Raw genomic sequence first — 56,697 nt, forward strand, 5'->3', positions numbered from 1 at the left:
TCACCCGTTCGCCGCTCGAGTACCCCCGAAGGGGCCTTTCCGCTCGACTTGCATGTGTTAAGCACGCCGCCAGCGTTCGTCCTGAGCCAGGATCAAACTCTCCATCAAGGCACAACGACCACACGAGAGGCGAACCCCGCGCAGCCAAACCTCAGGAAAACAATCCCAGCAAGAACACGACCCCACATAAGAGGGCCGTGCATTGCCTCAAAGAAATCCCCACCACCCCACAAAGGAGTGGCCACGGGGACGACCAAACCAGGAAACCCGGCCTGGCCGTATAAAGGCACTGGCTTTTAACACGCTGTTGAGTTCTCAAGAAACGGACACCCACCGCGCCGACCACCCGCTCCCGCGGGCCCCGGCTCCGGGGCAACCCTTCAAGCCTACCCAACCTGTCCCATATGTCAAACTCTGGGGCGATCGTCCCATTACGTCCGATAGGTAAGCCACAAGTAGCTCACCTGGCCGGTGCGTAGTGGGTTCCCTCCGAGGTCGGGCGCCTGTCGGCGCCCCGCTCCCCTGGGGGCGAGTAGAACAGTATGACCCGTCGCCGGGAGCGTCAAATCGACTCCGTGAGCCTTGAAACCCCAGGTCAGGTGTTCTTTTCAAGGCTCTCTACATGCCCAGTCCGGGGCGCTTGTAACCGCACTGTGACGTGTATCTACCGAGTTTTTGTCTCGGCATGACGACCGCCCGCCCGGAACATGTCCGGACGGGCGGTCTCACACGGGCTCAGGCGGGCTCAGGACGCGGCGGTCACCTCGACCCCGCCCACGTTCCGCTTCCCCCGCCGCAGGACGAGGAACCGCCCGTGCAGCAGGTCGGAGGCGTCAGGCACGGCGTCCTCGGACTCCACCTTCGCGTTGTTGAGGTAGGCGCCGCCCTGCGTGATGGCCCGCCGCGCCTCCGACTTGCTCTTGCAGAGGCCCGAGGCGGCCAGCAGGTCGACCACGGGCGGCAGCGCACCCGGTGGCACCTCGGCGCGGGGAACCTCGGCGAGCGCGGCGCGGAGCGTCCGCTCGTCCAGTTCCTCCAGGGCACCCTGACCGAACAGGGCGCGGGACGCGGCGATGACGCGCGCCGTCTCGTCCGCCCCGTGGACCAGGGTGGTCATCTCCTCGGCGAGGGCGCGCTGCGGGGCGCGGGCGGCCGGACGGTCCGTGCCCTCCTTCACCAGCGCGCCGATCTCCTCGTGGGAGCGGAAGCTGAACACCTTGAGGAACTTCTCGACGTCCCGGTCGTCCGCGTTGATCCAGAACTGGTAGAACGCGTACGGCGAGGTCAGCTCGGGGTCGAGCCAGTAGGTCTCGCCGCCGGCCGTCTTGCCGAACTTGGACCCGTCCGCCTTGGTGAGCAGCGGGGTGGTGAGCGCGTGCGCGCTGCCGCCCTCGACGCGGCGGATGAGGTCGACGCCGGCGGTGAGGTTGCCCCACTGGTCGCTTCCGCCCGTCTGCAGCCGGCAGCCGTGCCGCCGGTACAGCTCGAGGAAGTCCATCGACTGGAGCAGGACGTAGCTGAACTCGGTGTAGCTCATCCCGGTGCTGTCGAGGCGGGCCTTGACGGTCTCGCGGGCGAGCATCCGGTTCACCGGGAAGTGCTTGCCGATGTCGCGCAGGAACTCGATGGCGGACATGGGGCCCGTCCAGTCGAGGTTGCTGACCATCGTCGCGCCCGTCGGACCGTCGTGGAAGTCCAGGAACTTCGAGACCTGGCCGTGGATGCGCTCGACCCAGCCCGCGACGGTCTCCGCTGAGTTGAGCACGCGCTCCGCGCTCTTCCCGCTCGGGTCGCCGATGAGCCCGGTGGCGCCGCCGACCAGGCCGATCGGGCGGTGCCCGGCCTGCTGGAAGCGCCGCAGCGTGAGGATCTGGATCAGGTTGCCGAGGTGCAGCGAGGGCGCCGTCGGGTCGAAGCCGCAATAGAGGGTGACCGGTCCCGCGGCGAGCATGGCCCGCAGTTCGTCCAGGTCGGTGGACTGCGCGATCAGGTCGCGCCACGCGAGATCATCCAGGATGTCGGTCACGGTCTCCCTCGTCTCCGGTTCGCTTTCCGTGTGCCCACCAGGGTGCCCGGCGGGACGGGACGACGCCAGTCGATTCACCGTCCGCCGCGCGTGGGGACGGACTTCTTGCGCTGCCTCGGGACGTGCGGCCGGTACGGCGACACGCTGGGGTCGCCGTCGATCCAGAACCGCCACGGCACCTCCTTGGCGCCGTTCACGCCGGTGCGCGGGCCCGTCCTGATGAGCGCCGGGTCGGCCGGCTCGCCCGCGTGGACGGTGAGCGGGCCGTCCGGCGCGCAGACGTCCAGGCCGTTCTGCTCGCGGGCGATGCCGAGCGCCTGGCACAGCCGCGCGGGCCCGCGGCCCAGGTCGCGGACGGACGAGCGCGGCCGCCGCTCCCGCGCGACGTCCTCCCCCGCGATGATCTCCCCGGCGCGGAGGAGGACGGCCATCGACGTCCCGTCCGGCCCGCAGACGAGGTTCATGCAGAAGTGCATCCCGTACGTGAAGTACACGTAGGCGTGGCCGGGCGGACCGAACATGACGGCGTTGCGGGGCGTCCGCCCGCGGTAGGCGTGGGACGCGGGGTCGAGCGGACCGGCGTACGCCTCGACCTCGGTCAGCCGGGCCGCGACCTCGCCGTCCGGCGTGCGGTGGCGGAGCACCTGGCCGAGCAGCGCGGGCGCGACCTCGTCCACGGGACGGTCGAAGAAGTCCCGAGGCAGCAGGGGTTGTTCGTTCATCGGCTCAACCCCGTGACTCCGCTCCCCACCGAAAGAATGGGGGGCTTCCAACCCGTAGGTGGCAGTCCAGCCCGAACCGGCCCCTTACGAAGCGGAAAGACGGTTCCACAATGCATCAGAGTGCTCAGGCGTCCGATCCGGCGGCCCAGGCGGCGTGCTCGTTGACGAGTCCGCGCAGCGCGGTGATCTGCTCGCCGACGCGGTCCGGCGCGGTCCCCCCGTACGCCTTGCGGGACGCGAGCGCGCCCTGCACGTTCAGCACCTCGCGGACGTCCGGCGTGAGGTGCGGCGACACCTTGGCCAGCTCCTCGTCGGTGAGGTCGTCGAAGTCCTTGTCGTTGACCTGGCACCAGACGACGAGGTGCCCGACGACCTCGTGCGCGTCGCGGAACGCGACGCCGCGCCGGACGAGCAGCTCGGCGAGGTCGGTGGCGAGCGCGAAGCCGTCCGGGGCGAGGGCCTCCAGCCGCTCGGTGTTGATCCGCATCGTCGCGATCAGCCCGGACATGGCGGGCAGGACGAGCAGCAGCGTCTCGACGGCGTCGAACGCGCCCTCCTTGTCCTCCTGGAGGTCGCGGTTGTAGGTGAGCGGGAGGCCCTTGAGGGTGGTGAGCAGGCCGACGAGGTGGCCGATGAGGCGCCCGGCCTTGCCGCGGGCCAGCTCGGCGACGTCGGGGTTCTTCTTCTGCGGCATGATCGACGACCCGGTGGCGTAGGTGTCGTCCATCTCGATCCAGCGGAACTCCTGCGACGCCCAGAGGCACACCTCCTCGCCGAGGCGCGACAGGTGGACGCCGACCAGCGCGGCGGCGAAGAGGAACTCGGCGACGAAGTCGCGGTCGGCGACGGCGTCCATCGAGTTGGGCGCGGCGGCGTCGAAGCCGAGCTCGGCGGCCGTGGCCTGCGGGTCGAGCGGCAGGGACGACCCGGCGAGCGCCCCGGAGCCGAGCGGGGAGATCGCGGCGCGCTTGTCCCAGTCGCGGAGCCGGGCGATGTCGCGGGTCAGCGGCTGGACGTGCGCGAGGAGCTGGTGCGAGAACAGCACCGGCTGCGCGTGCTGGAGATGCGTCATGCCGGGCGCGGCGACGCCGAGGTTGTGCTCGGCCTGCGCGATCAGCGCGGTCTCCAGCTCGACCAGCCGGGACACGATCTGCCGGGCGTGGTCGCGCAGGTAGAGGCGCAGGTCGGTGGCGACCTGGTCGTTGCGGCTGCGGCCCGCGCGGAGCTTGCCGCCGAGTGCGCCGAGCCGCTCCAGCAGGCCGCGTTCGAGGGCGGTGTGGACGTCCTCGTCGGCGACCGTCGGGCGGAACTCGCCGGTGCGGCACGCCTCCTCCAGGTCGTCGAGGGCACCGATCATGCGTTCCAGCTCGTCGTCGGTGAGCAGCCCCGCCCGGTTGAGGACGCGGGCGTGCGCGCGCGAGCCCATCAGGTCGTAGGGGGCGAGCCGCCAGTCGAACTGGACGCTCACCGAGAGCCGGGCGAGCGCGTCCGACGGGCCGCCCTCGAACCGGCCGCCCCACAGCCGCGTCGGTGCCTTGGTCACGAATCTTCTCTCTTCCCACCGCTGGAGGTTCGTCGTCTCATCTCACCACGCCCGCCGCAGCACGGCGCGACGCGGGGACGCCGCGACCCGGCGTCCCCGCGTCGGCTGCCCGGCGTCCGCCACAGGGTACGGCGAAACCGCACCCCGCGGCGGGCGCGCCGCCCCGGTCAGACCTCGCGGTCGCGCTTGGCGGCGATCTTGCTGGGCAGGCTCCACAGCTCGACGAAGCCCTTGGCGAGGCTCTGGTCGAAGGCGTCGCCGGTGTCGTAGGTGGCGAGGTCGTAGCTGTAGAGGGACGAGCCGCTGCGCCGCCCGGTGACGACGGCGCGGCCGCCGTGCAGCGTCATCCGCACGTCGCCGGACACGTGCCGCTGCGCGTCGGCGATGAACGCGTCCAGGGCGTCCTTCAGCGGCGAGAACCAGAGGCCGTCGTAGACGAGCTCGCCCCAGCGCTGGTCGACGGACCGCTTGAAGCGGGCGAGGTCGCGTTCGACGGTGACGTTCTCCAGCTCCATGTGCGCGGCGATGAGCGCGATCGCGGCGGGCGCCTCGTAGACCTCGCGGCTCTTGATGCCGACGAGCCGGTCCTCGACCATGTCGATGCGGCCGACGCCCTGCGCGCCCGCGCGGCGGTTCAGCTCGTCGACGACCTGGAACGGGGTGAGCGGGCGGCCGTCCAGCGCGACGGGCACGCCTGCCTCGAACGTGATGACGACCTCGTCGGCCTCGCGCGGCTCGGCGGGGTCGGCGGTGTAGTCGTAGACGTCCTCGATGGGGCCGTTCCAGATGTCCTCCAGGAAGCCCGTCTCGACGGCGCGTCCCCACAGGTTCTGGTCGATGGAGTACGGGGACTTGGCCGACACGTCGATCGGCAGGCCCTTCTCCTCGGCGAACGCGATGGCCTTGTCGCGCGTCCAGGCGAAGTCGCGGGCCGGGGCGATGATCTTCAGGTCGGGGGCGAGGGCGGCGAGTCCCGCCTCGAACCGGACCTGGTCGTTGCCCTTGCCGGTGCAGCCGTGCGAGACGGTCGTCCCGCCGAACCGCTTCGCGGCGGCGACGAGGTGCTTGACGATCAGCGGCCTGGACAGCGAGGACAGCAGCGGGTAGCGGTCCATGTAGAGGGCGTTGGCCTGGAGGGCGGGGACGCAGAAGTCCGCGGCGAACTCCTCCTTGGCGTCCACGACGACGGCCTCGGCCGCGCCGCAGGCGAGGGCCCGCTTGCGGATCTCCTCCAGGTCCTCGCCGCCCTGGCCGACGTCGACGGCGACCGCGATGACGTCGCCGCCGGTCTGCTCGGCGAGGTACGGGATGGCGACGGAGGTGTCCAGTCCCCCGGAGTACGCGAGTACGACGCGCTCGCTCATGATCGTTATCTCCTGTGCTCGAAGTTCGTGGAATTTTCGCGGGCGGTGCGGGCTGGGACGGGGCCGCCTGGGCGGCCCTAGCTTCGTCGTTCGCGCCCGTCGGTCAGCCTGAGCAGCGCCTGCGCGACGGCGTCGCCGCCGTCCGGGTCGCGGGCGATGACGAGGATCGAGTCGTCGCCCGCGACGGTGCCGAGGATGGTCGGCCATTCGGCGTGGTCGATCGCCGAGGCCAGGTACTGCGCGGCCCCGGGCGGGGTCCGCACCATGACCAGGTTGGCCGACGCCTCGGCCGAGACGAGCAGCTCCGCGGCGAGCCGGGAGAGCCGTCCGGTGAACGTCTCGGCGGCGCCCGTGCGGGCCCGCCGGATCCGCTCGCCGCCCTCGCCGGGGACGGCGTAGATCAGGCTGCCGTCGTCGGCGCGCAGCTTCACCGCGCCGATCTCCACCAGGTCGCGCGACAGCGTGGCCTGGGTGACCTCGACGCCGTCGTCGGCGAGGTGCTTGGCGAGCTCGCCCTGCGAGTGGACGGGGTGCCGGGTCAGCAGCTCGATCACCCGGGCGTGCCGGGCGGCCTTAGTCATGGGGGTCGTCACGGGGAGCGCTCCAGCAGCCAGACGAGCAGCGCCTTCTGGGCGTGCAGGCGGTTCTCGGCCTCGTCCCACACGCGGCTCCGCGGGCCGTCCAGGACGGACGCGGCGATCTCCTTGCCCCGGTAGGCGGGCAGGCAGTGCAGGACGATCGCCTCCGGCCCCGCCGCGGCGAGCAGCTCCTCGGTGATCGCGTAGGGCTCGTAGACGGACGTGTCCTTGCCGTCCTGGCCCATGGACACCCACGTGTCGGTGGCGAGGACGTCGGCTCCGGCGGCGGCCTCCGCGGCGTCGTCGGTGACGGTCACGGACCCGCCGGTGGCGGCGGCGATCTCGGCGGCGCGGGCGACGACGGCCGGGTCGGGCGGCAGCGACGCGGGCGCGCCGACGCGGACGTGCATCCCGGCGGTCGCGCAGCCCAGCAGGTAGGAGTGCGCCATGTTGTTCGCGCCGTCGCCGAAGTAGGCGAGGGTGACGCCGGGCAGGCCGCCCTTCGCCTCCCGGACGGTCTGCAGGTCGGCGAGCACCTGGCAAGGGTGGAACTCGTCGGTGAGCGCGTTCACGACCGGCACGGTGGTCCCGGCGGCCATCTCGTCGACGCGCTCCTGCCCGGCCGTCCGCCAGACGATGGCGCTGACCTGCCGTTCCAGGACGCGGGCGGTGTCGGCGATGGTCTCGCCGCGGCCGAGCTGGCTCGTTCCGGCGTCCATCACGAGGGGGTTGCCGCCGAGCTCGGCGATGCCGGTCGCGAACGACAGCCGCGTCCGCGTGGACGGCTTGTCGAACAGGACGGCGACCGAGCGGGGACCGGCCAGCGGACGGTAGGCGAACCGGTCCTTCTTCACCTTGGCGGCGAGGTCGAGCACCTCGGCCTGCTCGGCGGGGGTGAGGTCGTCGTCGCGGAGGAAGTGCCTGGTCGTGGGGAGCGTCACGTCATGCCTCCGGCTGCGCGGCGTCGAGGATCGAGGGGAACGCGGCGGTGAAGGAGCGCGCTTCGTCGGCGGTGAGGACCAGCGGCGGGGCGATGCGCAGCGCGTCCGGCGCGACCGCGTTGATCAGGAACCCGGCGTCGCGCGCGGCGGCGTCCACGGCGGGCGCGTGCGGCCCGGTGAGGACGGCGGCGCGCCACAGGCCGCGTCCGCGCACGCCCGCGAGCAGCGGATGCTCGACGGCGCCGAGCCCTTCGGCCAGGATCTCCCCGACCTCGGCGGCGTGGGCGAGCAGGCCGTCCTTCTCGATGGTCCCGAGGACGGCGAGGGCCGCGGCCGCGCCGACCGGGTTCCCGCCGAAGGTGCTGCCGTGGTCGCCCTTGGCGAACAGGCCGCCGTGCTCGCCGAACGCGACGCACGCCCCGATCGGCAGCCCGCCGCCGAGGCCCTTGGCAAGCGTGAGCACGTCGGGCTTGGCGTTCTCGTGCTCGAACGCGAACCAGGCGCCCGTCCGCCCGATCGCGGACTGGATCTCGTCGGCGACGAACAGCGCGCCCGTCGCGTCGCAGATCTCGCGGGCGGCGGCGAAGTAGCCCTCCGGCGGCGGGACGACCCCGGCCTCGCCCAGCGTCGGCTCCAGGAACACGGCCGCGCAGTCGGCGGTCACCGCGGACTTGAGCGCGTCGGCGTCCCCGTACGGGACGAACCGCACGTCGATCGCGTACGGCCCGAACGGCTCCCGGATCGCCGCCTTCCCCGTCAGGGACAGCGCGCCCATGCTCCGCCCGTGGAACCCGTTCTCCGCCGCGACGAAGTACGACCGGCCGTTCGCCTTCCCGTACTTGATGGCGAGCTTCAGCGCGCACTCGTTCGCCTCGGTGCCGCTGTTGGTGAGGAACACCCTGCCGCCGCCGCCGAGCAGCTCGCGGAGCCGCTCGGCGAGCAGCACCTCCGGCTCGTGCAGGAACAGGTTGGACGTGTGCGCCAGCGTCGCGACCTGCGCGGACACGGCCTCCACGAGCGCCGGGTGGGCGTGCCCGAGCGAGCTGACCGCGATCCCGGCGATCAGGTCGAGGTAGGCGCGGCCGTCGGCGTCCCAGACCCGGGAGCCCTCGCCGCGCGCCAGCGCCAGCGGCGGGACGCCGTAGTTCGGCATGAACGCGGCCTCGTACCGGGCCCTCAGTTCCGCGCCGCTCATGCCGTCTCCTCCTTGGCCTCCGGGCCGCCGGGGAGGCTGGGCAGCACCATCGTCCCGATCCCTTCGTCGGTGAAGATCTCCAGCAGCAGCGCGTGCGGGACGCGGCCGTCCAGCACGTGGGCCTGCGGGACGCCGCCGCGCACGGCCGTGAGGCACGCCTCCATCTTCGGCACCATCCCGGACGACAGGTCCGGCAGCATGGCGGCCAGCTCGTCGGCGGTGAGGCTGTCGATCACGTCGTCGCCGCCCTGCTCCCGGTCCGGGGCCCAGTCGGCGTAGAGGCCCTCGACGTCGGTGAGGACGACGAGCTTCTCCGCGTCCAGCGCGACCGCGAGCGCGGCGGCGGCCGTGTCGGCGTTGACGTTGTAGACCTCGCCGTCGTCGCCGCGCGCCACGCTGGAGATCACCGGGACGCGGGCGTCGTCCAGCAGCGACCGGACGGCCCCGACCTGCACCTCGACGATCTCGCCGACCTGGCCGATGTCGACGGGCGCGCCGTCCACGACGGCCTGCTTGCGCTCGGCGGTGAACAGGTTCGCGTCCTCGCCGGACATGCCGAGCGCGAACGGGCCGTGCCGGTTGATCAGGCCGACGACGTCGCGCTGCACCTGGCCGGTCAGCACCATCCGGACGACCTCCATGGCCTCCGGCGTCGTCACCCGCAGCCCCGCGGTGAACGTCGAGTCGATCCCGTTGCGGGCGAGCGCCGCGTTGATCTGCGGGCCGCCGCCGTGCACGATCACTGGCCGCAGCCCGGCGTAGCGGAGGAACACGACGTCCTCGGCGAACGAGTGGCGGAGCCTCTCGTCGGTCATCGCGTGCCCGCCGTACTTGATCACGACGGTCTTGCCGTGGAAGCGCTCCAGCCACGGCAGCGCCTCGATCAGCGTCCCGGCCTTGCCGAGCACGCCCGCGCGGTTCTTGCGGAGCTCCGCGCCGCTCGTGACGGCGCTCACGTGGAGTACGCCGAGTTCTCGTGGACGTAGTCGGCCGTGAGGTCGGTCGTCCAGACGGTCGCGCTGTGCGGGCCCGCGGACAGGTCGACGGTGATCGTCACGTCGCGGGGGCGGAGGTCGACCTTGTCGCGGTCGTCGCCGAACGAGCCGCCCCGGCACACCCACACGCCGTTGATCGCGACGTTCAGCTCGTCCGGGTCGAACACGGCGTCGGTGGTGCCGACGGCGGACAGGACGCGGCCCCAGTTCGGGTCTTCGCCGTGGATGGCGCACTTCAGCAGGTTGTTGCGGGCGATGGAGCGTCCGACGGTGACCGCGTCCCCGGTGGACGCGGCGCCGACCACCTCGATCGCGATGGCCTTGGACGCGCCCTCGGCGTCCACGAGGAGCTGCCGGGTCAGGTCGGCGCAGACCTCGGTGAGCAGCGCGGTGAACTCCTCCTCGGCCGGGACGACCTCCGCCGCGCCCGACGCCATCAGCAGGACGGTGTCGTTCGTGGACATGCAGCCGTCGGAGTCGAGCCGGTCGAGGGTGACGCCGGTCGCCGCGCGCAGCGCCCGGTCGAGGGTCTCGGCGGGCAGGTCGGCGTCGGTGGTGATGACGCTGAGCATCGTCGCGAGGGACGGCGCGAGCATCCCCGCGCCCTTCGCCATCGCGCCGATCATGTAGCCGCCCGCGCCCTGCCGGAAGGAGATCTTCGCGACGGTGTCGGTGGTGCGGATCGCGTCCGCGGCGGCGAGCCCGCCGTCCCCGCGGGTCAGCTCGGCGGCGGCCTTGTCGACGCCGGTGAGCAGCAGGTCCATCGGGAGGCGCTCGCCGATCAGGCCGGTGGAGCAGACCGCGATCTCGCCCGCGGAATCGTCCAGCAGGTCGGCGACCTTCTCGGCGGTGGCGTGCGTGTCCTGGAAGCCGGGCGCGCCGGTGCAGGCGTTCGCGCCGCCCGCGTTCAGCACGACGGCGCGGACCCGCCCGCCCTTGAGCACCTGCTCCGACCACAGGACGGGCGCGGCGCGCACGCGGTTGCGGGTGAACACGCCCGCCGCCGCGCGGGACGGCCCGTCGTTGACGACGAGGGCGACGTCGCGGTTGCCGCTCGGCTTCAGCCCGGCGACGACGCCGGCGGCGCGGAAGCCCTTGGGGGCGGTGACGCTCAAGGGGAGACTCCGATCGTGGTGAGCCCGAGTTCTTCCGGGAGGCCGAGCGCGAGGTTGGCGCACTGCACCGCGCCGCCCGCGGTGCCCTTGGCGAGGTTGTCGACGGCGGCGACCGCGACGACGCGGCCGGCCGCCTCGTCCAGGGCGACCTGGACGAGGACCGTGTTCGCGCCGAGCGTCATGGCCGTCGCGGGCCACCGCCCCTCCGGCAGGAGCCCGAGGAACGGCTCGCCGGCGTAGGCGTCCGCGTAGGCGGCGCGCAGCGCGGCGGCGGTCACGCTGGGACGCGCCTTCGCCGTGCAGGTCGCGAGGATGCCGCGGCTCATCGGCGCGAGCGTCGGCGTGAAGGAGACGGTGACCGGCTCCCCCGCCGCCGCGCTCAGGTTCTGGACCATCTCGGGTGTATGCCTATGCGACCCGCCCACGGCGTAGGCGGACACCGAGCCCATGACCTCGCTGCCGAGCAGGTGCGGCTTGAGGGACCGTCCGGCGCCCGAGGCGCCGGACGCGGCGACCACGACGACGTCCGGCTCGGCGAGCCCGGCGGCGAGCGCCGGGAACAGCGCGAGCGAGACGGCGGTCGGGTAGCAGCCGGGGACGGCGACGCGCTTCGCGCCGCGCAGCGCCTCGCGGCCGCCGGGCAGTTCGGGCAGGCCGTAGGGCCAGGAGCCCGCGTGGGGCGTGCCGTAGAACCTCTCCCAGGACGCCGGGTCGGTGAGCCGGTGGTCGGCGCCGCAGTCGACGACCAGGACGTCGTCGCCGAGCTCGGCGGCGAGCGGGCCCGACCGCCCGTGCGGCAGGGCGAGGAACACGACGTCGTGCCCGGCCAGCGTGTCCGGGGTGGTCTCGGCCAGGACGCGCCCGGCCAGGGATCGCAGGTGGGGCTGGTGCGCGCCGAGCTCGGTGCCCGCGTTGGAGCCCGCCGTCAGCGCGCCGATCTCGAACTCTGGATGTCCCGCCAGGATGCGCAGCAGCTCGCCGCCCGCGTAACCGCTGGCGCCGGCGACCGCCGTCCGGATTCCCATGTCCCGCTCTGCCCTTCGAAGATGACTAGCAAGAGTATGCATGACCATGGATTCCTATTCAACGCCGGGATGCCGTTCGGGACGGGGTGAGACGAGCGCCACAGCGTCAACCTGTGTTGACATCCACCAGGATGTCAACCTAGATTGACGCCATGATCCGGAAAGTAGTTAGGGATCTAAAGATTTGCTCTCTAACCATCAGTCCCCTAACATCCCCGGCATGGAGAACCTCGGCATCGGCGGCCTGGTGGCGCCGGGACCCATGGAGGAGTGGCCGATCGGGCGGCTGTTCGCCATCGCGTCCCGCCTGTCGGGCCCCGTCGTGTGGCGGATCATCGAGCGGCACGGCATCAGCCCGGCGGGCTACTTCCTGCTGCGCGAGCTCATCGCCGAGGACGGGCTGCGGGCGGGCGAGATCGCGAAGCGGATGCTTGTCACCCCGGCGACCGTCACCTCGGTCGTCGACACGCTGGAGCGCAACGGGCACGTCCGCCGCGAGCGCTCCTACCGCGACCGGCGCGGCGTGATGCTGCGCATCACCGACTCCGGCCGCCGGCTGGTCGCGGAGAAGTCGCAGCCCATCGGGCGGGACCTCGGACGCCTCTACTCCGTCGTCGACGAGGGCGACGAGGCGGCCGTCCGGCGGTTCCTGCTCAACCTCATAAAACAGTTCGAGAACTTCTCCGCCGCGGAGGACGATTCGGACGGACCTGAAGCGAAGGGAGACGGCGCGTGACCAAGCCGCCGCAAGCCGCGCCACCAGAGACCGCGTCCGCAGAGCCCGCGTCCCCGGAGCCCGCGCCGGGGGAGGCCGCGGCGCCGGAGGCCGACCAATCCGAGATCGCCGTTCGCACGGTCGGGCTGAAGAAGACCTACGCCGCGTCCGGCCAGCGCCCGGAGGTGCCCGCCGTGCGGGGCATCGACCTGGACGTCCGGCGCGGCGAGTTCTTCGGCCTGCTCGGCCCGAACGGCGCGGGCAAGTCGACCACCATCGGAATGCTCACCACGCTCGTCGTCCCGACCGGCGGCAGCGCCACCGTGTGCGGCCTGGACGTGGTGAAGGACGCCGTGGCGATCAAGCGCCGCATCGGCGTCGTGTCGCAGCAGAACAGCCTCGACAGCGACCTGGACGTCTTCGAGAACCTGGAGTTCCGCGGGCGGTACTTCGGGCTGAGCGCCCGCGACGCCCGCCGCCGCGCGGACGAGCTGCTTGAGCTGTTCGGGCTGACCGAGCAGCGCGGCGGCAAGCCGTTCGAGATCTCGGGCGGGCAGGCCAAGCGCGTGATGATCTGCCGGGCGCTCATGCACGGCCCGGAGGTCCTGTTCCTGGACGAGCCGACCGCCGGGCTCGACCCGCAGACGCGCACCAACCTGTGGGAGGTGCTGCGCGGCCTCCAGGCCGCCGGGCAGACGATCATGCTCACCACCCACTACATGGAGGAGGCGGAGGCGCTCTGCGACCGGGTCGCCGTCGTCGACCACGGCGAGATACTCGCCAGCGGCACGGTGGACAAGCTCAAGTCGAACGCGGGCGCCGACACCGTGATCACCGTGACCTACGACTCGGCCGTGCCGGAGGAGGTCCGCGGGCTGTCCGAGCGGAACGGCATCAGCAAGGTCGAGATCAACGACGGCCAGGTCCGGGTGTTCGCCTCCGAGCCGGAGGGCCTGCTCGGCGAGCTCGTCGCGATCGGCGCGGGCGCGGGCGTCGGCGTCACCGACGCGACCCAGCTCCGGCCCAGCCTGGAGACCGTCTTCCTCACCCTCACCGGAAGGGACTACCGCGAATGACCGCCTCCGCCGTGCCGGCGGCTCCGGCCACTCCCGCCAGGCTCGCCCCGCCGCCCCCCGCGCGCGCCACGCTGCCCCGCACGTTCGGCGCGATGATGGCGCGCGAGGCGCGGGTCATGCGCAAGAACTTCGTGTCGACGTTCACCCGGGTGCTGGTGCAGCCGGTGATGTTCGTCTTCGTGTTCGCCTACGTCCTGCCGAAGCTCGGCGGCGGTGCCATGGCGGGCGGCGCGGGCGGGCCGACGTTCTCCACCATCCTGCTGCCCGGCCTCATCGGGTCCTCGATCATCATGCAGGCGATGATGGCGGTCATCTTCCCGCTGATGATGGAGCTGACCTGGCAGAAGTCGATCACCGACCGGGCGCTGGCGCCGGTGCCGATCCCGCTGCTGGCCGTCCAGAAGATCATCGCGGCGGCGACGCAGGGGCTGATCGGCGGGCTGCTGGTGTTCCCGGCCGTGCTGTTCATCCACGCCGACGGCGAGGCGCCCAAGGTGCACGTGGACAACTGGCCCGTCCTGATCGTGGTCATGGTGGTGGGGTCGCTGCTGTCCGCGTCCGGCGGGCTGCTGCTCGGCACGCTGCTGAACCCGCAGAAGGTCCAGATGCTGTTCGCGATGGTGCTGCTGCCGATGACCATGCTCGGCTGCGTGTACTACCCGTGGTCGGCGCTGGAGAACATCCGCTGGCTGCAGATCCTCAGCCTGTTCAACCCCCTCGTGTACGTGAGCGAGGGGCTGCGCAGCGCGCTGACGCCGGAGGTCCCGCACATGCCGACCTGGGCGTTCCTGCTGGCGATCACCGGCGGAACGGCCCTGCTCACTTGGGCCGCGACCCGGACGTTCACGAAGCGCGTCCTTACCTGATCTCCCAGGGGGGCGACCCCCTGGAACCCCCGTCGCGACGCAGGCGATCCTCACGACGCCGTACCGGTTCGTTTCGCCCGTGCGGGCCGCGTGGCGTCGCTGCGGTCGCCTGCGTCGGCGGGTCGTGCGGTCTCCGGGCGCTGGGCGCCCGGAGACCGCACAACCCGTGACGCCGGGGCTGTCGTCGTCGATTACATCGGTTCTGTTTCGGTCAGGCCCGTCTCGCGGTCCATGCGGAGCCAGCGGGTCAGGGCGAGGGTGCGCAGGAACGGCACGTCGTGGCTGACCACGACCATGGCGCCCTCGTAGGCGGCCAGGGCCTGGGAGAGCTGGGCGGCGCTCGCCATGTCGAGGTTGTTCGTCGGCTCGTCCAGCAGCAGGAGCCGCGGGGCGGGCTCGGCGAGCAGCAGCGACGCGAGGACGGCGCGGAACCGCTCGCCGCCCGACAGCGTCCCGGCGGGACGGTCGGCCCGCGCCCCGCGGAACAGGAACCGCGCCAGACCGTTCCGCACCTCGGCCGGGGTCGCGGACGGCGCCTGCGCCCGGACGTTCTCGAACACGCTGAGCCCGTCGTCGAGGACGTCGAGCCGCTGCGGCAGGTACCGGACGCCGTCCACGCCGATCCGGACGGATGTCCCGTCCGGGACGCGCTCCCCCGCGAGGGCCCGCAGCAGCGTCGTCTTGCCCGAGCCGTTCGGCCCGACCAGCGCGATCCGCTCCGGCCCCCGGACGATCAGCTCCGCCAGCGTGCCCGGCTCCGGGTCGGGCGGCGCGGGCAGGCCCGTGACGGTCACGACCGTCCGCCCGGCGGGCACCCGGGTCGCGGGCAGCTCGACGCGGATCCCGGCGTCCTCGCGGACGGCGTCCTCCGCCTCCGCGAGGCGCGACCGGGCGTCCGCGAGGCGCTCCTCGTGCATGATGCGGTGCTTGCCGGCCGACTCCTGCGCGGCCCGCTTCCGCGCGCCCATGACGATCTTCGGTTCGCGCTTGGTCTCGCTCATCTTGTCGCCGTACCGCTTCCGCCTGGCCAGTTTGACGTGCGCCTCCTCCAGCTCCTTCTTCTGGCGGCGCAGGTCGGTCTCGGCGGCGCGGACGGTCCGCTCGGCGGCCTCCTTCTCGACGGCGAGCAGTTCCTCGTAGGCGGACAGGTTGCCGCCGAACGTCCGCACCGCGCCGTCCCGCAGGTCGGCGATCTCGTCGACGCGGTCGAGCAGCTCCCGGTCGTGGCTGACGACGACGAGCACGCCCGTCCAGGACGCGACGGCGTCGTACAGGCGGCGGCGCGCGTCCAGGTCGAGGTTGTTGGTGGGCTCGTCCAGCAGCAGGACGTCGGGACGGGCGAGGAACCGCGCCGCCAGCCCGACCATCACGGCCTCGCCGCCGGACAGCGTCGGCACCGTCCGGTCGAGGCCGAGGTGGTGCAGGCCGAGCCGGTCGAGCTCGGCGCGGGCGCGTTCCTCGACGTCCCAGTCGTCGCCGACGGCGGCGAAGTTCTCCTCGGTCGCCTCGCCGCGCTCGATGGCGTGCAGCGCGGCGCGGGTCGCGGCGATGCCGAGCAGGTCCGCGACCGTGGCGGCGTCGTCGAGGACGAGGTTCTGCGGCAGGTAGCCGGTCTCCCCGTCGACGCTCACCTTGCCCGACGCCGGGCGCAGCTCCCCCGCGATGATCTTCAGCAGGGTGGACTTGCCGGATCCGTTGACGCCGATCAGGCCCGTCCGGCCCGTGCCGAAGGCGGCGTCGAGACCGTCCAGGACGACCGTGCCGTCCGGCCAGGCGAACGTCAGATCCGAGCACACGACGGCATATGACATGGGTGGCCTCCATGGTGATGAGCAGGTGCGGGACGCATGGAGACACCGCGGAACGCGCGACGCGCCGGCGGGCATGGAAAAGCCCGGCGGGATCGGAGTCCACACTGAGGTCACGTGCGCGGGCCGGTGAACGGCCGCTGCGCGGTGTCGGACCTCAGATCCTCAATGGACTCCCCTACCGGGCGGCAATGTGACCCAGTGAGCGTACCCGACGTCTTGGCACTACACAAGCCGTGTTCGGACACGCGGGCCGATACGGCGAAGCCGCCCCGGACGTCGTCCGGGGCGGCTTCCGACGGGATGGGTCAGGCGCCGCGCAGGACGGCGCCCGTGCGCTCGGCCGCGGCGGCGACCGCAGCGGCGCGGGCCTCCGACGCCTCCTCGGCGGTGAGCGTCCGGTCCGGGGCGCGGAACCGGAGCGAGTACGCGAGGGACTTGCGCCCCTCCCCCACCTGCTCGCCGGTGTAGACGTCGAACAGGCGGATCGCCTCCAGCAGGCCGCCCGCGCCGTCGCGCAGCGCTGCCTCGACCTCCGCGGCGGGCACGCCCGAGCCGACGACCAGCGCGACGTCCTGCGTCGCGACCGGATACGACGACACGTGCGGCGCGGTCACCGCGACCGGCTCGCCGAGCAGCCGCAGCTCCAGCTCCATCGCGCAGGTCCGCGCGGGCAGCCCGTACGCCTTCGTGACGCGCGGGTGCAGCTCGCCGGCGTGCCCGACGAGCGTGTCGCCCACGTAGAGCGCGGCGCAGCGGCCCGGATGCCATGGCGCGTGCCGGTCGGCCTTGACGGTCAGCTCGACGCCGACCTCGCGGGCGACCGTGCGGGCGGCCTCGATCGCGTCCGCCCACAGCGCGGGACGTCCCCCGCCCCACCAGCCGGACGGCTCCCGGTCGCCCGACAGGACGACCGCGACCCGGTGCGGCTGGTCCGGCAGCGCCGCCTCGACCGACGCGATCTCCTCCGGCGTCGGACCGCGGTCGACCGCGAGGCGCGGCGCCCGGTCCGGGGCGTCCGGACGCGGCCGGAACACCGCGCCCAGCTCGTACAGGGCGACGTCGCTAAAGCCGCGTCCCACGTTGAGCGCCAGCACCTTGAACAGGCCGGGCAGCAGCGTGGTGCGCAGCAGCGGCTCCTCCTCCGACATCGGGTTCGCCAGCCGCATCGCGCGGCGGCGCGCGTCGCCCGCGGGGAGCTGGAGGCCGTCCAGGTCCTTGTCGGACACGAACGGGAACGCCAGCACCTCGACGTACCCGGCGCCCGCGAGCGCGCGGCCGACCCGCCGCCGCAGCCGCTGCCGGACGGTCAGCCCCTGCCCCGCGACCGGGCGCGGCGCCCGCGCCGGGATCTCCTCGTACCCTTCGAGCCGGATGACCTCCTCGGCCAGGTCGTTCGGCTCGGTGAGGTCCGGGCGCCACGACGGCGGCGTCACCGTCAGCACGTCGCCGCCCGCGACCGCGCAGCCGACCTGCTCCAGGCGGCGGACGACCGCGTCCCGCGTGTACGGCATGCCCGCGACCCGTCCCGGATGCGCGGCGGGCATCGTCACCGTCACCGGCTCGACCGGCGCCTCGGCGTGCGTCACGCCCGGCAGGACCTCCGCGCCGCCCAGCTCGGCCAGCATCCGCACCGCCCGGTACGAGGCGTACAGCGGCAGCTCGCGGTCGACGCCGCGCTCGAACCGGTGCGACGCCTCGCTGTGCAGCTTGTGCCGGCGGCTCATCCGCGCGGTGCCGATCGCGTCGAAGTGCGCCGCCTCGATCACCATGTCGGACGACCGCTCGTCGATCTCGGTGGCGAGGCCGCCCATCGTCCCGGCCATCGAGATCGGGCCCGACTCGTCGGTGATCAGGATGTCGCCGGGGTCGAGCTCGCGCTTGACGTGGTCGAGCGTCTCCAGCTCCTCGCCGGGCGCGGCGCGGCGCACCACGATCGGGCCGGTGAGCTTGCCCCGGTCGAACGCGTGCAGCGGCTGCCCGAGCTCCAGCATCAGGTAGTTGGTGACGTCCACGGCCAGCGACACGGGACGCATCCCGGCGCGGTGCAGGCGGACCCGCATCCACATCGGGGTCTGCGCGTCCGGGTCGAGGCCCCGCACCTCGCGCAGGACGAACCGGTCGCACGCGGTCGGGTCGCCGATGCTCGCCGGGTACGCCTCACCGTTCTTCTCGGGGAGCTCCACATCGGCCGGGTCCTTGAACGGCACGTCGTACGCGGTCGCCGCCTCGCGGGCGAGGCCGCGGATCGACAGCGCGTAGCCGCGGTCGGGCGTGACGGCGATGTCGAGGACGTCGTCGCGCAGCCCGAGCAGCTCGATCGCGTCCGCGCCGACCGGCGTGTCCGCGGGCAGGACGAGGATGCCGCTGTGGTCGTCCCCGATGCCCAGCTCGCTGACCGAGCAGATCATGCCCTCCGACACCCGGCCGTAGGTCTTGCGGGCGCCGATCTCGAACCCGCCGGGCAGCACGCCGCCCGGCAGGATCACGACCACGTGGTCGCCGACCGCGAAGTTGGACGCCCCGCAGATGATGTTCTGCGGCTCGCCCGTCCCGTTCGCGTCGCCGACGTCGACCCGGCAGTAGCGGATCGGCTTCTTGAACTCCGTCAGCTCCTCGAACGCCAGCACCTCGCCGATGACGAGCGGGCCGGTGATGTCGGCGCCGGCACGCTCGACCGTCTCGACCTCAAGGCCCGCCGCGATCAGCTTCTCGGCGAGCGCGCGTCCCGTCACGTCCGCGGGCAGCTCGGCGTACTCGCGCAGCCAGGAAAGCGGGGCCCGCATCAGATCTCCATCCCGAACGGGAGGGTGAACCGGACGTCGCCCTCCACCATGTCGTACATGTCCTCCACGCCGTGCCGGAACATCAGCGTCCGCTCGACGCCGAGGCCGAACGCCCAGCCGCTGTAGCGGTCCGGGTCGACGCCGCAGGCGCGCAGCACCCGCGGGTTGACCATGCCGCAGCCGCCGAGCTCGATCCAGCCCTCCGAGCCGCAGGTGCGGCACGGCTCGGCGCCCGGCTCGGCGGACGCGCCCCGGCACACGAAGCACTGCATGTCCACCTCGCCGGACGGCTCGGTGAACGGGAAGTACGACGGCCGGAACCGCGTCTTCAGACCCTCGCCGAACATCCCCTTCACGTAGGCGTCGATGCCGCCGCGCAGGTCGGCCATCGTCAGGCCCTCGTCGACCACGAGGCCCTCCAACTGATGGAAGACGGGGCTGTGGGTGGCGTCCAGCTCGTCGGTGCGGAAGGTGCGCCCCGGCGCGACCACGTACACCGGCAGCTCGCGCGCCAGCAGCGACCGGATCTGCATCGGCGAGGTGTGCGTCCGCATCACCAGGCCGGACTCCTCCGACTCGACGAAGAACGTGTCCTGCATCGTGCGCGCCGGATGGTCGGGCAGGAAGTTCAGGGCGTCGAAGTTGTACCACTCGGCCTCGACCTCGGGGCCCTCGGAGACCTCGAAGCCCATCGAGACGAAGACGTCGACCATCCGCTCCTGCATGGTGGTCAGCGGGTGGCGGGCGCCGCGCGGAGCGCGGTCCCACGGGAGCGTGACGTCGACGGTCTCCTCGACCAGCACGCGCTGGTCGCGCTCCTCCTCCAGCTCCGCCTGGCGCGCCTTGAGCGCCTGTCCGACGGCGCCGCGGGCGGCGCCGATGCGCTTGCCCGCGTCGGCGCGGGCGGCGGGCGGCAGCGCGCCGATCTCGCGGTTCGCGAGCGCCAGCGGGGAGCGGTCGCCGGCGTGCGCGAGGCGGACCTGCTTCAGTTCGTCGAGGTCGGCGGCGGCGGCGATGGCCGCGAGCGCCGCGTCGCGGGCCCGCTCCAGCTCCGCCGCGCTCAGCGCGGACACCTCGACGGGATCAAAGGACTTGTTGGGTGCAGACATGGCTGTGTCATCGACTCCGGTCGGCGTGGGACGCCCGCAGTCTAGTGCGCGGGCGGTGAAGATCCGGAAAGCGTGCGCGGAACGCGCGGCCCGTCCAGGGGCCCGGCGGCCGCCGGGCTCAGCCGGCGTGGTCGGGGGCCCCTGCGGGCACGGTAAATCGGAACTCGGCGCCGCCGCCGGGCGCCCGCCGCACGGCGATCACGCCGCCGTGCGCCTCGACCAGGCCCTTCACGATGTAGAGCCCGAGGCCGGTGCCGCCGCGGCGGTTGCCGCCGGGGCCGCGCCAGAACTGCCGGAAGACGCGCTGGGCCGCCTCGGGCGGGATGCCCTCGCCCTCGTCGCGCACCGACACGGCGGCTCCCTCCTTGTGCGCGTCCGGCTCCACCACGATGGTGACGGTGCCCGCCCCATGGCGCACCGCGTTCTCCACAAGGTTACCGAGGATCTGATCCATCTTGTCGGGGTCGAGCCACATCTCGGGCAGCTCGCCGCGCGTCTCGAAGCGGAACCGGTCCTCCGCCTCGCCCGCCGCGACCCGGCCCGCGATCACCTTGCGGACCTCCTCCGGCAGGTCGACGACCTGGCGGTGCATCTCCAGCCGGCCCGCCTCGATGCGGGACACGTCCAGCAGCTCGGTGATCAGCCGGGTGACCCGGTCGGCGTCGGCGTTGACCGTCTCCAGCATGACGCGCTTCTGGTCGTCGTTGAAGCGGTGCCACTTGGCCAGCAGCGTCGCGGTGAAGCCCTTGACGCTGGTCAGCGGGGAGCGCAGCTCGTGCGCGACGGTGGAGACGAGGTCGGCGCGGTCGCGCTCCTGGCGGGCGCGGTGCAGGGCGTCCCGCAGGCACACGGTGAACCGCTCCACGCGGCCCTCGCCGTCGCGCCGGTACGCGGCGGTGACCAGCACCTCCGTGCCGTCGGGCAGGAACAGGACGCGCTCGGGGTGGCGGGTGCGGGTGGCGAGGCCGTCGTAGGGGGCGAGGCACTTCCACCAGTCGCGGCCCTCGGCGTCGTGCAGCGGCAGGACGTCGCGGAAGTCGCGGCCGAGCGCGGCCCCGGCCTCGACGCCGGTCATCCGCGCGGCGGCGGCGTTGAACACCAGCACCCGGGCGTCGCGGCCCGCGACGAGCAGCCCGTCGGGCAGCTCGTCGGCCGCGACCGCGGCGGCGACCGGGGCGAGGCCGGACGGATCCCCGCCGGGGCCGGCCGCGGACCGCTGCGCGGGCACGCGGGCGGCCACGCGAGGGGCTTCCTCTCCGCCCACAGCGGCCTCCAGAACACCGAAGGGAACGCGGCCTGTCGAGAAGAGACTCTAGCCGCAGTCGGGTGTCTTGCGGGACCCGGAAAGCCCCCTGCGGAAAGGCATCTGTAGCCCGCGGGCGGATCGCGGCGGCCCCGAGACCGGCCCCGCGCCCCGAGGGTCGCAAACGTCACCCGGACACGGGCCTCACCGGGACGCGGACCCACAGGCTCGCGAAGTCACCGGATCACGGACAGCGGTTCGCGGACAACAACGGTTCGCGGACGTCAGCAGATCGCGGACGTCAGCGGGAGGTGCTCGGCGAGTCGTGGTCGGCGAGCGCGTCCGGCACGTCCGCGTGGACGGCGAACAGGCGGTCGAGCCCGGTGATCCGCAGCAGCCGCAGCTGAGCGGGGCGCACCCCGGCGAGCGCGATCTCGCCGCCGGTCGCCGAGACCTGGTTGTGCGCGGCGACCAGCGCGCCGAGCCCGGCCGCGTCGCAGAACGGGACGGCCGTGAAGTCGGCCACCAGGCGGCGCGTCCCCGCGCCGTGCAGCTCGACGAGCCGCGCGCGCAGGGTGTCGGCCGTGTGCAGGTCGATCTCGCCCGCCACCGCGACGACGGCGGTGTCGCCGTGCCGCAGCGCGACCTCGACCCGCAGTTCGGCGGTGCTCGGGGCCGCGCTCGCGACGGTGCCCGCGGCGAGGCCGCCCGGGACACGTCCGGCCGGGCCGCGGTCGCCCCCGGCCCGCGCGCCGGAGGCCCCGGGAGCCGCGGCGACGGCGCGCGGCGCGCACCGCACGTCCGGCCCGCGCCGGCCCGCCCTCCTGGGCGGCCAGGTCTCCTCGGTCATCACGTTCGCCCCCACTCTGCGCGGCATCGGCGCCGCCCCTGGTCAAAGCACTGATCAACACCGTAGGCACCGGACCAGGGCGGAGAGATCCCTCGTCAGGCCCGTTCCCGCTCCTACCTGCGGACGAGTTCCGCGGCGGCCGGTCCACCCCCGGACCGACCTCGGCGTGCGGACCATCCTCCCAGCTCACCGCCCGGGGCACCGCGACCGGGACGACCGGTTGCGGCCATCCGGTCACGCACCGCAGCGGCCCTCGGCGCGCCGCTGGCCCGGTTGCGCGCCGGTCACGTCCCGCGCTGGGCGCGGGCCGAGGCATAGAGGCATACGGCAGCGGCCGTCGCGAGGTTCAGGCTCTCGGCGCGCCCGTGGATCGGGACGCGCACGACCTCGTCGACGCTGCCGAGGATCTCGGCGGGCAGTCCCCACGCCTCGTTGCCGAACACCCAGGCGGTGGGGCGCGCGAGGAGGCCGTCGTCGAGCGCCTCGTCCAGCGTGCGCTTGCCCCCGCCGTCCGCGGCGAGGACGGTGAGCCCCGCGCCGCGCAGCTCCGGGACGAGCGCGTCGAACCGCGGGCCGACGACGACGGGCAGGTGGAACAGGCTGCCCGCCGAGGCGCGCACGCACTTGCCGTTGTAGGGGTCGACGGACGCGTCGGTGAACACGACCGCCTCCGAGCCCGCCGCGTCGGCGGTGCGCAGCACCGTGCCCGCGTTGCCGGGGTCGCGGACGTGCGCGAGGACGGTCACCAGCCGGGGACCGGCGGCGAGCGCCGTCTCCAGCGGGACGTCCACGAACCCGCACACCGCCAGCAGCCCCTGCGGGGTGACGGTCTGCGCGAGCTCGGCCATGACCTCGCCGCTGACGCGCAGCACCGGCGCGCCCGCCCGCTCGGCCGCGGCCACCAGCTCGGGGTGGCGGGCCTCCGCCTCCGCCGTGGTGAACAGCTCGGCCAGCCCGCCGGGGATCTCCAGCGCCTCCCGGACCGCCTGCGGCCCCTCGGCGAGGAACCGGTTCTCGCGGCGCCGGAAGGCCCGTTTGGCGAGCCGCCGAGCGGCCTTCACCCGTGGAGACCGGACGGAGGTCAGCTCGCGGCCCGCCATGTCGCGTCGTTCGCCCGAGTCCGGATGCCCGGGCTCAGGCCGCCTCCGTGTTTCCCTCGGCGGGGAGCGCGTCCTTGGCCACCTTGACCAGGGCGGCGAAGGCGGGCGCGTCGTTCACGGCGAGCTCGGCGAGCATGCGCCGGTCGACCTCGACCTCGGCGGCCTTCAGGCCCTGGATGAACCGGTTGTAGGTGATGCCGTTGGCGCGGGCCGCCGCGTTGATGCGCTGGATCCACAGGCGGCGGAACTGGCCCTTGCGGTCCTTGCGGTCACGGAACGCGTAGGTCATCGAGTGGAGCTGCTGCTCCTTGGCCTTGCGGTACAGGCGAGAGCGCTGGCCGCGGTAGCCGCTCGACCGCTCCAGGACGACCCGACGCTTCTTGGCGGCGTTGACCGCCCGCTTCACGCGTGCCACGTGCTGAACTCCTTCGTGGGGGCCGGGGCCGTCCGGGCCTCGGCCGGTCGCTGATGTTGCCGGTCGGGTGCTACTTGCGCAGCAGCTTCTTGATGTTCTTGGCGTCGGCGTCGGCCACCACGGCCGGGCCGTCCAGCCGCCGGGTCCGCTTGGACGGCTTGTGCTCAAGCAGGTGGTTGCGGTTGGCGCGGCGGCGCATCACCTTGCCGGTGCCGGTCAGCTTGAAGCGCTTCTTGGCACCGCTGTGGGTCTTGGTCTTCGGCATGGTCGCCGTCGTCTCCCTCTGTCCCTGCCCCGGTCCGGACGGCACGGGGGCGCGCCTGATCGACGCATCGCACGAATGCCGTGGACGCGCCTGGTCAGGCTTCAATCTACGTGCGCCGTGACCCCGCTCCGCCCGCGAGGTCGCGGTACCGGGCCCGCCACGGGAGCGGTCCCGGGACGGCCGTCAGGCGCTCTCGGTCTCCTGACCGCGGGCCGTCTTCTTCTTGTGCGGTCCGATCACCATGATCATATTCCGGCCGTCCTGCTTGGGCCGCGACTCGACGAAGCCGAGCTCCTCGACGTCGTCGGCGAGCCGCTGCAGCAGCCGGAAACCGAGCTCGGGACGGGACTGCTCACGACCGCGGAACATGATCGTGACCTTCACCTTGTCCCCGGCCTTCAGGAACCGCACCACGTGACCCTTCTTGGTCTCGTAGTCGTGCGGGTCGATCTTCGGGCGGAGCTTGATCTCCTTGATGACCGTGTGCGCCTGGTTCTTGCGCGCCTCACGCGCCTTCATCGCGGACTCGTACTTGAACTTGCCGTAGTCCATGAGCTTGGCGACGGGCGGGCGCGCCGTGGGCGCGACCTCGACGAGGTCGAGGTCCGACTCGCGCGCGAGTTCAAGGGCCTTGGCGATGGGCACGATGCCCACCTGTTCGCCGTTCGGGCCGACGAGCCGGACCTCGGGCACGCGAATGCGGTCGTTGATACGCGGTTCGGCGCTGATGGGACCTCCTTGGGGCCGTTCACGTTCGTTTGACCGGTCGTACCCCGAGGCTTCCACGAGAAAAGCCCCGCACGACGTCACGTACGGGGCCACCTTCGGTCTCCCCGGCGGCCTGGCCGCTCGGGGACGACGGCTGGACGAGCGCCGCGCGCCCGTTCGCCGGACCGAGACCCACCGGCCTTGCGGCCGGTCAGGTGGGAGGTGGCCTCCGCTTGTGCGCCCGGCGCGCGCCACCGCTGGGTCGCACGCGCAGAGCCGGTCGGCCACCAAGACTACCACCCGCTCGGAGCCCCCGCACCGGCCGGGACGGGGCCGTCCGCCGGGGCCCGCCGTGGTGCCTGAGTGAGGTACGCCACCGTGCTCAACAGCGTGGGACCCGCGCCCATTCCCGGGCCGGACGGTCGTTCCGGCGCGGCGCGGGGCGTCCGGGGCCGCCGGGGAGGGGCCGATGGGTGAGGAAGTTCTGGCGCGGCGGTCCTCTCGGCGTCACGGTCCGGCGCTGTTACGGTGACGGGACCACGGCCTGATCTCACGTGGGGGGACCCCCGCACCCTCCGGTACGGCCCGCCAGGGCCAGGGGAGGTAGTTCCGCGATGCCCTCGGCCGAGGCCGGCGCGGCCGGCCCCCTCACCGCCTTCTCCCCGATCACCCTGCAGTTCGCGCAGAAGGCGTTCATCGTGTCCGGCGGGCGGCTGCTGCTGGTCCGCAAGTCGGCGTCCGACCCGTTCCACCCGGGGCGCTGGGAGGTGCCCGGCGGGCGGCTGGAGGTGGAGGGCGACCTCGGCCTCGACGACCACATCAGGCGGGAGGTGTGGGAGGAGGTCGGTCTCAAGATCGACCCCGGTCCGCCGTTCCACCTGTGGCAGTGGTTCATGCCGGACCGCGCGGGCCCCGGCCGCCCGGCGGGCGGGCAGGTCCGCGTGGTGGCGGCGGCGCGGCGGTGCCGTCCGGTCACACTCGACCCCAGCCTGGAGAACCAGGAGGAGGGCGACCATCTCGACGGGTGCGCCTGGGTTCCGCTGCACGAGATCGGCGCCTACGAGCTGATCCCGAGCCTGCGCCCGGTGATGCGGGCGTTCCTGTCCTCATCCGGCTGAGATGCCGCGCGACAGGGGCGCGTCCCCGGCGGAGTGGCCCGGACTGGACGGCGCCGACGAGCGCCGCTTCGCCATGGTCGTCATCGGGGACGTGGGGATCGAGGTCCGTGCCGCGCTGCCGGACGTCCGGTTCGCGGACCTGGACGCCGACCGCCTCTCCTACGCCCCCGCGCGGGCCGTGGTCGCGGGGACGGCCGTCAACCTGGCACGCAGCGCGGCCCGCTGCTTCCGCCGGGTGGACGTCCTCGCCAAGGTCGGCGACGACGACTTCACCCCGGTGATCCGCCGGGAGCTGCGGCGGATCGGGGCGGGCGACCTCCTGTGCGTCGAGCCCGGCGCGCCGAACGGCGTGTCGGTCATGCTCCGCGACCACGGAGGCGGCGGCGGGCGCGGCGTCCGGCTGCTGGTCGTCCGGGACGACCCGCCCGCGCGCCGCCTGACCGGGCGGGACGTCGCGGCGGCGGCCGCCCGGATCGCGGACGCCGACGTGCTGGCCGTCGACGGGTACTCGCTGCTGTCGCCCGTCTCGCGGGACGCGCTGCACGCGGCGGCGCGGCTGGCCCGAGATGCCGGGACGAGGGTCGCGTTCGACCTCGTCCCGCACGACGTCGACGCGCGGCTCCCGGCGGACGGCGTCCTGCCGACGCTGGCGCTCGCCGACCTGGTCATCTCGGAGGCGCCGACCCTGGCGCGGCTGCTCGGCCGTCCGGGACCGGCGACCGCGGGCGAGGTGCGGGCGCTGGCGCCCGTCCTGGACGAGGCCGTCCCGGGCTCCCCGCTGTGGCTGCTGCGGTTCGGTCCGACGTCCTTGGAGCGGGTGCTCGCCCACCAGCGCGGACGTCCGCCGGTGGAGTACCCGAGCGGCTACCGGGACGGCGTGGAGCGCACGGGGTTCGGCGACCGGCTCGCCGCGTCCGAGCTCTACTGGTGGCTGTCCGACGACTGAGGCTCGCCCGACAGCGACTCGTCCTGGACCGCGGCGCGTAAGGAGCGCAGCGTGCGCAGGAAGCGGCGCCTGCTGGCCGGGAGGCCGAACGCCTCCTGCCAGCGCCACGTCCGGTCCGGCGGCCCGCTGGCGGTCACGGCCCAGCGCAGGAACTGGCTAGGCACGCCGTCCCCGGGATGGACGGTCGCGATGCCGTCCTCCTCGATCAGGAGGTAGGAGCGCCCGGCGCGGAAGCGGGCGCGCAGCGCGGCGTGCCCGGCGGGCGCGCCGGGGAGCCCCCGGTCCTCGGCGACCCTCCGCACGCCGGGCGTGCCGGGCAGGAAGTGCCAGTGCGCGTGGTCGATGCACGCGCCGCCGCCCTGCGGGGTGGCCGGTCCGTGCTCGAAGAGGAGCAGGTCGTCCGTCCCGTAGGCGCGGCGGTAGAGGCGGGCGACGCGGTCGCGCCAGCGCAGGGCCCGCTCCCACAGCGGCGGGGCGAAGGCGGCGGCGCACTGCCAGTGCTCGCGGGTCACGAGGAGGAGGTGGCCCTCGGCGAGCGGCGCGACGTCCGGCATCAGCAGGAAGTCGGCGTCGCGCGCGATGACGCCCGCCTCGCCCGGGAGGTCGGCCATCTCGTTGAACCGGAACCGCAGGGGCGGGCAGAGGACGCAGTCATGGCCGGGCTCGTGCCGCGGCGTCGGCTCGACCAAGCCTCCTCCAGTCCGGGCGTCGCGCGGTCCCCGTCCTCCACCGTGCCCGGTGCGCGGCGGGCGCGGCCTGTGTCCGCCAGAGATCTGTACGGCGACAGACACCGACATACATCTCATGCGGTACAAAACCTGGCTACACGGGAACAAAGTCAGCAGAAGGCGACATCGTGAACCAGAGAACCCCGCTCCCCGCACCGGCCCCCCGCGCCGGACCTCCCGCCGCCGCGCCCGCCTCCCCCGGCACGGCCGCCATCGACCTCGCGGTGCTGCACGCGCGGCTGGAGGAGTCCCTCGACGTCCTCCGCGACACCTACGCGCACGCCCTCGGCACCGGCGGCGGCTGGTACCACGAGCTGACGCGCCCCGAGCCCGGCATGACGGCGACCGCCCTCGGCCTGCTGGCGTTCGTGGAGGCGGGGCGCCCCTTCGAGTACTTCGACGAGGGGCTCGCGTTCCTCGCGTCCCGGCAGACCGCGTCCGGCGACGCGCTGCGCGACGGCGGCTGGGCCACCAAGACCAGCCTCGGCATGCCCGTCGTGGAGGCGACCGGCTGGATCGCCCGGTTCCTCGCCCGCGCCCGCTGCGACCTCCGCGACGACGCCCCCGACCTGAAGCGCGCCTACCAGTGGCTGCTGCGCAACCAGAACCCGGACGGCGGCTGGGGCTCGCTGCACGGCTGCCGGTCCCGGGTGTGGCTGACGTGCCTGGCGCTCCGCGCGCTCAGCCAGCTCAACCCGTACGACCCGGCGGTCGACCGGGGCGTCGAGTGGCTCACCGCGGACCGGACCGCCGCCCGCCCCGCGTGGGGGCCGACGCAGGAGGCCGCGCCGACCGTCACGCACACCGCGTTCGCGCTGGTCACGCTCGCCGAGGCGCGTCCCGACCTGCGGACCGACCGGCTCCTGGACGCCTACGACTGGCTCCTCGCCCACCTCGACCCCGACGACGACCACACCTGGATCGAGACCTACGACGTGTCGCCGCGCGCCGCCGCCTCGAACGGCACGGCGTCGAACGGAACCGCCTCGAACGGCCCGGCGCCGGAGCCGGTGTGGCGGCTCGCGCTGTGGCACTACGGGCTGCCGATCGCGCTGTCCGCGCTGCTGCGGGACCCGCGCGGGCCGCACGGCCCGGCCGTCGCCCGCGCGTTCCGGACGCTCGTCCGCGGCGAGGCCGCCGACCCGCGCTGGAACGTCGGACCGGGCGGGCGCGCCTCGCTGTGGACGCTGTGGTGGCGGCTGGAGACCCTGACCGCGCTCAGCCGCGTCCCGCTCGCGGGCAGCGGCGACGTCCTGCACTGGCTGCCGGACGCGACCGTCGTGCAGCGCGCCCACGCCCGCGGCCGCCCGCTCGCCGACCTGCTGCCGCACCGCAGGCTCGTCGACCCGGTCGGGTTCGCGCGGCGGCACTGGGCGGCGGTCGTGCTCGGCGCGGTGTGCTCGGGCAGCGTGCTCGGCGTCGCCGCCGGCGCGTGGGGCTGGCGGGACTTCTGGCTGAGCGTGATCCTGCCCGTCGTCCTCACCAGCGTCGACGAGTCGGTGAAGCGGCGTCGGCCGCCGCGCGACCCGCCCGCGTGAGAGGGCTCAGCCGCGCCGGGCGAGTTCGGCCTCCCCCGCTGCGCGCATCGCGGCGACGGGCACGTCATCGCGCCCGGTCATCAGCGCCACCTGGCGGACGGCCTGGTGCAGCAGCATCTCGAAGCCGCCGACGACCGTCCCGCCCGCGCGCCCGACGGCGGCGGCGAGCGCGGTCGGCCACGGCGCGTACACGACGTCGAACAGGGCCGCGCCGGACGCGGCGACCCGCTCGGCGAACGGGTCGGCGGCGCGTCCGGGCAGCGTCGACACCACCAGCTCGGCGGGCAGGTGCTCGCCGACCCGGTCGAGCGGCACGACCCGGACCGCGAGCCCGAACCGCTCCCCCACGTCGGCCGCCTCGGCGGCGCGTTCGGGAGTGCGGGCGGCGAGGACCGCCTCGTCCAGGCCGAGCCCGGCGAGCGCGGCCAGCGCGGACGCGGCCGTCGCGCCGCCGCCCAGCACCACGGCCGAGGCCGGAGCCTTCAGCCCGGCTTCGGTCAGCGCGGTCACGATGCCGTGGACGTCGGTGTTGTCGCCGTGGCGGCGGCCGTCCCGAAGGACGACCGTGTTCGCGCCGCCGACCTTCACCGCCAGGTCCGACACGGTGTCGACCAGGCCCAGCGCGACCCGCTTGAGCGGCATCGTCAGCGACAGGCCCGCCCACTCGGGGCCGAGGCCGTCGAGCAGCGCGGCGAGACCGTCCTCGCCGCACTCGATCGCCTCGTACGACCAGGCGTCCAGGCCCATCGCCGCGTACGCCCCCCGGTGCAGCGCCGGGGACAGCGAATGCGCGATCGGCGAGCCGAGCACCGCCGCCCGGCGGCGGTCCGTCCGGTCCGGGGTCACTGGCCCGGGTGCGCCTGCTGCCACGCCCGGAACTTCTGCTCCAGGCGCCCGCGCTCGGCGTCGGTGACCGCGAACTCGGTGATCTTGCGGGACGGGTCCGTCGCGATGAAGAACAGCCAGTCGCCCTCCTCGGGCGCGAGCGCCGCCTCGATCGCGTCCGGGCCCGGGTTCGCGATCGGCCCGGGCGGCAGGCCCTTGTGCTTGTAGGTGTTGTACGGCGAGTCGACCTGCAGGTCCTGGTTGGTGACGGTGAGGGTCCGCTTGTTCAGCGCGTACAGGACGGTCGTGTCGAACTGCAGCGGCATGCCCTTGTCGACCCGGTTGTAGATCACCCGGGAGATCTTGGGCAGGTCGCTCGGCTTGCCGCCCTCGGCCTGGATCAGGCTGGCCAGGGTGAGCACCGTGGCCGGGTTCATGCGCGCCTGGCGCGCCTTCCCGACGAGGTCGACGCTCTCGGCCTCCTGGTTGAACCGGCCCACCATCTGCTTGAGGATCTGCTCGGCCGTCCCGTTCGGGTCGAGGTCGTAGCGCCCCGGGTACAGGAACCCCTCGACCTTGCCCTTCGCGTACGCGGGCAGCCCGAGCGACTGCGGTCGCTTCGCCGCCGCCTGGAACTCGCGGGCGGGAATCCCGGTCTTCTTGCCCAGCAGCTCGAAGACCTCGACGGCGCGCCGCCCCTCCGGGATCGTGATCTGGTTGCCGGCCCGGGACTTCGGGTCGAGCAGCAGGGCCATCGCCGCCGCCGACGACATCTGCCGCCGCATCTGGTAGAAGCCCGGCTGGATGCTCGACGCCCGCGTCTCCTTGTTGTACGCCTTCACGAACGCGCGCGAGCTCTTCACCACGCGGTGCCGCTCCAGCGTCAGCCCGATCACCGAGCCGCTCGCGCCGTCCTTGATCTGGACGGTGACGTTCCCGGAGCCGGAGCCCGAGTAGTCCGGCGGGTGCGTCCGGTTGTCGAGCCAGGCGTAGCCGAGGACGCCGCCCGTGCCGAACACCGCGACCAGGAACGCCAGCGCGAACATGGCGGCGGCGCGGCCGTTGCGGCGACGGCGCTTCTGCCGCCTGCGGACGCGCCGCTGGTCGCGGCGGCCGCCGTGGCGGTCGTCGGGCGGCCGCCCTTCGCCGTAGGGGTCTGAGAACAGGTCCAAGTCGTTCATGAGCTCTCCCGGACGATCTCGCCTGGGGGGCTGCCCGTCAACCGTTCCGCGTCCAACGCGGCCTGGAGCAGCACCGTCGCGGCCGCCTGGTCGACGACCGCGCGCCGCGCCTTGCCGCGCACTCCCCCGGCCCGCAGGCCGCTCTCCGCCGTCACCGTGGTGAGGCGCTCGTCGTACAGCCGGACCGACCCCTGGGGGAGCCGGCCCGCCAGCCTCGCCGCGAACGCGCGGGCCGCCTGCGCGGCCGGGCCCTCGCGTCCCGACAGGGACGTCGGCAGGCCCACGACCACCTCGATCGCCTCATGCTCGGCGGCGAGGGCGACCAGCCTGTCGACGTCGCCCCTGCCGCTTCTGACCGTCTCCAGCGGCGTCGCGAGTATGCCGCCGGGATCGCAGCGCGCGACCCCCACGCGCACGCTCCCGACGTCGACCCCCAGCCGGACCCCGGGCCTCATGGCCCGGACTCCGGCGCGGCTTCCCCCCGAAGCCCCGGCCTCACGCGGCCCCTACGGCCTGCTGGACGGCGGCGAGCGCCTCCCCCACGGCGCCCGGGTTCGCGCCGCCGCCCTGGGCGAGGTCGTCCTTGCCGCCGCCGCCCCCGCCGAGCGCCTTCGCCGCCAGCCCGACCAGCGCGCCGGCCTTCAGGCCGCGCTCGCGGGCGCCCTCGGTGACGGCGACGACCACGACGGGACGGTCCTTCGGCACGCCCGCGACCATCACGACGGCGGGCCGGGCGGTCAGCCGCCCGCGCACGTCGACGGCGAGCTTGCGCAGGTCGTCGGCGCCGGTGCCGTCCGGGGCGCGGTGGCCGACGAACGCGACGCCGTTCACGTCCTTCGCGCCGTCGGCGAGCGATCCGGCGATGGCGAGCACCTGCTGGGAGCGGAGCTTCTCCAGCTCCTTCTCCGCCTCGCGCAGCCGGGTCACGACGCCGGACACGCGCTCGGGCAACTCCTCCTTGCGCGCCTTCAGCTGCTCGGCGAGCTGCGCCACGAGGACGCTCTCGCGCGCCAGGAACCGGAAGGCGTCGATGCCGACGAGCGCCTCGACGCGGCGGACGCCCGCGCCGATCGACGCCTCGCCCAGCACCTTGATCAGGCCGAGCTGCCCGGACCGCGCGACGTGCGTGCCGCCGCACAGCTCCCGGGAGTACTCGCCGACCTCGACGACCCGGACCTCGTCGCCGTACTTCTCGCCGAACAGGGCGAGCGCGCCCATCGCGCGGGCCTCGTCGATCGAGGTGTGGAACGCGCGGACGTCGAGGTCGCCGACGAGGACGTCGTTGACCTCGTCCTCGACGTCGCGGAGCACGCTCGGCGGGACGGCGCCCGACGCGGTGAAGTCGAACCGGAACCGGCCGGGCGAGTTCTCCGACCCGGCCTGCGCCGCGGACTCGCCGAGCGCCCGCCGGAACCCGGCGTGCACCATGTGGGTCGCGGTGTGCGAGCGGGAGATGGCGCGGCGGCGCTCGACGTCCACCTCGGCGTGCGCGGTGTCGCCCGCCTGTGCCTCGCCGCTCGCGACCCTGCCGCGGTGGACGATGAGCCCGGCGAGCGGCGACTGGACGTCCGTCACCTCGATGACGGCGCCGTTGCCGAGCCGGATCACCCCGTGGTCGGCGAGCTGGCCGCCGCCCTCGGCGTAGAAGGGGGTGCGGTCGAGGACGACCTCGACCTCGGTGCCCTCCCCCGCCGCGGGCGCGTTCGCGCCGTTCACGAGCAGCCCGACGAGCCGGGCGTCGCCGAGCAGGTGCCGGTAGCCGATGAAGTCGACCCGGCCGCCCGCGCCGGTGAGCAGCTCGTCGAGGACGGACACGTCGAGGTTGCCGGTCTTCTTGTCGCGGGCGTCCTTCTTGGCGCGCTCCCGCTGCTCGCGCATGAGCCGCCGGAAGCCCTCCTCGTCGACCTGGAGGCCCTGCTCGGACGCCATCTCCAACGTGAGGTCGATCGGGAACCCGTAGGTGTCGTGCAGCTTGAACGCCTGGTCGCCCGCGAGGGTCGCGCCGCCCGCCCGCCGGGTCTGCTCGACGGCGGTGTCGAAGATCGCGGTGCCGGTGCGGAGCGTCTGGAGGAAGGAGTCCTCCTCGGCGTCGATGACCGTGTGGATGTTCGCGGCGGTGCGGACCAGCTCCGGGTACTGCTCGCCCATCGCGGCGATCGCGACGGCGGTCAGCTCGTGCATGAGGCCCGCGTCCTCGCCGCCGAGCAGGCGCAGGTTGCGGATCGAGCGGCGCAGGATGCGGCGCAGCACGTAGCCGCGGCCCTCGTTGCCGGGGCGGATGCCGTCGGCGACCATCATCGTCCCGCTGCGGACGTGGTCGGCGATGACGCGCAGCGACACGTCCGCGCGGTGCTCGCGGCCGTACCGGGTGCCGGTCAGCCCGGCGGCGCGGTCGAGGACGCGCCACAGCGTGTCGGTCTCGTAGATGTTGTCGACGCCCTGCAGGATCGCCGCCATGCGCTCCAGGCCCATGCCGGTGTCGATGTTCTTCGAGGGCAGGTCGCCGAGGATCGGGAAGTCGGTCTTGCTCTCCCCCGGGCCCCGCTCGTACTGCATGAAGACGAGGTTCCACACTTCGAGGTAGCGGTCCTCGTCGGCGACCGGGCCGCCCTCGCGGCCGTACTCGGGGCCGCGGTCGTAGTAGATCTCCGAGCACGGCCCGCACGGGCCGGGGACGCCCATCGACCAGAAGTTGTCCTCCATGCCGCGCCGCTGGATGCGGTCGAGGGGGACGCCGACCTTGTCGTGCCAGAGCCCCACGGCCTCGTCGTCGTCGTTGAAGACGGTGACCCAGAGCTTCTCCTCGGGGAAGCCGAAGCCGCCCTCGTCCCGCGACCGGGTCAGCAGCTCCCAGGCGAACGGGATCGCCTGCTCCTTGAAGTAGTCGCCGATGGAGAAGTTGCCCAGCATCTGGAAGAACGTGGCGTGCCGGGTGGTCTTGCCGACCTCCTCGATGTCCGGCGTCCGGACGCACTTCTGCGCGCTGGTCATCCGCGGGGAGGGCGGCGTGCGCTGGCCGAGGAAGTACGGCTTGAACGGGACCATGCCCGCGTTGACCAGCAGGAGGGTCGGGTCCTCGGCGACCAGGCTGGCCGAGGGCACCACCGTGTGCCCGCGCTCCTCGAAGAAACCGAGGAAGCGGCGCGCCACCTCTGCCGACTCCATGATCAGTGGCCATCCTTGTCGTCGTCGCTGTGATCTATGCCGTGGTCGCCGCCGTGGTCGATGCTCTGGCCGGCGCCGCCGTCGGCGGGTTCGCCGACGATCGTGTACCGCGCCCTGAGCACCCGGCGGGGCCGGGCGGCGAGGGCGTCCGGCGGGGCCTGGTCCATGCGGACGGCCGCGCGGAGCTCGTCCTCGCGGGCCTTCATCTCGGTACGCACGTCGGAGGCGAAATGCCTCAGCCGGTCTCCCGCGCCCTGCCCGGTGGCCACGGCCCGCGCGGCGACGCCGCCCGGCGACCACGTCCGGGCGAAGCGTTCCACCCGGCGCTTGACGCGGTGCGAGACGTACACGCCGGCGCCCGCGCCGACCGACACCCAGAACAGCCGCCTCATCGCCGCCCCCTCCGGGTGGGACGGGACCGCCGCCGCGACTCCGGACCGGCCTGGAGCTGCGGCCTGGACGGCGCGGCGGCCCGGCCCTCGGCGCGGGTCTCGACACGGGCCTCGCCGTCGCGGCCGCCGCTCGCGAGCGCCTTGCGGACCCCGTAGGAGAACGCGGCCGCCTTCACCAGCGGCCCGCCCACCACCGAGGTCATGACGGTGGTGACGGCCGAGACGTTCTGCGTCACCCCGGCGACCTGCTTGGTGATGACGTCGGTGCGGCCGAGCTGCTCGTCGGCGCGGCGGACCGTCCGGGACATGTCGTCCAGCAGGGGGGCGGCCTGGTCGCCGATCTCGCGGACGACCCTGCCCGCCTCGGCGAGGAGGCGGGAGAGCCGCAGCAGGGTGAGCGCGATGAACGAGACGAGCACCGCCCAGAACACGGCCACGATGAGACCCGCGAGCTGTCCACCAGTGAGCATCAGGGCTTTCCGTTTCGTGCGAGTTCGGCTCGGCCGCGCCCGCCCGGAGGCGACACGGCCTGACAGACCTTACCGGTCCCCCGGGCCGCGTGGCGGGACCACCGGCCGGGGCGGGCGATCATCGTTCGCCGCGCAGGACGGAGCGTATCCGCGCGAGGACCTCGGTGAACCGGGATTCGGCTCCGTGCCTGGTCGGGCGGTAGTACTCCCGGCCCTGCACGGCGTCGGGGGCGTACTGCTGCCGGACGACGCCGCCCGGATGGTCGTGCGCGTACTTGTAGCCCTCGCCGTGCCCGATCTTCGCGGCGCCCTTGTAGTGCGCGTCGCGCAGGTGGCCGGGCACGGGCCCGGCGAGGCCCTTGCGGACGTCGGCGAGCGCCCCGTCCACCGCCATGATCACGGCGTTGGACTTGGGCGCCAGCGACAGGTGCACGACCGCCTGCGCGAGGTTGATGCGGGCCTCGGGCAGGCCGACGAACTCGACGGCCTGCGCGGCGGCGACCGCGGTCTGCAGCGCGGTCGGGTCGGCCATGCCGACGTCCTCGCTGGCGTGCACGATGAGGCGGCGGGCGATGAACCGCGGGTCCTCGCCGGCCTCGATCATGCGGGCGAGGTAGTGCAGCGCGGCGTCGACGTCGCTGCCGCGGATGCTCTTGATGAACGCGCTGATGACGTCGTAGTGCTGGTCGCCCTCGCGGTCGTAGCGGACGGCGGCCCGGTCGACGGCCTTCTCCAGGACGTCGGCGTCGACCGTCCCGCCGTCGTCGACGACGAGGGACGCGGCCTCCAGGTAGGTGAGGGCGCGGCGGGCGTCGCCGCCCGCGAGGCGGATCAGGTGGTCCTCGGCGGCCGGTTCGAGGGTGACCGCGCCGTCCAGGCCGCGCTCCTCGGTCAGCGCGCGGCGGATGACCTCGCGCAGCTCGTCGTCGCCGAGCGGCTCCAGGGTGAGCAGCAGCGAGCGGGACAGCAACGGGCTGATGACGGAGAAGAACGGGTTCTCGGTGGTGGCGCCGATGAACGACACCCAGCGGTTCTCGACGGCGGGGAGGAGCGCGTCCTGCTGGGCCTTGTTGAAGCGGTGGACCTCGTCGACGAACAGGACGGTCTGCCGCCCGGCCATGCCGAGCTCGCGGCGCGCCAGGTCGATCTCGGCGCGGACGCGCTTGACGCCGTCGCTGACCGCGGAGATCTCCACGAACCGGCGGGACGTGACGTGGCTGACGACCGTGGCGAGGGTCGTCTTGCCGGTGCCGGGCGGGCCCCACAGGACGAGCGACATGGGGACGTCCCGGTCGACGAGCTGCCGGATCGGGGTGCCGGGCCCGAGCAGGTGGCCCTGCCCGACGACCTCGTCCAAGGCGCGCGGGCGCATCCGCACCGCGAGCGGCTGCGCCGACGCGGGCTGCGCCGACGCGGGGCGCGCGTCCAGGCCCGGCGTCGCCGGGCGGCCCGCGGCCTCCGGTGGCGCCGGGGCGTCGAAGAGGCCCTCAGGCTCGCCCGATTCCGCCCTGTCGGTCACGCTCCGACACTATCTCGGGGCGCCGACAGCGCCGGACGGCCCGCCCTCCCGGTCGTCCAGCCACGGCACGGCCGACGTCGCCCACACCACGGCCACGACGATCGCCGAGCCGACGATCCCGTCCAGCCAGTAGTGGTTCGCGGTGAGCACGACGACGAGCAGCGTCACCACGGGATGGGCGACGACGAGGTACCGCCACCGGCTCCGCCCGTACCGGACGACGCCCCACGCGACCAGCAGCGCCCAGCCGACGTGCAGCGACGGCATCGCGGCGAACTGGTTGGCGAGGCCGCTGCCGGGCTCGGCCGGGTACGCGCTCGGCCCGTAGGCGCGCATGAGGTCGACGAGCCCGTGGCCGGGCAGCATCCGGGGCGGGGCCAGCGGGAACGCGAAGTGGAGCGCCAGCGCCGCCGCGGCCGACAGCACGACCGCCGCGCGCACCCGCGGCCACGCGCGCCGGTGCCGGAACCACACCCACACCATGAAGACCGTGGTCGCCGGGAAATGGACGCGGACGTAGTACTGGTTGGCGGCGCGCACCCAGCCGTCCCAGCCGAGCGCCCAGTTCTGCAGGGACGCCTCGTCGGGCAGGCGGAGGGCGCGTTCGGCGTCCCACACCCATCGGGCGTTGGAGAACGCCTGGGCGGAACGTCCGTCCACGAGGTGCCTGCCGTACTCGTAGACGAGCAGGACCACGGCCATGACCGCGATCTGGAGGACGGTGGCCAGCACCACACGCGAGATCCGCCGTTCGTTCCCCAACGCCGCGCCCTCGGCCTCCGATCGGGTCATAGGCTTCATCCTCGGGGTGGCCTGACCGGATCCTCCTGCTACGTCAGGAGGGTTCCGCCTCGTCCGAGGGTCGCGGGACCCATGGAACCTGAGGCGGGGCTGCCGCGTTGGAACGGCGCGTAGGGCGCATTGAAGGCGCATTCGGGAGCGTGACGGAGTGTCCGGTATGACCCGGCGCCGTCGGCACGGGCCGGCGGGCCTGCTCGTGGCGCTCTTCGTCGTGGGCGGACTGATCTTCAGCTACGGGCTGGGGCACGCGCCGCCGCCGCGCGTCTGCACCCAGCACGCCGTGAGCGTCCCCGTCGCCGCCGTATCGTCCGCCGCCGGGGCCGAGGCGCGGGACGCCGGGCTTTCGCCGCTCCAGGGCCTTCACAGCGCCGCCGACGCGGTGCCGGCCGACGGAGCGGCGGCGTCCGGGCCCGCGAAGCGGGTGCCGTCGCAGGCGCCGGTCGACGCGTGCCTGTGCCTCGCCGTGCTGTTCACCCTCGTCCTGCTGGGGCTGGCGGCCGTCCTGCGCCGCCGCGGCCTGCGGCTGCCCGCCCGCGTCGGCTGGGCCCTCGCCCCGATCCTCCGGGGCGCGTCCGCGTTCGCGCCCCGGCCCGCTCTCCAGGTTCTCCGGCTGTGACGGACCGGCCGTAAGGCCACTTCGCCGCCGTGTCCACCGCGATACGGCGCTGCCCTCATGTCCGCAGCCAAATCACAGCCTGTACGAGAGGACCGCTCTCATGTCCAAGAGCGCCCGCAACCAGAACGCGCGCAAGAAAGCCCAGAAGAACGTGCTCACCAAGCGTGAGATCCCCTGGGGCGTCATCGGCTTCTTCACCGTGATCGGAGTGGTGGCGTTCGTCGCCATCGGCTACGCGTTCATGCAGTCCCGTCCGTCGTCGGCGGACGACTCCGCGTCCATCTCCGGAATGGTGACCAAGGACGGCCTGTCCCGCGACCACACCACGAGCGCCGTCCGCTACGACACCGCCCCGCCCATGGGCGGCGCTCACGACCCCACCTGGCAGAACTGCGACGGTCGTGTATACGACGCCCCGCTGCGCAACGAGAACGCCGTCCACTCGCTGGAGCACGGCGCGGTCTGGATCGCCTACCGTCCCGGCCTGGCCGCCGCCCAGCTCGACGCGCTCAAGGGCAAGGTCAACGGGACCGACTACACCTTCCTCAGCCCGTACCCGTCGCTGGACGCCCCGATCGCGCTCAGCGCGTGGGGGCGCCAGGTCAAGGTCCAGGACGCGTCCGACGCGCGCGTCGACCAATTCCTGCGCGCCTACGTCAAGGGCCCGCAGACGCCCGAGCCCGGCGCGCCCTGCGACGGGGCCAAGGACACCCCGTGACCGGCGGGGCGCCGCGAGGGCGGCGGGTCACCGTCGTCCTCGCGGTCCTCGTCCTCCTCACCGGCGCGGTGCTCGTGGCGCTCAGCGCCGCCCGCTCGGGCGAGCCCGGCGCGGACGGCCCCGAGGCCGGGTTCGCCCGCGACATGAGCGCCCACCACGCCCAGGCGGTGCGGATGTCGTTCATCGTCCGGGACCGCACGGACGACCCCGAGGTCCGGTTGCTGGCCTACGACATCATCAACACGCAGTCCGCCCAGATCGGCATGATGACGGCCTGGCTGGACGAGTGGGGCCTACCGAAGACCGACCCGGCGGGCCGGATGCGCTGGATGTCCGGGCACGGCGGCCACGGGAACCCGGCGGCGAGCGGCGACGCGGCGATGCCCGGCATGGCGACGCGCGAGCAGCTCGCCGACCTGGAGCGGGCGTCCGGGCGCGACGCCGAGGCCCGGTTCCTGCGGCTGATGATCGCCCACCACCGGGGCGGCGTCGCGATGGCGGAGGCGGTGCTGGCCCGCACCGGGCGGGACCTCGTCCGCCGCCTCGCCCGCACCATGGTGGACGGCCAGCGCGCCGAGATCCGCCTGATGGAGGGGATGCTCCGGCAGCGGGCCGCCGCCTGAGGCCCGCCCGGCGTGCCTGACGCCCGGCCGGTAGGCGACCTTCGCGATAACGCTTGACAGGGCGGTCGGATCGCGCGTCACTGACCACCATGGCTCAGAACCTCAGCGGCTACCACCGGGCCCTCGACCTGTTCGAGGGCCTGGTCGCCGGCGTCTCCCCGGGCGGCTGGGACGCGCCGTCGCCGTGCGCCGGCTGGACTGCCCGCGACGTCGCCGGGCACGTGACGGGCGGGCAGCGGATGGTCCTCGCGCTGGCCGCCGGGGAGCCCGCCCCCGAGGTCAACGCCGACCCGGCCCGGTTCGCGGCGGACGACGTCCTGTCGAGCTGGCGGACGGCCCGCAAGGAGTGCACCGCCGCCCTCACCCCGGCCGCGCTGAGCCGTCCCGTCCCGTTGGGCGGCCTGGGCGACCTGCCGCTCGGCGACTTCCTGGAGGGCTACATCCTGGAGCCGCTGGTGCACGCCTGGGACCTGGCCGAAGCCACCGGCCAGCCGTCCCGGCTGGACCCGGACCTGGTCCACCACGCCTTCGCGACCGCCCAGGTCGTCGCCGCGCCCCTGCGCGCACGAGGCCACCTGGCCCCGCCCCGCCAGGCCCCACAGGGCGCCGACGAGCAGACCCGAATGCTCTCCTTCCTGGGCCGCACCCCGTCCTGACCGGCAGCCCGTCCGGAGATCAGATCAAGAGAACTCTGCGAGGGTGCGTTCCGCCTCTTCGAGCCAGGCGCGGCGGGCGCTGATGGCCTCCTCGGCCTCCTTGACGTCCTTCTCGCGGCCGGCGTCGCGGGCCTTGCCGAGGCGCTTCTCCAGCTGCTCGATGGAGCTGCGCAGCTGGGCGACGGTCGCCTCGGCGCGGGCGCGGGCCTCGGGGTTGGTGCGGCGCCACTCGTTCTCCTCGGCGGCGCGCACGGTCTCCTCGATCTTGCGGAGCCGTCCTTCGAGGCGGTCGCGCTGGTCGCGGGGCACCATCCCGGCGGCCTCCCAGCGCTCCTGGATGGCGCGCAGCGACTGCCTGGCCTGCCGGATGTCCCGGACGGGCAGCAGCCGCTCGGCCTCGGCGAGGAGCTTCTCCTTCTCCTCGGCGTGCACGCGGAACTCGGCGTCGCGTTCGGCGAACACCGCGCTGCGGGCCTGGAAGAAGGTGTCCTGGGCGGCCTTGAAGCGCGACCACAGGTCTTCCTCGGCGTCGCGGGACGCGCGCCCGGCGAGCTTCCAGCGGCGCATCAGGTCGCGGTAGGCGGCGGCGGTCTCGCCCCAGTCGGTGGAGCCCGACAGCGCCTCGGCCTCGGCGACCAGGCGCTCCTTCTCCCGGCGGGACTCCTCGCGCTGGTCGTCCAGCGTCGCGAAGTAGGCCTTGCGGCGCTTGGTGAACGCGTTGCGGGCCGACGACAGGCGCTTCCACAGGGCGGTCTCGGTGGGCCGGTCGATGCGGTCGGCGGCCTTCCACTCCTCGACGAGCTGGCGCAGCCGCTCCCCGCCGTTCTTCCAGTGGGTCTCCTCGGCCGCGATCCGCTCGGCCTCCTCGACGATCCGCTCTTTCACCACGCGGGCCTCGGAGCGGTGCTGCTCGCGCTCGGCCTTGACCTGCTCGCGGCGGCGGCCGACCTGCTCGGTCAGGCCGTCCAGGCGGCGGCCGAGGGCGTCCAGGTCGCCGACCGCGTGGGCCTCGGAGACGGCCTCGCGGAGCCGGTCGATGCTCTGCTGGGCCTGCGCGGGCTGCAGGTCGGTGGTGCGGACGCGCTGTTCGAGCAGGCCGATCTCGGTGACGAGCGAGTCGTACTTGCGCTTGAAGTAGGCCAGGGCCTCTTCGGGCGCGCCCGCCTGCCAGGAGCCGACGACCCGCTCGCCGCCGGACGTCCTGACATAGACGGTGCCGTCCTCGTCCACCCGGCCCCAGGGATCGGTCGCGCTGGACACCCTTGCCTCCTGAATCGCGGGTCCGGACGAACTACCGCCCTCCGGACCCTCCACACCTTAGTATCCCGTTCGCCTATTTCCCGGCGATCGTGACGTCCTGGATCTCTACCTTCTTCTTCGGCTTGCCGTCGCCCTTCGGGTCCGAACCAGCGTCCGCGATCTTCTTCAGCACGTCCAGCCCCTTGGTGATCTTCCCGAAGACGGTGTAGTCGGGCGGGAGCTGCGAGTCCTTGTACACCATGAAGAACTGGCTGCCGTTCGAGTCGGGCAGGCTGCTGTGCGCCATGGCCAGCGTGCCCTCGGTGTAGGTCGCACCGCTGGTGTTCTCATTCGCGAACTGGTAGCCCGGCCCGCCGGTGCCCTTCCCCGTGGGGTCGCCGCACTGCAGGACGTTCAGCCCGCCGCTCGTCAGCCGGTGGCACGGCGCCTTGTCGTAGAAGTTCTTCTCCGCGAGGTAGACGAACGACCCGACCGTGCAGGGCGCCTTCTCCCCGTAGAGCTGCATCTCGACGTCGCCGCTGTTGGTCTTGACCGTCGCCTGGACGGTCCCCGTGTGCGCGGGCTTCGACGGCGGAGTCCCGAGCCCCTTGGGCGCGCCCTCGTTCGGCGCCGCCTTGTAGGCGCACTTCGGGCCGTCGGCCGTGGACTCGTCGTCCTTGCCGGTCGCCACCATGAACACGCCGCCGCCGACGGCGACCACCGCCACCGCGGCCGCGGCGCCGACGAGCTTTACGCGGCGCGCCCGCGCCGCCTCCTGCGCCCGCCGCTGCTGCTGCCGCTCGTAGCGCTGCCGCGCGAGCTCCTTCTTGCGGTCCTTCCCCGCCACGGGCCTGTCCCTCCGGTGTGATCAGGTGAACGTGCAGCGCATAGTAGCGGCACCCGCGAGTAAAATCGCGCCCGCTTTCAGGGAGGAGCCCGCGGGGCCCCGGGACCCCCGTCCCGCGACACGGCGGCCGCTATCTCGTTCGCCGCGGCCGCAGCCGCGCCGGTACCCTCGGACAGGCCGCCCGTGATGCCTCGAAGGAAGGACGACCGTGCTCGTCGCCGGGTTCCCCGCCGGATCGTTCGCCGCGAACTGCTATGTCGTGGCGCCCGCCGCGGGTGAGGAGTGCGTGATCGTCGACCCCGGCGAGGACGCCGAGGCCGGGATCGACACGATCCTGCGCGAGCACCGGCTCAAGCCGGTCGCGGTGCTGCTGACCCACGGCCACATCGACCACGTCTGGTCGGTGGCGCCGGTCTGCGGCGCGAAGGACGTCCCCGCCTACATCCATCCGGACGACCGCGAGCTGCTCACCGACCCGGCCAAGGGGCTGTCCCTCGGCCCGGGCCAGCAGCTCTTCGGCGGCCTCGAGCTGTCCGAGCCGGACGACGTGAAAGAACTGGCCGACGGCGCGGTGCTGGAACTCGCGGGGCTGAGCATCACCGTCGACCACGCCCCGGGCCATACGCCCGGGTCGGTGACGTTCCGGACGCCGAAGACCGCGGAGCTGCCGGACGTGATGTTCAGCGGCGACCTGCTGTTCGCCGGGTCCATCGGGCGCACCGACCTGCCGGGCGGATCGTACGAGGAGATCCTCGCCAGCCTGTCCCGGGTGTGCCTCGGCCTGCCCGACGAGACGGCGGTCCTGCCCGGCCACGGACAGCAGACCACAATCGGCCGCGAGCGCGCGACGAACCCGTTCCTCTCCGAGCTCTCTCCGGGTTCGGGGAGTGACCGGGCGGTTCCGGCGGACGGGCCCAACAAGGGATTCTGAGCCAGAGAGACCATGAGTTCGAGCTTCCGGGCCCCCAAGGGGGTCAGTGAATACGTTCCGCCGCGCGCGGACCTTCTCTACGCCGTCCGCGAGGCGTTCGCCGAGCGGGCGCGGCTGGCCGGCTACGGCTACCTGGAGCTAGCCGTCTTCGAGGACACCAACCTCTTCAGGCGCGGCGTCGGCGAGTCCACCGACGTGGTGTCCAAGGAGATGTACACCTTCGAGGACCGCGGCGGCCGGTCGCTGACGCTGCGCCCCGAGTTCACCGCGTCGGTGCTGCGCGCCGTCCTGGAGAACAACCTGCACCGGGGCGCGCTGCCGGTGAAGGTGTGGACGACCGGCCCCGCGTTCCGCGCGGAGCGCCCGCAGCAGGGCAGGTACCGGCAGTTCTACCAGCTCGACCTGGAGGCGATCGGCAGCGAGGACCCGCGCGTCGACGCCGAGACGATCGCGATCGCCTGGCACTGGTACCGCTCCCTCGGGCTGACCCGGGTGCGGCTGCTGCTGAACTCGCTGGGCTGCAAGGAGTGCCGCCCGGCCTACCGGGCCCTGCTGCAGGACTTCCTGCGCGGCCTCGACCTCGACGAGGACACCCGCGCCCGCGTCGAGATCAACCCGCTGCGGGTGCTGGACGACAAGCGCCCCCAGGTCCGGGCCCAGCTCGCCGGCGCGCCGCTGATGGCCGACCACCTGTGCCCGGCGTGCAAGGCGTACCACGACCGCGTCCGCGAGCTGCTCGCCGACCTCGGCATCGAGTGGGAGGACACCCCCACCCTCGTCCGCGGCCTCGACTACTACACCCGGACGACCTACGAGTTCGACCACCCGCTGCTCGGCGCGCAGTCCGGCATCGGCGGCGGCGGGCGCTACGACGGCCTGTCGGAGGACATCGGCGGCCCGCCGCTGCCCGGCATCGGGTTCGGCCTCGGCCTCGACCGCACGCTCCTCGCGATGGACGCCGAGTCGCAGGAGGGCGGGGACGTGTCCTTCGAGGCGCGGCCGCGCTGCGAGGCGTTCGGGGTGGCGCTCGGCGACGCGGCCGAGCGGCGGATGTTCGCGCTGGTGGACGAGCTGCGCCGGGCCGGGATCGCCGCCGACATGGCGTTCGGCGGCAAGCGGCTGAAGGGCGCGATGAAGGACGCCGACCGATCCGGCGCCCGGTACGCCGTGATCCTCGGGGAGCGAGATATCGCGGACGGCGTCGCCCAGGTCAAGGACCTGGCCGAGGGCGAGCAGACCGCCGTCCCGCTCACCGGCATCGTCACGACGTTGAAGGAGAGGCTCTCCAAATGATCCGCACGCACGAGGCGGGGACGCTCCGTAAGGAGCACGCCGGGCAGCAGGTCACGCTGGCCGGCTGGGTCGGCCGCCGCCGCGACCACGGCGGCGTCACGTTCATCGACCTGCGGGACGCGTCCGGCGTCGCCCAGGTGGTCTTCCGGGAGGAGGACGCCGCGCACGACCTCCGCTCGGAGTTCTGCGTCAAGGTCGTCGGGGAGGTGCGCGTCCGCCCGCCGGGCAACGAGAACCCCGAGCTGCCGACCGGGGACGTCGAGGTCGCCGCCGCCGACATCGAGGTGCTGTCGGACGCCGCGCCGCTGCCGTTCCCGATCGAGGGCGACGTCAACGTCAACGAGGAGATCCGGCTCAAGTACCGGTACCTCGACCTGCGCCGCGACTCCGTCGCGCGGGCGATGAAGGTGCGCTCGGAGGCGTCGTTCCTGGTGCACGAGGTGATGCGCGAGCACGGCTTCGTGAACGTGGAGACGCCGACGCTGACCCGGTCGACACCGGAGGGCGCGCGCGACTTCGTCGTCCCCGTCCGCCTCAAGCCGGGCCACTGGTACGCGCTGCCGCAGTCGCCGCAGCTGTTCAAGCAGCTCCTCATGGTCGGCGGGCTGGAGCGCTACTACCAGATCGCCCGCTGCTACCGCGACGAGGACTTCCGCGCCGACCGGCAGCCCGAGTTCACCCAGATCGACATCGAGATGTCGTTCGCCGACCAGGACGACGTCCTCAAGGTCGGCGAGGACCTCGTCGCGCGGCTGTGGAAGGAGATCGCCGGGTACGAGGTCCCGCGCCCGATCCCCCACATCACCTACGCCGACGCGCTGGCCCGGTACGGCTCCGACAAGCCCGACCTGCGGTTCGGCCTCGAGCTGACCGACATGACCGAGTACTTCTCCGGCACGTCGTTCCGCGTCTTCCAGGCCCCGTACGTCGGCGCGGTCGTGATGCCGGGCGGCGCGGCCCAGACCCGCAAGGAGCTGGACGCCTGGCAGGACTGGGCCAAGGCGCGCGGCGCCCGCGGCCTCGCGTACGTGCTCGTCCAGGACGACGGGACGCTCGGCGGCCCCGTCGCGAAGAACCTGTCCGACGCCGAGAAGGACGGCCTCGCCGCGAAGACCGGCGCCGCCCCCGGCGACGCGGTGTTCTTCGGCGCCGGGAAGCGGCACGCCACGCAGGAGCTGCTCGGCGCGGCCCGGCTGGAGATCGGCCGCCGCCGCGAGCTGATCGACGAGACGGCGTGGAAGTTCGTCTGGGTCGTCGACGCGCCGATCTTCGAGCCGGTCGAGGACGACAAGGGCGAGCGGATCGGCTGGACGTCCGTGCACCACCCGTTCACCGCGCCGAAGCCGGAGTTCGCCGACGCCTTCCACGACGACCCGGGCTCCGCCCTCGCCGACGCCTACGACCTCGTCCTGAACGGCAACGAGATCGGCGGCGGCTCCATCCGCATCCACCGGGCGGAGATGCAGCAGCGGGTGTTCGACGTGCTCGGCCTGTCGAAGGAGGAGGCCGAGTCGCAGTTCGGGTTCCTGCTGGAGGCGTTCAAGTTCGGCCCGCCCCCGCACGGCGGCATCGCCTTCGGCTGGGACCGGACCGTCATGCTCCTCGCCGGGCAGGACTCGATCCGCGACGTGATCGCCTTCCCGAAGGCGGCGTCCGGGTACGACCCGCTGACCGCCGCGCCCACGCCGATCAGCCCGCAGCAGCGCGCCGAGGCCGGCGTCGACGTGATCCCCGAGGACGAGGAACCGGCCGAGGACTGACCCGACGGACGCCGCGGCGTCGCCCCTAGCGGGCGGCGCCGCTGGTCGTCCGGTACACGTCGTAGACGCCGTCGATGGACCGGACGGCCTTCAGCACGTGCCCGAGGTGCTTCGGGTCGCCCATCTCGAACGTGAACCGGCTGACCGCGACCCGGTCGCGGGTCGTCGTGACCGACGCCGACAGGATGTTCACGTGCTGGTCGGACAGGACGCGGGTCACGTCCGACAGCAGCCGCGGCCGGTCGAGCGCCTCCACCTGGATCGCCACGAGGAAGACCGACTCCTCCCCCGGCGACCATTTGACGTCGATCAGCCGGTCGGGCTGCGACTTCAGGCTGGCGACGTTCGCGCAGTCGGCGCGGTGCACGGACACGCCGTGCCCGCGCGTCACGAACCCGACGATGTCGTCGCCCGGGACCGGGGTGCAGCACCGGGACAGGCGGACCCAGACGTCCGGGTCGTCCGCGACGACGACGCCCGGGTCGCCGGCCGGACGGGTCCGCTTGCGCCGCGTCGGCAGCGCGATCTCGGCGAGGTCCTCGTCGGCGGACTCGACGCCGCCGAGCGCGTCCACCAGCTTCTGGACGACGTTCTGCGCCGACACCTGGCTCTCGCCGACCGCCGCGTACAGCGACGACACGTCCGGGTAGCGCAGGTCGCGGGCGAGGGCGAGCAGCGCCTCGCCGGACATCATCCGCTGGAGCGGCATGTTCTGCTTGCGCATCGCGCGGGCGATGGCGTCCTTTCCGGACTCGATCGCGGTGTCGCGGCGCTCCTTGGAGAACCAGTGCTTGATCTTGTTGCGGGCGCGGGCGGACTTGACGAAGCCGAGCCAGTCGCGGCTCGGGCCCGCGTCCTGCGACTTGGAGGTGAACACCTCGACGGTGTCGCCGTTGTCGAGGGTCGATTCGAGGGGGACGAGACGGCCGTTGACGCGGGCGCCGATACATCGGTGCCCCACCTCGGTGTGGATCGCGTACGCGAAGTCGACCGGCGTCGCGCCCTGCGGCAGCGCGATCACGTCGCCCTTCGGCGTGAACACGAACACCTCGGACACCGACAGGTCGAACCGCAGCGACTCCAGGAACTCGGCCGGGTCGGCGGTCTCCTTCTGCCAGTCGAGGAGCTGGCGGAGCCACTGCATGTCACCGGCCTTGCGGCCGCCGACCGTCTCCTCCTTGTACTTCCAGTGCGCGGCGACGCCGTACTCGGCGCGGCGGTGCATGCCCCAGGTGCGGATCTGCAGCTCGACGGGCTTGCCCTCCGGGCCGATGACCGTCGTGTGCAGCGACTGGTACATGTTGAACTTCGGCATCGCGATGTAATCCTTGAACCGGCCTGGGACCGGGTTCCACCGCGCGTGGATCGAGCCGAGCGCCGCGTAGCAGTCGCGGACGCTGTCGACGAGGACCCGGATGCCGACCAGGTCGTAGATGTCGTCGAAGCTGACGTCCCGCGCGATCATCTTCTGGTAGATCGAGTAGTAGTGCTTCGGCCGCCCGGTCACGGTGGCCTTGATCCGGGCCTCGCGCAGGTCGGTCGAGACGTTCTCGATCACTTCCTGGAGGTAGACGTCGCGGCGCGGGGCGCGCTCGGACACCAGCCGCGCGATCTCGTCGAACCGCTTCGGGTACAGGGTGGCGAACGCGAGGTCCTCCAGCTCCCACTTCAGCGTGTTCATGCCGAGGCGGTGCGCGAGCGGCGCGAACACCTCGAGCGTCTCGCGGGCCTTCTTCTCCTGCTTGTGCCGCGGCATGTAGCGCAGGGTGCGCATGTTGTGCAGCCGGTCGCCGAGCTTGATCACCAGGACGCGGATGTCGCGGGACATCGCCACGACCATCTTGCGGACGGTCTCGGCCTCCGCCGCCTCCCCGTACTTGACCTTGTCGAGCTTGGTGACGCCGTCGACGAGCGCGCCGATCTCGTCGCCGAACTCGGTGGTCAGCTGCTCCAGCGTGTACGGGGTGTCCTCGACGGTGTCGTGCAGCAGCGCCGCGCAGAGCGTCTCGGTGTTCATGCCGAGCTCGGCGAGGATCGTCGCGACCGCGAGGGGATGCGTGATGTAGGGGTCGCCGCTCTTGCGCTTCTGGTGGCGGTGGTAGTGGGCGGCGACGTCGTAGGCGCGCTCGATGAGCCGCAGGTCCGCCTTCGGATGGGTGTTGCGGACCGTCTTGATCAGTGGTTCGAGTACCGGGTTCATAGCGGGGCCGCGCTGGGCGCCCAACCTGGCGAGCCTACGGCGCACCCGGGCGGCAGACGGTGGAATCGTGGCCGGCGTGGGCCTGGACGGGACGGCGGGCCCGGAGTTCCGGGCCGGCGCCGCGGGCTTCTCGGCCGCGGACGCCCTGCCGGACTTCTTCTCGGCGGGCCCGTCGGCGGGCTGTTCGGCGGGGGGGTCGGCGGGTTTCTCGGCGGGTTTTCGGTCAGAGCCTTTTGCGGGATCCTCGGCGGGTTCGCCGGGCGCGGGTCTCGCGTCGGCCGGCTTCTCGGCCGGCGGTTCGGCGGGCTTGTCGGCGGCCGGAGCTCGCCGCGCGCCGGTCCTCCCGGCGGCGGGCGCCTGCTCCGGCGGGCGCTCCGGCTCGGGCGGCGCCTGGACGTCCCCCGTCGTCGGCGCGGCGGTGTCGTTCACCGCGTCGGTCGATACCACCTCACCTGGCACCCAGCCTCCTTGATCCACGCGGGCGCTCGTTCCCGCTGACCGGCGGGGCGCGCCCGTCCCCGCCGGGCCCTGATGGCGCCAGTGTATCCGGCGCTTATTTCGTACTAGACCGTAACGAGGGAATGAACGTCCAGATTCCGCAGCTTGTCGCGTCCGTTCAGGAACGAAAGCTCCAGCAGGACGGACAGCCCGGCGATCTCCCCGCCGCCCCGGCGGACGAGTTCGGCGGTGGCCGCGGCCGTCCCGCCGGTGGCGAGGACGTCGTCGACGATCAGTACACGGTCGCCCGGTTCGAGCGCATCGAGATGGATCTCGATGGTCTCGGTCCCGTATTCGAGATCATAGGTCTCCTCGTGCGTCGCCGCGGGCAGTTTCCCCTTCTTGCGCACCGGCACGAAGCCCGCGCCGAAATGGTAGGCGACGGGCGCGGCGAGGATGAACCCGCGCGCCTCGATCCCGACGATCTTGTCGATGGTGCCGCGGCCGTGGTGGTTGACGATCGCGTCCACGACTCCCGCGAACGCGACGTGGTCGGCCAGCAGCGGCGTGATGTCCTTGAAGACGACCCCGGCCTTCGGGTAGTCGTCCACGTCGCGGATCCTGTCCTGGATCAGCTTGCCGAGGTCCACGTTGCGCTCCCTGTGACGTATTCCACTGTCGTGCGGTCCGGGCGAAGGTGCCCGGACACGCGCCGTGCCCGCGTCCACCGGGGCTGACTCGCCCCGGCGGGCGCGGGCACGGCCGCCGGACGGCTTACTTGCCCCGGCGCTGCTGACGGGTGCCGCGCTTCGGCTGCTGGCGCGGCCCGGTGTTCACGACCTTGCGGACGGTGACGGCGCTGCGGACGTCGTCGGCGGACCCGCCGCCCGTGTCGTCCGCGTCGTCCGCGTCGTCCGAGGCGGACGGACCGTCGTCCGAACCGCCGCCGGAGGCGCCCGCCGTCGCCTTGACCTTCGCGGTCTTGGCCTGCCGCTTCGTGCTCTGCTCGCGGCGGGCGATGTTCTGGCGGATCTGCTTGTACTTCGGCTCGCGCTCCTTGAACTGGACGAGCAGCGGCGTCGCCACGCAGATCGACGAGTACGTCCCGACGATCATGCCGACGAACAGCGCGAGCGACAGGTCCTTAAGGGTGCCCGCGCCGAACAGCGTCGTCCCGATGAACAGGATCGCGCCGACCGGCAGGATCGCCACGAGCGAGGTGTTCAGGGAGCGGACCAGGGTACTGCTGAGCGCCTGGTTGGCCGCCTCGCTGTAGGTGGTCTTGGAGGTCGGCCCGAGCGGTTTCGTGACCTCCTTGATCATGTCGAAGACTACGACCGCGTCGTAGAGCGAGTACCCGAGGATCGTCAGGAAGCCGAGCAGCGTCGCCGGAGTGACCTCGAACCCGGACCAGGCGTACACGCCCGCCGTGATGATCAGGTCGTGCACCAGCGCGACGACGGCGGCGAGCGCCATCCGCCACTCGAACGCGACGGACAGGTAGGCGATGATCAAGATCATGAAGACGATCAGCGCCTGCCACGCCTTCTTCTGGATCTCACCGCCCCACGAGGCGCCGACGACCTGGGTGCTGATCTTGTCCGGAGCGATGTTCAGCTTCTGGCCGACGCTCGTCTTGACCTCGGTGACCTGGGCGGACGACAGGCTCTCGGTCGTCACGCGCCAGTCGCCGCCCGCCTTCTGCACGATCGCCTGGTGCGCGCCGCCGCCGGTGACGGCGCCGCGCACGTCCTCGATCGAGGTGCCCGCGGACTTGAAGGTGAAGACGGAGCCGCCCTTGAACTCGACGCCGAAGTTCAGCCCCTGGACGATCAGCCCGGCGATCGACAGGGCCAGCAGCAGCCCGGAGATCGTCGCCCAGATCTTCGGGCGGCCGACGATGTCGGCGCTGATCTCACCGCGGTAGATCCGGGAAGTGACCGCACGCAGTCCCATGGCTCAGCCCTCCTGGCTCGTGCCGACGGCGGCGGCGGTCGACTTCTGCGCCGCGCGGTGCAGCCGTCTCGGGTCGAGCCCGGACAGCGGATGGCCCCGGCCGAAGAAGTTCGTCCGGGACAGGAGCGCCACCAGCGGCTTCGTGAAGAAGAACACCACGACGATGTCGATCAGCGTCGTCAGGCCCATCGCGAACGCGAACCCGGCGACGCCGCCCACCGCGAGGAAGTACAGCACCAGCGCGGCGAGGAACGTCACCGCGTCGGCGACGAGGATGGTGCGCCGCGCCCGCTTCCAGGCGTTCTCGACCGACGGCCGGAGCCTGCGGCCGGCGCGCAGCTCGTCCCGCAGGCGCTCGAAGTAGACGATGAACGAGTCGGCCGTGATGCCGATGGAGACGATCAGGCCGATGATGTGCGGCAGCGACAGCCGGAAGCCCATCCCCTCGCCGAGGATGACGACCGCCAGGTAGGTGATCATGGACGCCACCGCGAGGCTGGACACCGCCACGAGGCCGAGGCCCCGGTAGTAGAACAGGCAGTAGAGCACGACCAGCCCGAGCCCGATCGCGCCCGCGATGAGGCCGCCGCTGAGCTGGTCGGAGCCGAGCGTCGACGACACCTCGTCGATCGAGCTCTGCTTGAACTCCAGCGGCAGCGCGCCGTACTTCAGCACGTTGGCGAGGTCGTTGGCGTACTGCTGGTCGAAGCTCTCGGGCGGCCCGTCGATGCTGGCGGTGCCGCCGGTGATCGCGCCCTCCCGGATGCTGGGCGCCGAGACGACCTGGCCGTCCAGGACGATCGCGACCTGCGCCCGCGGGGAGTTCGGGTCCTGCTGGTAGGCGCCGTAGGCGTCGGTGGTGACCGCGCCGAACTGGCGGGCGCCCTTGCCGTCGAACTTCAGCGACACCGACCAGCTCGCCTGGCCCTGCTGGGAGTTCGGCGGCATCGCGTTGGCCTTGTCGACGTTCTCGCCGAGCACCCGGACGGGGCCGAGGATGTACTTGGTGACCCGGTCGTCCTCCGCCTTCTGGTCGCAGGCGGCGACGAACTGGCGGCTCGGGTCGTTCGCGCCGGGGACGCGCTTGTCGCCGCCGTAGCAGTCGAGCGTCTCGAACTGCTTGATCACCGCTTTGTCGGTGACGCCGGGGTAGTCCTGCGCGGGAGCCTGCGGCTGCCCGGACGGCTGCACCAGCGGCGACGACGGCGTCGGGGCCGCCGTCGGCGCGCCGGACCCGGACGGCTTCGGCGTCGGCGCGGCCAGCGCGCCCGACAGCGCCCGGCCGCGCGGCGTGGCCGACCCCGAGGGAGACGCGCTCCCGGACGGCGACGCGGACGGCGACGGGCTCTTGCCGTCCTTCTTCCCGCCGTCCTTGGCCTTGCCGGTGGGGCTCGGCGTCGCGGCCGGCGGCGCGGCCGAGGTGGGCTTGCCGTCGGCGACCGCGAACACCTGCCGGAACTGGAGCTTGGCGGTCGTTCCGATCAGGTTGACGACGCGGCCCTGTCCCTCGCCGGGGACGTTCACCACGATGTTGTTGCTGCCCTGCTTGGTGACCTCCGCGTCGGACACCCCGAGGCCGTTCACCCGCTGAGTCATGATCTTGACGGCCTGGTTCATCTGCTCGGCCGGCGGGTTCTTGCCGTTCGGGGTCTTGGCGGTGAGGGTCACGGTCGTCCCGCCGGCGAGGTCGAGCCCGAGCTTGGGCTTCGTCTGCCCTTGCCAGACCGCCACGCCGGCGAGGACGACCAAGGTAGCGAAGAGCGCGAGGAGCGTGCGCCCAGGCTTGGGAGCGCTGCTTGACGGAGCCACTTGTCGTCTAACTTCCCGTCTGGAGTCGAAACCGGAAGAGATCAGGCGGACGGCTTGTCCGCCGCCTTGACCTTGGCCCTCCCCTTGGGCTCGGACTCATCCGCCCCGTCTTCACCGTCCGCCTCGTCCTCTGCCGAGGCGTCGGTGCCGGCGTCCTTGGACAGGTCGACGCGCTCGTCGTCCCCGTCCTGGTCGTCGTCCCCGTCGAGCTCGTCGTCGAGTTCGTCGTCGACGTCGTCCGGGTCGTCGTCCTTGAGGACCTGCATCACGGCCTGCTTGACGAAGCGGACCTCGACGCCCTCCGCGATCTCCAGCACGACGCCGTCGTCGTCGACCTCCACGACGGTGGCCCGCATCCCGCTGGTCGTCAGCACGCGCGCGCCTGGCGTCATCGCGTTCTGCATGTTCATCTGCTCCTTGCGCCGCCTGCTCTGCGGGCGGATCAGCAAGAAGTAGAAGACCAGGGGCACGGCGAGGAGCAGCAGCAGGTTGAAGGCCCCGCTTCCGCCCGAGCCCGCCGCGATAATCATGTCGCTGCCCATTACCGGGGCATCCTTCCGATGTCGTTTGCCCAGCCAGTGACCGGACCGGTCACGAACCACGGGACCGCCGGCTGGAGACGGTGAACCAGGTCCCGGAGTCTAGAGAGTACGCGAGACCCCGGCAACGACGCGACGATCGGTGACGCCGGGAAGTTCCCAACCCGTTACCCGAAGATCATCATTCCGAGCTTTCCGGATCGTCCCGGTCCACATCGAACAGCGTCCCGGCCATGGGCGCGGTCGGCGGCGGGGTCAGCCCCAGATGCGCCCATGCGGCGCCCGTGGCCACCCTTCCGCGCGGCGTCCTGGCCAGCAGGCCCTGCCGGACGAGGAAGGGCTCCGCGACGACCTCCACGGTCTCCGGCTCCTCCCCCACCGACACCGCCAGCGTCGACAGGCCCACCGGACCGCCGCCGAACTTGCGCAGCAGCGATCCGAGGACGGCCCGGTCGAGCCGGTCGAGGCCCCGTTGGTCCACCTCGTACAACGCGAGCGCGGACCGCGCGGATTCCCAGGTCACCGTCCCGTCGCCGCGGACCTCCGCGTAGTCGCGGACGCGGCGCAGCAGCCGGTTGGCGATCCGGGGGGTGCCGCGCGAGCGCCCGGCGACCTCGGCGGCGGCGTCGGCGTCGATCTCCACGTCCAGGAGCCGCGCCGACCGGCGGACGATCACCTCCAGCTCGGCGGGCTCGTAGAAGTCCATGTGCGCGACGAAGCCGAACCGGTCGCGCAGCGGGCCCGGCAGCATCCCGGCCCGGGTGGTGGCGCCGACCAGCGTGAACGGCGCGATGTCGAGCGGGATCGCGGTCGCGCCCGGGCCCTTGCCGACGACGACGTCGACGCGGAAGTCCTCCATGGCCATGTAGAGCATCTCTTCGGCGGGACGGGCCAGCCGGTGGATCTCGTCCAGGAACAGGACCTCGCCCTCGGCGAGCGTGGACAGCACCGCCGCGAGGTCACCGGCCCGCTCGATCGCCGGACCGGACGAGATCCGCAGCGGCCGCCCCAGCTCCGCCGCGATGATCATGGCGAGGGTGGTCTTGCCGAGGCCGGGACCGCCGGACAGCAGCACGTGGTCGGGCGTCCGGCCGCGCCGCAGCGCGCTCTGCAGCACCAGCGACAGCTGCTCGCGGACGCGCTCCTGGCCGACGAAGTCGTCCAGCTTCTTCGGCCGCAGCGCGGCCTCGATCGCCTGCTCCTCCGCGCCGACCGCGTCCGCCGACACCAGCCGCTCCGGCTCACTCATCCGCAGCCCCCCGGTTCGCTGCCGCTCATCCGCGCCTCTTGTGGGGGACGACCCCCCACACCCCCCGGTTCGCTGCCGCTCATCCCTTGCTCAATTTCTTCAACGCGGACCTCAGCAGGGCGGCGACGGGGGGCGTCTCGGCGCCGTCGAGGTCGGCCGCGACGGCGGTGACGGCGGCGTCGGCGTCCTTGGCGGACCAGCCGAGGTTGATCAGGCCCATCTGGACCTGCTCGCGCCACGGCTCGGCGCGGGCGGGCGCGCGGAGGTCGGGGGCGGCGTCCCCGACCGGGCCGCCGAGCCGGTCGCGCAACTCCAGGACGATCCGCTGCGCCCCCTTCTTCCCGATGCCGGGGACCTTGGTCAGCGCGGTCAGGTCCTCGGCGGCGACCGCGTGGCGCAGCGCGTTCGGCGTGTGCACGGCCAGCATCGCCAGCGCCAGCCGCGGGCCGACGCCGCTCGCGGTCTGCAGCAGCTCGAACGCGGTGCGCTCGTCGTCGTCGGCGAACCCGAACAGGGTGAGGGAGTCCTCGCGGACGACCAGCGAGGTCGGCACCTTCGCGTGGTCGCCGACCCGCAGCCCGGCGAGCGTCGCGGGGGTGCACTGCACCGACAGGCCGACGCCGTGGACGTCGATCACCGCCCCGTCGGGTCCGGCGGCGGCCACCCGGCCGCTGACGAAGGCGATCACTCGCTGGTTCCTCCTCTGCTCCGGGCGGCGAGCCGGGCGCGCTCGGCCTCCGCCGCCTGCTCGATCCGCGTCTTCTGGGCGCGGGCGAGGCGGTCCCGCGCGCCGCCGCGCCACACGTGGCAGATGGCGAGCGCGAGGGCGTCGGCGGCGTCCGCGGGGGTCGGCGGCGCGTCCAGCGCGAGCAGGCGCGTCACCATTCTGGTCACCTGCGCCTTGTCGGCGCGGCCGTTCCCGGTGACGGCGGCCTTGGCCTCGCTCGGGGTGTGCAGCGCGACGGGCAGGCCGCGGCGGGCGGCCACCAGCATCGCGACCCCGGCGGCCTGCGCGGTGCCCATCACGGTGCGGACGTTGTGCTGGGCGAACACGCGCTCCACGGCGACGGCGTCGGGGCGCAGCTCGTCGACCAGCGCCTCGATGCCCGTCTCGATGCCCAGCAGGCGCAGGGCGACCTCGTCGCCGGGCGCGGTCCGGACGACGGACACGTGCACCAGGCTGAGCCGCCTGCCCGGGGCGCCCTCGACGACCCCCACCCCGCACCGGGTGAGCCCGGGGTCCACCCCCATCACCCGCACGGCCGCTCCTTCGATCACCTGTTCGGCCGAACACGCTACCAACTCGGCGTGACACCGGCACGGGCCGCGGGCGTGTCGCCCGGACGAAGGCGCTCAGAAACCAGAGCGCTCAGAAACGGAGGGGCTCAGAAGTAGTCGAGGCTGAACGGCGCGGCGGCGAACGCGGCGGCCAGGACGCCCGCCTCGCCGCCGCCGAGCAGGCCGGACAGGCGCAGCGTCGGCACCGGCACGCCCGCGTAGAGCGCCGCGAGCCCCCGCGCCCCGACCCGGACGGCGGCCGGATCCGCGGCGGCGCGCTCCAGCCGCCCGCGGCCGTCCGCGACCTCCAGCCGCCAGTGGCCCGAGTTCGCGGGACACTGCGGATCGTCGACGAGCAGGGGCGCCGAGCCCGAGACGCCCTCCGGGAAGCCGCGCGCCTCGATCGCGGCGGGCGCGTCCACCAGCCGCAGCATCCACTGGCTCCGGTGGACGTTCTCCTTCTCACGCTCGCGCAGCATCCAGAGGACGGGGTCCATCGGCGACACGCACGCCCGGACGGTCTGGGCCGTCGACGAGCCGGACCCGACGATCGCCCACAGCGCCCGCAGCGTCCGCTCCGACGACGCGACGAGCTTGCCGACCTCGAGGTGGGTGTTGCCGTCCGCCCACCGGTAGGCGAGGAAGCCGTCGTCGGCCTGGTAGGAGAAGAGGCCGGGCGTCGCGAGGACGGCCCGCCAGCGTGGCTCGTCGAACCCGACCGGGCCGCAGTCGCGGGCGTCCGCGTGCGCGCGGCCGACGACGGCGGCGACCCGCGCCGCGTCCTCGGGCCCGGCCCGCCGGACGGGGACGCGCTCGGCGGCCACCGTGCGCAGTTCCTCGGCGGGCAGTTCGACGTGGTGCTGCGCGCCCGCGTGTTCCCAGCCCAGCCGCCGGTAGAGGGTGGTCGTGGCCGGATACAGCATGGCCAGCGAATGGCCGAACGCGGCGCACCGCTCCAGGAGGCCGGTCACCATCGTCCGCGCGAGCCCGGTCCCGCGCCGCTCGGGCGCGACGGTGATCGAGCTCACGCCGCCCATGGACACCGGCCGGCCGTGCCACCACTGCGTCATCGCGTACAGCGCGCCGGTGGCGACGACCTCGCCGCCGTCGAACCCGGCGAACTGCCGCCCGGCCTCGGCCGACGGCGCGAACATCTCGGCGCGGCGGGCCCACAGGTCGTCCGGGACGGGCCCGAAGGCGCGGGCGCGGATGTCGCGGACGCGGTCGATCTCCTCCGGCCTGAGCGCGCGAACCTGCATGATCGAGACGTTACGGCATGCCGCGGACGCGAAACGCCGCCGCCCCGGGCGGGCGGCGGCGTCGGCGGAAGGCGCCGGTCAGGCGGCGGTCAGGCGTCGATCGCGGCCAGGACGTCGTCGGGGACGTCGAAGTTGGCGTAGACGTCCTGGACGTCGTC

General features: G+C 73.1%; 53 protein-coding genes and 1 rRNA gene (1 of these 54 only partly in view). 13 read left to right on the forward strand and 41 right to left on the reverse strand.

Going from position 1 to position 56,697, the window contains the following annotated elements; genetic code table 11:
* The 11 genes from FXF68_RS40435 to argC all read right to left on the reverse strand — a co-directional run.
* Positions 1-108, reverse strand: a 16S ribosomal RNA gene (locus FXF68_RS40435); the annotation flags it as partial.
* A 637-nt stretch (positions 109-745) separates the two neighbouring features.
* Complete coding sequence (gene tyrS / locus FXF68_RS40440; protein ID WP_148768132.1) at positions 746-2,026, reverse strand: tyrosine--tRNA ligase; 1,281 nt, start codon at positions 2,024-2,026, stop codon at positions 746-748.
* A gap of 74 nt (positions 2,027-2,100) precedes the next feature.
* Positions 2,101-2,748 (reverse strand): DNA-3-methyladenine glycosylase, encoded by a 648-nt coding sequence (locus FXF68_RS40445; RefSeq protein ID WP_148768133.1) that lies wholly within the window; start codon positions 2,746-2,748, stop codon positions 2,101-2,103.
* 124 nt (positions 2,749-2,872) lie between these two features.
* Entirely contained in the window at positions 2,873-4,291 is a 1,419-nt protein-coding gene (gene argH, locus FXF68_RS40450; RefSeq protein WP_148768134.1) for an argininosuccinate lyase, read from the reverse strand.
* A gap of 167 nt (positions 4,292-4,458) precedes the next feature.
* Positions 4,459-5,655, reverse strand: coding sequence for an argininosuccinate synthase (locus tag FXF68_RS40455; RefSeq protein WP_148768135.1), 1,197 nt, complete (start codon positions 5,653-5,655; stop codon positions 4,459-4,461).
* Between the two features lie 77 nt (positions 5,656-5,732).
* Positions 5,733-6,236, reverse strand: a complete 504-nt coding sequence (locus FXF68_RS40460) for an arginine repressor (protein ID WP_067905644.1) — start codon at positions 6,234-6,236, stop codon at positions 5,733-5,735.
* Between the two features lie 8 nt (positions 6,237-6,244).
* Complete coding sequence (gene argF, locus FXF68_RS40465; protein ID WP_148768136.1) at positions 6,245-7,174, reverse strand: ornithine carbamoyltransferase; 930 nt, start codon at positions 7,172-7,174, stop codon at positions 6,245-6,247.
* A gap of 1 nt (position 7,175) precedes the next feature.
* Entirely contained in the window at positions 7,176-8,369 is a 1,194-nt protein-coding gene (locus FXF68_RS40470) for an acetylornithine transaminase (protein ID WP_148768137.1), read from the reverse strand.
* A complete protein-coding gene (argB, locus tag FXF68_RS40475) occupies positions 8,366-9,325 on the reverse strand; it encodes an acetylglutamate kinase (protein ID WP_148768138.1) in 960 nt (319 codons plus the stop codon). Before argB ends, FXF68_RS40470 begins: the two co-directional genes overlap by 4 nt.
* Positions 9,322-10,479: a bifunctional glutamate N-acetyltransferase/amino-acid acetyltransferase ArgJ gene (gene argJ, locus FXF68_RS40480; RefSeq protein WP_148768139.1), complete on the reverse strand. Its 1,158-nt coding sequence runs from the start codon at positions 10,477-10,479 to the stop codon at positions 9,322-9,324. Before argJ ends, argB begins: the two co-directional genes overlap by 4 nt.
* A complete protein-coding gene (gene argC / locus FXF68_RS40485; RefSeq protein ID WP_148768140.1) occupies positions 10,476-11,504 on the reverse strand; it encodes an N-acetyl-gamma-glutamyl-phosphate reductase in 1,029 nt (342 codons plus the stop codon). Before argC ends, argJ begins: the two co-directional genes overlap by 4 nt.
* Positions 11,505-11,724: 220 nt before the next feature.
* Between argC and FXF68_RS40490 the strand changes: the two genes are divergently transcribed.
* Genes FXF68_RS40490 through FXF68_RS40500 form a run of 3 tightly spaced genes read left to right on the forward strand, consistent with a single transcriptional unit; the run spans position 11,725 to position 14,161 of the window.
* The gene (locus tag FXF68_RS40490; protein ID WP_148768141.1) at positions 11,725-12,240 is read left to right on the forward strand and encodes a MarR family winged helix-turn-helix transcriptional regulator; all 516 of its coding nucleotides are present in this window, start codon (positions 11,725-11,727) and stop codon (positions 12,238-12,240) included.
* Complete coding sequence (locus FXF68_RS40495; protein WP_222870336.1) at positions 12,237-13,295, forward strand: ABC transporter ATP-binding protein; 1,059 nt, start codon at positions 12,237-12,239, stop codon at positions 13,293-13,295. The genes FXF68_RS40490 and FXF68_RS40495 overlap by 4 nt, the downstream gene beginning before the upstream one ends.
* Positions 13,292-14,161 carry an ABC transporter permease gene (locus FXF68_RS40500; protein WP_148768142.1) on the forward strand — a complete coding sequence of 290 codons (870 nt, stop codon included), beginning with the start codon at positions 13,292-13,294 and terminating at the stop codon, positions 14,159-14,161. The genes FXF68_RS40495 and FXF68_RS40500 overlap by 4 nt, the downstream gene beginning before the upstream one ends.
* Positions 14,162-14,352: 191 nt before the next feature.
* Here FXF68_RS40500 and FXF68_RS40505 read toward each other — a convergent pair whose 3' ends face one another.
* The 9 genes from FXF68_RS40505 to infC form a co-directional block, all read right to left on the reverse strand.
* Positions 14,353-15,972: an ABC-F family ATP-binding cassette domain-containing protein gene (locus FXF68_RS40505; protein ID WP_148768143.1), complete on the reverse strand. Its 1,620-nt coding sequence runs from the start codon at positions 15,970-15,972 to the stop codon at positions 14,353-14,355.
* Between the two features lie 305 nt (positions 15,973-16,277).
* The gene (pheT, locus tag FXF68_RS40510) at positions 16,278-18,755 is read right to left on the reverse strand and encodes a phenylalanine--tRNA ligase subunit beta (protein ID WP_148768144.1); all 2,478 of its coding nucleotides are present in this window, start codon (positions 18,753-18,755) and stop codon (positions 16,278-16,280) included.
* Entirely contained in the window at positions 18,755-19,864 is a 1,110-nt protein-coding gene (gene pheS, locus FXF68_RS40515) for a phenylalanine--tRNA ligase subunit alpha (RefSeq protein WP_148768145.1), read from the reverse strand. The genes pheT and pheS overlap by 1 nt, the downstream gene beginning before the upstream one ends.
* 118 nt (positions 19,865-19,982) lie before the next feature.
* On the reverse strand, positions 19,983-21,092 hold the full coding sequence (locus FXF68_RS40520) for a sensor histidine kinase (protein ID WP_148768235.1): 1,110 nt from the start codon (positions 21,090-21,092) through the stop codon (positions 19,983-19,985).
* Positions 21,093-21,408: 316 nt separating this feature from the next.
* Positions 21,409-21,984, reverse strand: coding sequence for an STAS domain-containing protein (locus FXF68_RS40525; protein WP_246179213.1), 576 nt, complete (start codon positions 21,982-21,984; stop codon positions 21,409-21,411).
* Between the two features lie 257 nt (positions 21,985-22,241).
* Positions 22,242-23,057 (reverse strand): TrmH family RNA methyltransferase, encoded by an 816-nt coding sequence (locus tag FXF68_RS40530; protein ID WP_148768146.1) that lies wholly within the window; start codon positions 23,055-23,057, stop codon positions 22,242-22,244.
* Positions 23,058-23,091: 34 nt separating this feature from the next.
* Entirely contained in the window at positions 23,092-23,472 is a 381-nt protein-coding gene (rplT, locus tag FXF68_RS40535) for a 50S ribosomal protein L20 (protein ID WP_148768147.1), read from the reverse strand.
* 70 nt (positions 23,473-23,542) lie between these two features.
* The gene (rpmI, locus tag FXF68_RS40540; protein WP_067894345.1) at positions 23,543-23,737 is read right to left on the reverse strand and encodes a 50S ribosomal protein L35; all 195 of its coding nucleotides are present in this window, start codon (positions 23,735-23,737) and stop codon (positions 23,543-23,545) included.
* A gap of 183 nt (positions 23,738-23,920) precedes the next feature.
* Entirely contained in the window at positions 23,921-24,523 is a 603-nt protein-coding gene (infC, locus tag FXF68_RS40545; protein ID WP_255220319.1) for a translation initiation factor IF-3, read from the reverse strand.
* A 536-nt stretch (positions 24,524-25,059) separates the two neighbouring features.
* Between infC and FXF68_RS40550 the strand changes: the two genes are divergently transcribed.
* Positions 25,060-25,563, forward strand: coding sequence for an NUDIX domain-containing protein (locus FXF68_RS40550; RefSeq protein WP_148768148.1), 504 nt, complete (start codon positions 25,060-25,062; stop codon positions 25,561-25,563).
* Position 25,564: 1 nt separating this feature from the next.
* A complete protein-coding gene (locus tag FXF68_RS40555; protein WP_148768149.1) occupies positions 25,565-26,509 on the forward strand; it encodes a PfkB family carbohydrate kinase in 945 nt (314 codons plus the stop codon).
* On the opposite strand, the gene FXF68_RS40560 is transcribed toward FXF68_RS40555, so the two are convergent.
* Positions 26,485-27,198: an HIT family protein gene (locus tag FXF68_RS40560; RefSeq protein WP_148768150.1), complete on the reverse strand. Its 714-nt coding sequence runs from the start codon at positions 27,196-27,198 to the stop codon at positions 26,485-26,487. The two genes, FXF68_RS40555 and FXF68_RS40560, sit on opposite strands and share 25 nt — an antisense overlap.
* Positions 27,199-27,365: 167 nt before the next feature.
* Here FXF68_RS40560 and FXF68_RS40565 point away from each other — a divergent pair, with 167 nt between their 5' ends.
* Entirely contained in the window at positions 27,366-28,775 is a 1,410-nt protein-coding gene (locus FXF68_RS40565; RefSeq protein WP_148768151.1) for a prenyltransferase/squalene oxidase repeat-containing protein, read from the forward strand.
* A 6-nt stretch (positions 28,776-28,781) separates the two neighbouring features.
* Here the strand turns inward: FXF68_RS40565 and FXF68_RS40570 are convergent, their stop codons facing one another.
* From FXF68_RS40570 to FXF68_RS40605, 8 genes are all read right to left on the reverse strand, one after another.
* On the reverse strand, positions 28,782-29,645 hold the full coding sequence (locus FXF68_RS40570; RefSeq protein WP_246179214.1) for a shikimate dehydrogenase: 864 nt from the start codon (positions 29,643-29,645) through the stop codon (positions 28,782-28,784).
* Positions 29,618-30,781: an endolytic transglycosylase MltG gene (gene mltG / locus FXF68_RS40575; protein WP_148768152.1), complete on the reverse strand. Its 1,164-nt coding sequence runs from the start codon at positions 30,779-30,781 to the stop codon at positions 29,618-29,620. Before mltG ends, FXF68_RS40570 begins: the two co-directional genes overlap by 28 nt.
* Complete coding sequence (gene ruvX, locus FXF68_RS40580; protein WP_148768153.1) at positions 30,778-31,236, reverse strand: Holliday junction resolvase RuvX; 459 nt, start codon at positions 31,234-31,236, stop codon at positions 30,778-30,780. The genes mltG and ruvX overlap by 4 nt, the downstream gene beginning before the upstream one ends.
* Before the next feature lie 40 nt (positions 31,237-31,276).
* The gene (alaS, locus tag FXF68_RS40585; RefSeq protein WP_148768154.1) at positions 31,277-33,946 is read right to left on the reverse strand and encodes an alanine--tRNA ligase; all 2,670 of its coding nucleotides are present in this window, start codon (positions 33,944-33,946) and stop codon (positions 31,277-31,279) included.
* 2 nt (positions 33,947-33,948) lie between these two features.
* Positions 33,949-34,338, reverse strand: a complete 390-nt coding sequence (locus FXF68_RS40590; protein WP_246179215.1) for a hypothetical protein — start codon at positions 34,336-34,338, stop codon at positions 33,949-33,951.
* Positions 34,335-34,808 (reverse strand): DUF948 domain-containing protein, encoded by a 474-nt coding sequence (locus FXF68_RS40595; RefSeq protein ID WP_148768155.1) that lies wholly within the window; start codon positions 34,806-34,808, stop codon positions 34,335-34,337. The genes FXF68_RS40590 and FXF68_RS40595 overlap by 4 nt, the downstream gene beginning before the upstream one ends.
* A 118-nt stretch (positions 34,809-34,926) precedes the next feature.
* The gene (locus tag FXF68_RS40600) at positions 34,927-36,180 is read right to left on the reverse strand and encodes a replication-associated recombination protein A (RefSeq protein WP_148768238.1); all 1,254 of its coding nucleotides are present in this window, start codon (positions 36,178-36,180) and stop codon (positions 34,927-34,929) included.
* 156 nt (positions 36,181-36,336) lie between these two features.
* Positions 36,337-37,119, reverse strand: a complete 783-nt coding sequence (locus FXF68_RS40605) for a phosphatase PAP2 family protein (protein ID WP_187438369.1) — start codon at positions 37,117-37,119, stop codon at positions 36,337-36,339.
* Positions 37,120-37,285: 166 nt separating this feature from the next.
* Here FXF68_RS40605 and FXF68_RS40610 point away from each other — a divergent pair, with 166 nt between their 5' ends.
* The 4 genes from FXF68_RS40610 to FXF68_RS40625 all read left to right on the forward strand — a co-directional run bounded on the left by FXF68_RS40610 (position 37,286) and on the right by FXF68_RS40625 (position 39,741).
* Positions 37,286-37,744: a hypothetical protein gene (locus FXF68_RS40610; protein WP_148768157.1), complete on the forward strand. Its 459-nt coding sequence runs from the start codon at positions 37,286-37,288 to the stop codon at positions 37,742-37,744.
* A gap of 100 nt (positions 37,745-37,844) precedes the next feature.
* Positions 37,845-38,462, forward strand: a complete 618-nt coding sequence (locus FXF68_RS40615) for a thioredoxin-like domain-containing protein (RefSeq protein ID WP_148768158.1) — start codon at positions 37,845-37,847, stop codon at positions 38,460-38,462.
* Positions 38,459-39,085, forward strand: coding sequence for a DUF305 domain-containing protein (locus FXF68_RS40620; protein ID WP_246179216.1), 627 nt, complete (start codon positions 38,459-38,461; stop codon positions 39,083-39,085). The genes FXF68_RS40615 and FXF68_RS40620 overlap by 4 nt, the downstream gene beginning before the upstream one ends.
* An 89-nt stretch (positions 39,086-39,174) precedes the next feature.
* Positions 39,175-39,741 carry a TIGR03086 family metal-binding protein gene (locus FXF68_RS40625; RefSeq protein WP_148768159.1) on the forward strand — a complete coding sequence of 189 codons (567 nt, stop codon included), beginning with the start codon at positions 39,175-39,177 and terminating at the stop codon, positions 39,739-39,741.
* A gap of 24 nt (positions 39,742-39,765) precedes the next feature.
* On the opposite strand, the gene FXF68_RS40630 is transcribed toward FXF68_RS40625, so the two are convergent.
* Positions 39,766-41,001: a DUF349 domain-containing protein gene (locus tag FXF68_RS40630; RefSeq protein ID WP_148768160.1), complete on the reverse strand. Its 1,236-nt coding sequence runs from the start codon at positions 40,999-41,001 to the stop codon at positions 39,766-39,768.
* Between the two features lie 73 nt (positions 41,002-41,074).
* A complete protein-coding gene (locus FXF68_RS40635; RefSeq protein WP_148768161.1) occupies positions 41,075-41,827 on the reverse strand; it encodes a peptidylprolyl isomerase in 753 nt (250 codons plus the stop codon).
* A 208-nt stretch (positions 41,828-42,035) separates the two neighbouring features.
* Here FXF68_RS40635 and FXF68_RS40640 point away from each other — a divergent pair, with 208 nt between their 5' ends.
* Genes FXF68_RS40640 through aspS form a run of 3 tightly spaced genes read left to right on the forward strand, consistent with a single transcriptional unit; the run spans position 42,036 to position 45,811 of the window.
* Positions 42,036-42,758 (forward strand): MBL fold metallo-hydrolase, encoded by a 723-nt coding sequence (locus FXF68_RS40640; RefSeq protein ID WP_148768162.1) that lies wholly within the window; start codon positions 42,036-42,038, stop codon positions 42,756-42,758.
* Positions 42,759-42,770: 12 nt separating this feature from the next.
* A complete protein-coding gene (hisS, locus tag FXF68_RS40645; RefSeq protein WP_148768163.1) occupies positions 42,771-44,051 on the forward strand; it encodes a histidine--tRNA ligase in 1,281 nt (426 codons plus the stop codon).
* Positions 44,048-45,811 (forward strand): aspartate--tRNA ligase, encoded by a 1,764-nt coding sequence (aspS, locus tag FXF68_RS40650; RefSeq protein ID WP_148768164.1) that lies wholly within the window; start codon positions 44,048-44,050, stop codon positions 45,809-45,811. Before hisS ends, aspS begins: the two co-directional genes overlap by 4 nt.
* Before the next feature lie 25 nt (positions 45,812-45,836).
* Here the strand turns inward: aspS and FXF68_RS40655 are convergent, their stop codons facing one another.
* From FXF68_RS40655 to FXF68_RS40700, 10 genes are all read right to left on the reverse strand, one after another.
* The gene (locus FXF68_RS40655) at positions 45,837-48,011 is read right to left on the reverse strand and encodes a RelA/SpoT family protein (RefSeq protein ID WP_148768240.1); all 2,175 of its coding nucleotides are present in this window, start codon (positions 48,009-48,011) and stop codon (positions 45,837-45,839) included.
* Between the two features lie 563 nt (positions 48,012-48,574).
* Entirely contained in the window at positions 48,575-49,099 is a 525-nt protein-coding gene (locus tag FXF68_RS40660; protein ID WP_067894400.1) for an adenine phosphoribosyltransferase, read from the reverse strand.
* Between the two features lie 124 nt (positions 49,100-49,223).
* Positions 49,224-50,405, reverse strand: coding sequence for a protein translocase subunit SecF (secF, locus tag FXF68_RS40665; RefSeq protein ID WP_148768165.1), 1,182 nt, complete (start codon positions 50,403-50,405; stop codon positions 49,224-49,226).
* 3 nt (positions 50,406-50,408) lie between these two features.
* Complete coding sequence (gene secD / locus FXF68_RS40670) at positions 50,409-52,136, reverse strand: protein translocase subunit SecD (protein ID WP_246179217.1); 1,728 nt, start codon at positions 52,134-52,136, stop codon at positions 50,409-50,411.
* Positions 52,137-52,255: 119 nt separating this feature from the next.
* Positions 52,256-52,756 carry a preprotein translocase subunit YajC gene (gene yajC, locus FXF68_RS40675; RefSeq protein WP_187438370.1) on the reverse strand — a complete coding sequence of 167 codons (501 nt, stop codon included), beginning with the start codon at positions 52,754-52,756 and terminating at the stop codon, positions 52,256-52,258.
* A 178-nt stretch (positions 52,757-52,934) separates the two neighbouring features.
* Positions 52,935-54,002 carry a Holliday junction branch migration DNA helicase RuvB gene (gene ruvB, locus FXF68_RS40680; protein WP_148768167.1) on the reverse strand — a complete coding sequence of 356 codons (1,068 nt, stop codon included), beginning with the start codon at positions 54,000-54,002 and terminating at the stop codon, positions 52,935-52,937.
* A gap of 79 nt (positions 54,003-54,081) precedes the next feature.
* Positions 54,082-54,690: a Holliday junction branch migration protein RuvA gene (gene ruvA / locus FXF68_RS40685; RefSeq protein ID WP_148768168.1), complete on the reverse strand. Its 609-nt coding sequence runs from the start codon at positions 54,688-54,690 to the stop codon at positions 54,082-54,084.
* Positions 54,687-55,262, reverse strand: coding sequence for a crossover junction endodeoxyribonuclease RuvC (gene ruvC, locus FXF68_RS40690; RefSeq protein ID WP_148768169.1), 576 nt, complete (start codon positions 55,260-55,262; stop codon positions 54,687-54,689). Before ruvC ends, ruvA begins: the two co-directional genes overlap by 4 nt.
* 125 nt (positions 55,263-55,387) lie before the next feature.
* A complete protein-coding gene (locus tag FXF68_RS40695) occupies positions 55,388-56,539 on the reverse strand; it encodes a GNAT family N-acetyltransferase (protein WP_148768170.1) in 1,152 nt (383 codons plus the stop codon).
* Positions 56,540-56,628: 89 nt separating this feature from the next.
* Positions 56,629-56,697, reverse strand: partial view of a YebC/PmpR family DNA-binding transcriptional regulator gene (locus FXF68_RS40700; protein ID WP_067894429.1) — the end only. The gene runs 687 nt beyond the window's last position; the window shows 69 of its 756 coding nt (coding positions 688-756); its start codon lies beyond the right edge, outside the window; it ends in the stop codon at positions 56,629-56,631.

Origin of the sequence: Actinomadura decatromicini, assembly GCF_008121305.1 — a bacterium.
GTDB lineage: Bacteria > Actinomycetota > Actinomycetes > Streptosporangiales > Streptosporangiaceae > Spirillospora > Spirillospora syzygii.

What these genes read in the sequence shown, in the direction of transcription:
- hisS (WP_148768163.1), top strand. Translation starts at nt 42,771, where the DNA reads ATGAGTTCGAGCTTCCGGGCCCCCAAGGGGGTCAGTGAATACGTTCCG.
- FXF68_RS40590 (WP_246179215.1), bottom strand. Translation starts at nt 34,338, where the DNA reads ATGAGGCGGCTGTTCTGGGTGTCGGTCGGCGCGGGCGCCGGCGTGTAC.
- argC (WP_148768140.1), bottom strand. Translation starts at nt 11,504, where the DNA reads ATGGGAATCCGGACGGCGGTCGCCGGCGCCAGCGGTTACGCGGGCGGC.
- FXF68_RS40470 (WP_148768137.1), bottom strand. Translation starts at nt 8,369, where the DNA reads ATGAGCGGCGCGGAACTGAGGGCCCGGTACGAGGCCGCGTTCATGCCG.
- FXF68_RS40460 (WP_067905644.1), bottom strand. Translation starts at nt 6,236, where the DNA reads ATGACTAAGGCCGCCCGGCACGCCCGGGTGATCGAGCTGCTGACCCGG.
- FXF68_RS40695 (WP_148768170.1), bottom strand. Translation starts at nt 56,539, where the DNA reads ATGCAGGTTCGCGCGCTCAGGCCGGAGGAGATCGACCGCGTCCGCGAC.
- pheS (WP_148768145.1), bottom strand. Translation starts at nt 19,864, where the DNA reads ATGTCTGCACCCAACAAGTCCTTTGATCCCGTCGAGGTGTCCGCGCTG.
- alaS (WP_148768154.1), bottom strand. Translation starts at nt 33,946, where the DNA reads ATGGAGTCGGCAGAGGTGGCGCGCCGCTTCCTCGGTTTCTTCGAGGAG.
- rpmI (WP_067894345.1), bottom strand. Translation starts at nt 23,737, where the DNA reads ATGCCGAAGACCAAGACCCACAGCGGTGCCAAGAAGCGCTTCAAGCTG.
- FXF68_RS40595 (WP_148768155.1), bottom strand. Translation starts at nt 34,808, where the DNA reads ATGCTCACTGGTGGACAGCTCGCGGGTCTCATCGTGGCCGTGTTCTGG.
- FXF68_RS40505 (WP_148768143.1), bottom strand. Translation starts at nt 15,972, where the DNA reads ATGTCATATGCCGTCGTGTGCTCGGATCTGACGTTCGCCTGGCCGGAC.
- FXF68_RS40530 (WP_148768146.1), bottom strand. Translation starts at nt 23,057, where the DNA reads ATGGCGGGCCGCGAGCTGACCTCCGTCCGGTCTCCACGGGTGAAGGCC.
- FXF68_RS40555 (WP_148768149.1), top strand. Translation starts at nt 25,565, where the DNA reads ATGCCGCGCGACAGGGGCGCGTCCCCGGCGGAGTGGCCCGGACTGGAC.
- mltG (WP_148768152.1), bottom strand. Translation starts at nt 30,781, where the DNA reads ATGAACGACTTGGACCTGTTCTCAGACCCCTACGGCGAAGGGCGGCCG.
- pheT (WP_148768144.1), bottom strand. Translation starts at nt 18,755, where the DNA reads ATGCGGGCCCCGCTTTCCTGGCTGCGCGAGTACGCCGAGCTGCCCGCG.
- FXF68_RS40605 (WP_187438369.1), bottom strand. Translation starts at nt 37,119, where the DNA reads ATGACCCGATCGGAGGCCGAGGGCGCGGCGTTGGGGAACGAACGGCGG.
- FXF68_RS40455 (WP_148768135.1), bottom strand. Translation starts at nt 5,655, where the DNA reads ATGAGCGAGCGCGTCGTACTCGCGTACTCCGGGGGACTGGACACCTCC.
- aspS (WP_148768164.1), top strand. Translation starts at nt 44,048, where the DNA reads ATGATCCGCACGCACGAGGCGGGGACGCTCCGTAAGGAGCACGCCGGG.
- FXF68_RS40490 (WP_148768141.1), top strand. Translation starts at nt 11,725, where the DNA reads ATGGAGAACCTCGGCATCGGCGGCCTGGTGGCGCCGGGACCCATGGAG.
- FXF68_RS40525 (WP_246179213.1), bottom strand. Translation starts at nt 21,984, where the DNA reads ATGCCGCGCAGAGTGGGGGCGAACGTGATGACCGAGGAGACCTGGCCG.
- FXF68_RS40500 (WP_148768142.1), top strand. Translation starts at nt 13,292, where the DNA reads ATGACCGCCTCCGCCGTGCCGGCGGCTCCGGCCACTCCCGCCAGGCTC.
- ruvX (WP_148768153.1), bottom strand. Translation starts at nt 31,236, where the DNA reads ATGAGGCCCGGGGTCCGGCTGGGGGTCGACGTCGGGAGCGTGCGCGTG.
- FXF68_RS40550 (WP_148768148.1), top strand. Translation starts at nt 25,060, where the DNA reads ATGCCCTCGGCCGAGGCCGGCGCGGCCGGCCCCCTCACCGCCTTCTCC.
- FXF68_RS40445 (WP_148768133.1), bottom strand. Translation starts at nt 2,748, where the DNA reads ATGAACGAACAACCCCTGCTGCCTCGGGACTTCTTCGACCGTCCCGTG.
- FXF68_RS40615 (WP_148768158.1), top strand. Translation starts at nt 37,845, where the DNA reads ATGTCCAAGAGCGCCCGCAACCAGAACGCGCGCAAGAAAGCCCAGAAG.
- ruvB (WP_148768167.1), bottom strand. Translation starts at nt 54,002, where the DNA reads ATGAGTGAGCCGGAGCGGCTGGTGTCGGCGGACGCGGTCGGCGCGGAG.
- FXF68_RS40655 (WP_148768240.1), bottom strand. Translation starts at nt 48,011, where the DNA reads ATGAACCCGGTACTCGAACCACTGATCAAGACGGTCCGCAACACCCAT.
- FXF68_RS40600 (WP_148768238.1), bottom strand. Translation starts at nt 36,180, where the DNA reads ATGCGCCCGCGCGCCTTGGACGAGGTCGTCGGGCAGGGCCACCTGCTC.
- yajC (WP_187438370.1), bottom strand. Translation starts at nt 52,756, where the DNA reads ATGGGCAGCGACATGATTATCGCGGCGGGCTCGGGCGGAAGCGGGGCC.
- secF (WP_148768165.1), bottom strand. Translation starts at nt 50,405, where the DNA reads ATGGGACTGCGTGCGGTCACTTCCCGGATCTACCGCGGTGAGATCAGC.
- FXF68_RS40625 (WP_148768159.1), top strand. Translation starts at nt 39,175, where the DNA reads ATGGCTCAGAACCTCAGCGGCTACCACCGGGCCCTCGACCTGTTCGAG.
- FXF68_RS40610 (WP_148768157.1), top strand. Translation starts at nt 37,286, where the DNA reads ATGACCCGGCGCCGTCGGCACGGGCCGGCGGGCCTGCTCGTGGCGCTC.